The sequence below is a fragment of the Gracilibacillus kekensis genome (assembly GCF_900143085.1).
GTDB classification, from domain to species: Bacteria; Bacillota; Bacilli; order Bacillales; family Amphibacillaceae; genus Gracilibacillus; species Gracilibacillus kekensis.
On sequence record NZ_FRCZ01000002.1, the window covers coordinates 403,701 to 461,371 of the forward strand.

Annotated in this window: 44 protein-coding genes (2 of these 44 cut by a window edge); 4 read left to right on the top strand and 40 right to left on the bottom strand. The window is 35.1% G+C overall.

All coding sequences use genetic code 11. The features are described from left to right. A protein-coding gene (locus BUC25_RS07420) for an alpha/beta hydrolase (protein ID WP_073201230.1) crosses the window boundary here: on the top strand, positions 1 to 838 show its 3' portion. 8 nt of this gene lie to the left of the window's left edge; only the last 838 of its 846 coding nucleotides appear in the window; its start codon lies beyond the left edge, outside the window; its stop codon occupies positions 836 to 838. A gap of 3 nt (positions 839 to 841) precedes the next feature. Here BUC25_RS07420 and BUC25_RS07425 read toward each other — a convergent pair whose 3' ends face one another. The 31 genes from BUC25_RS07425 to BUC25_RS07575 all read right to left on the bottom strand — a co-directional run bounded on the left by BUC25_RS07425 (position 842) and on the right by BUC25_RS07575 (position 44,089). Next, entirely contained in the window at positions 842 to 1,495 is a 654-nt protein-coding gene (locus tag BUC25_RS07425) for an SGNH/GDSL hydrolase family protein (RefSeq protein WP_073201231.1), read from the bottom strand. A gap of 22 nt (positions 1,496 to 1,517) precedes the next feature. Then, the gene (locus tag BUC25_RS07430; protein ID WP_073201232.1) at positions 1,518 to 2,537 is read right to left on the bottom strand and encodes a Gfo/Idh/MocA family protein; all 1,020 of its coding nucleotides are present in this window, start codon (positions 2,535 to 2,537) and stop codon (positions 1,518 to 1,520) included. A gap of 724 nt (positions 2,538 to 3,261) precedes the next feature. Continuing rightward, a complete protein-coding gene (gene yicI, locus BUC25_RS07435; RefSeq protein ID WP_073201233.1) occupies positions 3,262 to 5,526 on the bottom strand; it encodes an alpha-xylosidase in 2,265 nt (754 codons plus the stop codon). Between the two features lie 24 nt (positions 5,527 to 5,550). Next, complete coding sequence (locus tag BUC25_RS07440) at positions 5,551 to 6,375, bottom strand: carbohydrate ABC transporter permease (protein ID WP_073201234.1); 825 nt, start codon at positions 6,373 to 6,375, stop codon at positions 5,551 to 5,553. After that, positions 6,372 to 7,235, bottom strand: a complete 864-nt coding sequence (locus BUC25_RS07445; RefSeq protein WP_073201235.1) for a carbohydrate ABC transporter permease — start codon at positions 7,233 to 7,235, stop codon at positions 6,372 to 6,374. Before BUC25_RS07445 ends, BUC25_RS07440 begins: the two co-directional genes overlap by 4 nt. Positions 7,236 to 7,353: 118 nt before the next feature. Beyond that, positions 7,354 to 8,637 carry an ABC transporter substrate-binding protein gene (locus tag BUC25_RS07450; protein WP_073201236.1) on the bottom strand — a complete coding sequence of 428 codons (1,284 nt, stop codon included), beginning with the start codon at positions 8,635 to 8,637 and terminating at the stop codon, positions 7,354 to 7,356. Positions 8,638 to 8,857: 220 nt separating this feature from the next. Continuing rightward, positions 8,858 to 9,904: a LacI family DNA-binding transcriptional regulator gene (locus BUC25_RS07455; protein WP_073201237.1), complete on the bottom strand. Its 1,047-nt coding sequence runs from the start codon at positions 9,902 to 9,904 to the stop codon at positions 8,858 to 8,860. Between the two features lie 150 nt (positions 9,905 to 10,054). Next, entirely contained in the window at positions 10,055 to 12,079 is a 2,025-nt protein-coding gene (locus BUC25_RS07460; protein WP_073201238.1) for a beta-galactosidase, read from the bottom strand. Between the two features lie 139 nt (positions 12,080 to 12,218). Beyond that, the gene (locus BUC25_RS07465; RefSeq protein ID WP_073201239.1) at positions 12,219 to 13,931 is read right to left on the bottom strand and encodes an ABC transporter substrate-binding protein; all 1,713 of its coding nucleotides are present in this window, start codon (positions 13,929 to 13,931) and stop codon (positions 12,219 to 12,221) included. A gap of 51 nt (positions 13,932 to 13,982) precedes the next feature. Further along, the gene (locus BUC25_RS07470; RefSeq protein ID WP_073201240.1) at positions 13,983 to 14,867 is read right to left on the bottom strand and encodes a carbohydrate ABC transporter permease; all 885 of its coding nucleotides are present in this window, start codon (positions 14,865 to 14,867) and stop codon (positions 13,983 to 13,985) included. 21 nt (positions 14,868 to 14,888) lie between these two features. Next, positions 14,889 to 15,923 carry an ABC transporter permease gene (locus BUC25_RS07475; protein ID WP_139251790.1) on the bottom strand — a complete coding sequence of 345 codons (1,035 nt, stop codon included), beginning with the start codon at positions 15,921 to 15,923 and terminating at the stop codon, positions 14,889 to 14,891. A 603-nt stretch (positions 15,924 to 16,526) separates the two neighbouring features. Beyond that, complete coding sequence (locus BUC25_RS07480; RefSeq protein WP_170862660.1) at positions 16,527 to 17,876, bottom strand: DUF4340 domain-containing protein; 1,350 nt, start codon at positions 17,874 to 17,876, stop codon at positions 16,527 to 16,529. Positions 17,877 to 17,890: 14 nt separating this feature from the next. After that, the gene (locus BUC25_RS07485; protein WP_073201242.1) at positions 17,891 to 18,556 is read right to left on the bottom strand and encodes a YesL family protein; all 666 of its coding nucleotides are present in this window, start codon (positions 18,554 to 18,556) and stop codon (positions 17,891 to 17,893) included. 13 nt (positions 18,557 to 18,569) lie between these two features. Further along, positions 18,570 to 20,063 (bottom strand): response regulator transcription factor, encoded by a 1,494-nt coding sequence (locus tag BUC25_RS07490; protein WP_073201243.1) that lies wholly within the window; start codon positions 20,061 to 20,063, stop codon positions 18,570 to 18,572. Between the two features lie 15 nt (positions 20,064 to 20,078). Beyond that, positions 20,079 to 21,869: a cache domain-containing sensor histidine kinase gene (locus tag BUC25_RS07495; protein WP_244535153.1), complete on the bottom strand. Its 1,791-nt coding sequence runs from the start codon at positions 21,867 to 21,869 to the stop codon at positions 20,079 to 20,081. 121 nt (positions 21,870 to 21,990) lie between these two features. Next, entirely contained in the window at positions 21,991 to 24,243 is a 2,253-nt protein-coding gene (locus BUC25_RS07500; protein ID WP_073201245.1) for a glycosyl hydrolase family 95 catalytic domain-containing protein, read from the bottom strand. A 244-nt stretch (positions 24,244 to 24,487) separates the two neighbouring features. Further along, positions 24,488 to 27,904 (bottom strand): glycoside hydrolase family 2 TIM barrel-domain containing protein, encoded by a 3,417-nt coding sequence (locus BUC25_RS07505; protein WP_073201246.1) that lies wholly within the window; start codon positions 27,902 to 27,904, stop codon positions 24,488 to 24,490. A gap of 27 nt (positions 27,905 to 27,931) precedes the next feature. Further along, the gene (locus BUC25_RS07510) at positions 27,932 to 28,618 is read right to left on the bottom strand and encodes a YesL family protein (RefSeq protein ID WP_084543404.1); all 687 of its coding nucleotides are present in this window, start codon (positions 28,616 to 28,618) and stop codon (positions 27,932 to 27,934) included. A gap of 78 nt (positions 28,619 to 28,696) precedes the next feature. Further along, complete coding sequence (locus BUC25_RS07515) at positions 28,697 to 29,482, bottom strand: Nif3-like dinuclear metal center hexameric protein (protein WP_073201248.1); 786 nt, start codon at positions 29,480 to 29,482, stop codon at positions 28,697 to 28,699. A gap of 161 nt (positions 29,483 to 29,643) precedes the next feature. Next, positions 29,644 to 31,272 (bottom strand): ABC transporter substrate-binding protein, encoded by a 1,629-nt coding sequence (locus BUC25_RS07520; RefSeq protein ID WP_073201249.1) that lies wholly within the window; start codon positions 31,270 to 31,272, stop codon positions 29,644 to 29,646. Positions 31,273 to 31,389: 117 nt separating this feature from the next. Continuing rightward, positions 31,390 to 32,262 carry a carbohydrate ABC transporter permease gene (locus tag BUC25_RS07525; protein ID WP_073201250.1) on the bottom strand — a complete coding sequence of 291 codons (873 nt, stop codon included), beginning with the start codon at positions 32,260 to 32,262 and terminating at the stop codon, positions 31,390 to 31,392. A gap of 13 nt (positions 32,263 to 32,275) precedes the next feature. Continuing rightward, positions 32,276 to 33,208 carry an ABC transporter permease gene (locus BUC25_RS07530; protein WP_073201251.1) on the bottom strand — a complete coding sequence of 311 codons (933 nt, stop codon included), beginning with the start codon at positions 33,206 to 33,208 and terminating at the stop codon, positions 32,276 to 32,278. A 447-nt stretch (positions 33,209 to 33,655) separates the two neighbouring features. Next, positions 33,656 to 33,916, bottom strand: a complete 261-nt coding sequence (locus BUC25_RS07535) for a Gfo/Idh/MocA family oxidoreductase (protein WP_073201252.1) — start codon at positions 33,914 to 33,916, stop codon at positions 33,656 to 33,658. 5 nt (positions 33,917 to 33,921) lie between these two features. Then, a complete protein-coding gene (locus BUC25_RS07540) occupies positions 33,922 to 34,776 on the bottom strand; it encodes an AraC family transcriptional regulator (protein WP_073201253.1) in 855 nt (284 codons plus the stop codon). Between the two features lie 217 nt (positions 34,777 to 34,993). Continuing rightward, positions 34,994 to 35,980 (bottom strand): endo-1,4-beta-xylanase, encoded by a 987-nt coding sequence (locus BUC25_RS07545; protein WP_073201254.1) that lies wholly within the window; start codon positions 35,978 to 35,980, stop codon positions 34,994 to 34,996. A 72-nt stretch (positions 35,981 to 36,052) separates the two neighbouring features. Then, positions 36,053 to 36,973, bottom strand: a complete 921-nt coding sequence (locus BUC25_RS07550; RefSeq protein WP_073201255.1) for a carbohydrate ABC transporter permease — start codon at positions 36,971 to 36,973, stop codon at positions 36,053 to 36,055. Positions 36,974 to 36,986: 13 nt separating this feature from the next. Further along, on the bottom strand, positions 36,987 to 37,955 hold the full coding sequence (locus tag BUC25_RS07555) for an ABC transporter permease (RefSeq protein ID WP_073201256.1): 969 nt from the start codon (positions 37,953 to 37,955) through the stop codon (positions 36,987 to 36,989). A gap of 177 nt (positions 37,956 to 38,132) precedes the next feature. Next, positions 38,133 to 39,845 carry an extracellular solute-binding protein gene (locus BUC25_RS07560; protein WP_073201257.1) on the bottom strand — a complete coding sequence of 571 codons (1,713 nt, stop codon included), beginning with the start codon at positions 39,843 to 39,845 and terminating at the stop codon, positions 38,133 to 38,135. Positions 39,846 to 40,118: 273 nt separating this feature from the next. Then, a complete protein-coding gene (locus tag BUC25_RS07565; RefSeq protein WP_073201258.1) occupies positions 40,119 to 41,870 on the bottom strand; it encodes a sensor histidine kinase in 1,752 nt (583 codons plus the stop codon). A gap of 10 nt (positions 41,871 to 41,880) precedes the next feature. Then, positions 41,881 to 43,428 (bottom strand): response regulator transcription factor, encoded by a 1,548-nt coding sequence (locus tag BUC25_RS07570; RefSeq protein ID WP_073201259.1) that lies wholly within the window; start codon positions 43,426 to 43,428, stop codon positions 41,881 to 41,883. Further along, on the bottom strand, positions 43,421 to 44,089 hold the full coding sequence (locus BUC25_RS07575) for a YesL family protein (RefSeq protein WP_073201260.1): 669 nt from the start codon (positions 44,087 to 44,089) through the stop codon (positions 43,421 to 43,423). Before BUC25_RS07575 ends, BUC25_RS07570 begins: the two co-directional genes overlap by 8 nt. 207 nt (positions 44,090 to 44,296) lie before the next feature. On the opposite strand from BUC25_RS07575, the gene BUC25_RS07580 reads away from it, so the two are divergent. Further along, on the top strand, positions 44,297 to 45,436 hold the full coding sequence (locus tag BUC25_RS07580) for a family 8 glycosyl hydrolase (protein ID WP_073201261.1): 1,140 nt from the start codon (positions 44,297 to 44,299) through the stop codon (positions 45,434 to 45,436). Between the two features lie 115 nt (positions 45,437 to 45,551). On the opposite strand, the gene BUC25_RS07585 is transcribed toward BUC25_RS07580, so the two are convergent. The 3 genes from BUC25_RS07585 to xylA all read right to left on the bottom strand — a co-directional run bounded on the left by BUC25_RS07585 (position 45,552) and on the right by xylA (position 49,726). Further along, positions 45,552 to 46,703 (bottom strand): Gfo/Idh/MocA family protein, encoded by a 1,152-nt coding sequence (locus BUC25_RS07585; RefSeq protein ID WP_073201329.1) that lies wholly within the window; start codon positions 46,701 to 46,703, stop codon positions 45,552 to 45,554. Positions 46,704 to 46,822: 119 nt separating this feature from the next. After that, positions 46,823 to 48,322, bottom strand: coding sequence for a xylulokinase (gene xylB / locus BUC25_RS07590; protein WP_073201262.1), 1,500 nt, complete (start codon positions 48,320 to 48,322; stop codon positions 46,823 to 46,825). A 78-nt stretch (positions 48,323 to 48,400) separates the two neighbouring features. Beyond that, on the bottom strand, positions 48,401 to 49,726 hold the full coding sequence (gene xylA / locus BUC25_RS07595; RefSeq protein ID WP_073201263.1) for a xylose isomerase: 1,326 nt from the start codon (positions 49,724 to 49,726) through the stop codon (positions 48,401 to 48,403). 315 nt (positions 49,727 to 50,041) lie between these two features. Here xylA and BUC25_RS07600 point away from each other — a divergent pair, with 315 nt between their 5' ends. Both BUC25_RS07600 and BUC25_RS07605 read left to right on the top strand, forming a co-directional pair. Further along, positions 50,042 to 51,220 carry an ROK family transcriptional regulator gene (locus tag BUC25_RS07600; RefSeq protein WP_073201264.1) on the top strand — a complete coding sequence of 393 codons (1,179 nt, stop codon included), beginning with the start codon at positions 50,042 to 50,044 and terminating at the stop codon, positions 51,218 to 51,220. A gap of 146 nt (positions 51,221 to 51,366) precedes the next feature. Further along, positions 51,367 to 52,239, top strand: coding sequence for a superoxide dismutase (locus tag BUC25_RS07605; RefSeq protein WP_073201265.1), 873 nt, complete (start codon positions 51,367 to 51,369; stop codon positions 52,237 to 52,239). Positions 52,240 to 52,274: 35 nt separating this feature from the next. Here BUC25_RS07605 and BUC25_RS07610 read toward each other — a convergent pair whose 3' ends face one another. The 6 genes from BUC25_RS07610 to BUC25_RS07635 form a co-directional block, all read right to left on the bottom strand. Next, positions 52,275 to 52,604 carry a YrhK family protein gene (locus tag BUC25_RS07610; protein WP_073201266.1) on the bottom strand — a complete coding sequence of 110 codons (330 nt, stop codon included), beginning with the start codon at positions 52,602 to 52,604 and terminating at the stop codon, positions 52,275 to 52,277. Between the two features lie 777 nt (positions 52,605 to 53,381). After that, a complete protein-coding gene (locus BUC25_RS07615; protein ID WP_073201267.1) occupies positions 53,382 to 54,887 on the bottom strand; it encodes a GH39 family glycosyl hydrolase in 1,506 nt (501 codons plus the stop codon). A 1-nt stretch (position 54,888) separates the two neighbouring features. Further along, positions 54,889 to 55,530, bottom strand: a complete 642-nt coding sequence (locus BUC25_RS07620; protein ID WP_073201268.1) for a bifunctional 4-hydroxy-2-oxoglutarate aldolase/2-dehydro-3-deoxy-phosphogluconate aldolase — start codon at positions 55,528 to 55,530, stop codon at positions 54,889 to 54,891. 42 nt (positions 55,531 to 55,572) lie between these two features. Then, positions 55,573 to 56,418 carry an SDR family oxidoreductase gene (locus tag BUC25_RS07625; protein ID WP_073201269.1) on the bottom strand — a complete coding sequence of 282 codons (846 nt, stop codon included), beginning with the start codon at positions 56,416 to 56,418 and terminating at the stop codon, positions 55,573 to 55,575. Beyond that, positions 56,399 to 57,493: a mannonate dehydratase gene (gene uxuA, locus BUC25_RS07630; protein WP_073201270.1), complete on the bottom strand. Its 1,095-nt coding sequence runs from the start codon at positions 57,491 to 57,493 to the stop codon at positions 56,399 to 56,401. Before uxuA ends, BUC25_RS07625 begins: the two co-directional genes overlap by 20 nt. Before the next feature lie 20 nt (positions 57,494 to 57,513). Then, positions 57,514 to 57,671, bottom strand: partial view of an alpha-glucuronidase family glycosyl hydrolase gene (locus BUC25_RS07635; RefSeq protein ID WP_073201271.1) — the end only. It continues 1,879 nt past the right edge of the window; only the last 158 of its 2,037 coding nucleotides appear in the window; its start codon lies beyond the right edge, outside the window; the stop codon is at positions 57,514 to 57,516.

The window sequence follows — 57,671 nt, forward strand, 5'->3', positions numbered from 1 at the left end:
GACAAACCATTTTGATGGATTTAACAATATAAGAATTTTCTATCGTAGTTGGTTACCTAAAAGACCAAAAGCAATCGTTTTATTAGTTCATGGTGCAGGTGAGCATTCAGAAAGATATAGACATATTGCAGAATTTTTCTTAAAAGAAGACATTGCAGTAGTTTCACCAGATTTAAGAGGTTTTGGTAAATCTGAAGGGATAAGAGGTCATGTAAATACGTTTGCTGATTATTTACATGACCTCGAAATTCTCATTCAAAAAATTAGAAAAGACAATCCTTGTATCCCTCTTTTTCTATTTGGTCACAGTCTAGGAGGGTTAATCGTGATTCGGTATGTTCAACAATTCCCCGACTTGACGAATGGTGTTATTTTATCCTCGCCTGCATTGGAATTACGAGTGCAAATACCCTTTTTGGCGAAAAAACTATTAGGTACGGTATCTGTCCTTACTCCCGGTCTATCGATTCAACCGACGAGATGGAGGAAACTTGCAGAAAAATTTCCAATACTCGAACCGTACTTACCAAAAGAAAAAACTTTACAACAAGACCCACTGATTACAGCTGAATATACTGCAAGATGGTTAACAGAATTAATGAAAAATGGGATGCAGGCAATCGCAGAAGGAGCGCTTTTTCGTTTTCCTTTACTATGCGTTTACGACCAAAAGGATCCAATTGTTCATCCTCGTTCCATTCAGTTATTTTTAGATTCTGTTTCCATTCCAGAGAAAGGACTCGTTTCATTTGATGAAGGATATCATCATCCATGGCATGCCCGCTACCAAGATAAAGCAATCGACAAACTGATGATATGGCTGAAAAGCCAGCTTTAATACTTATTTTTTCCAATCAAAGCCAATTTCATTGAGAAAGGCTTTTGCCAAAACGGTATGTCCCGTTTCATTAGGATGGACACGATCCCATGCAATTGCTGCAGGGTATAAATTCTCCAACAGTTTATTAAATGCCGCTTGTGTGTCAATAAAAATTGTATGATGTTTATCAGCAATTTGCTTTACTGCTCGTCCATACTTATCCATTGTAGCACGCATTTGATCATTAGGATTTGCTTCGATATAATAAGGTGTCATTAATACAATAGTTCCTGTCACTGCTTTCGCTTCACTAACCAATTCATTTAATGTGTTTTTATACTCTTCCATATCTACATGATGATCTGGAATAAAAGGTGTGTCAAACTGTCGCCATACATCGTTAATTCCTATCATTATGGTTAACCAATCAGGACTTTGGTCTATTACATCTTCTTGCCACCTTTCTTTTAATTCTCTAACTTTATTACCAGATATACCTTTGTTCACAACGCGTATCCCTAATTCTGGATAATTCGCCTGCAAAAAGGCGTTCACAATGGACACATAACCATTTCCTAAGGCTTGAAATAATCCTTCTCCCTCTGGTTTCTCTCGCTCACAATCGGTAACAGAATCACCTATAAATAATAATTTTTGGTTTTTTTCTAACTGCATGCTTTAAATCCTCCTGATTATTTTAGTAGATCTCAACTGTTTTTCCTGTCTTAGCACTTTCCAATGCAGCAAAGACCATTTTCATACTGTGAATATTGTCGTGACAGTCTGTTTCTGCTCTTCTGTTTTCTTCTAATCCAGCAAACATTTCATCTAAACATCCGAAGTGTCCTTCTCTGCCTGGCCATTGAAAATTAGCAGACACTTTTTTAGTCGGTTTGATAAATTCTGTTGAAGAATTTTGTGCAATTATTTCTGATGAAGGGGTATTAAAACCATCCCACTTTGCTGTACCTTGAGTGCCAATGACGCGCCACTCACTTTCCCATGAAGTAGGAAATCCTTCTGCACACCATGACCCTCTATAGCTAAAGACAGAACCATTCTCCATTTCATAAATACAAATAGCTGAAGCTCTTCCATCATACCAAGAACCTTTTGGATTAAATTCATAGCAATAAACGGAGGTTGGGTTACAACCCGCAATAAATCGTGCTTGATCAAAGGTATGTATCGCCATATCGATGATAAGCGGACTATCCATTTGATCCCTGAAACCGCCAAAATGTGGGCCAAGGAAAAAGTCAGCATGTAACTCTTTTATGTCTCCAAATTTTTCATTTTGCACAAGTTGGTGCAGTTGTCTGATTTGTTTTAAATATCTCCGATTTTGCATGACGCTGTATGTATGACCAGTGTCTTCCGCAATTTTTATAATCTCCTCTGCATCATTAATATTCTCTGCCATCGGTTTTTCACCGAACACATCACAACCAGCATTTAAAGCTGTTGATACAACTGTTTTATGTGCAGCAGGAATGGTAACGTCAAACACCAGAGTGGCATGTGTTTGTTCAATTGCTGTCTTTAAATCTGTGTAAACTGGTACATCCAGATTTCTTTGCTGTTTCTTACGGATGGCAGCGCCTTCATTTAAATCAACAAGTGCTACAATCTCAGCATTTTTCCTTTGCTGAACATAATCCATCCAAATATTGGCCATGTCTCCACATCCAACCACAATTATTTTATGTAAACTCATACTCGCTCTCCTTTCTTATATTCTATAGTAGCGAACTAAGGAAAATAATTCTATTCAAAAGACCCTAATATATGTTCCTCACCATTAAGTAGCCCGCAAAAGCAGGATTATATGACATACCTCTTGTAGTAATTATGAGATTTTATAACTGCGTAACAATCGCTATGGCTTGTCCTCTTCCCTTTCCGCGGGTTTTTCCCCTCAGCTAACTTTTTATGCAAAGTTCGCTTAAAAAGTGGATCTTCGGATAAAAACTTCCCGCAGGAGTGGAAGCGGACGCCTGCGCTTTTTTATACTCTGCAACTCAAGCAAAAATAAGCATGTTGGCGTTATTCACTATTTCCTATCAATATGTCATTAGATTACTTATCATTGTTATCAATATAAGCTGATTTATTTTCTAATTGTAACCATCCAAACTATTAGCATTTGCAATAGTTGTAGAGTCCCACTAAGCATAGGCGGCCACTTCCACTCCTGTGGGATCGGTTTCCCTGAAGATCCACTATTCCATGTGTTTTTTGCATGGGAAAGTTAGCTGAAGGGAAACCCCACGGAAAGGGAAGTGGGCAAGCCGGAGCGGTTATACGCACGTATATCATTTCAAAATGGATACCTAAGTTATGTTCTAAAATCCCTCTTTTATTCCATAAGGTATGAACGATTTTTAGATTTTAGATATTAAAGAATGATGGTCAAGTTTTTACTTGACCATCATTTTGTCTTACAACTCTATTTCGATCGTTTCTTCACCAGGATTTGCTGAAACAAGTTTGTGTCCCACTAATTCTATATGATAAGCATTGTTTAATCCATTAGATGTAACAGTCACCTTTTGACCATGACGTAATGCCATTATTGCCCCAATTGTTTCACCTTTCGCATTCACGATATTTCTGGTCACTTTTTGATTATTATCTAGATTAAAAATCTTAAATGTAACATCATTCGTATAATCATAGACTGGATTCTCTTCATTTACACCAATCGGTAAAATCGTATTCGGACGCACGAATAAAGGCAGACTGAAATAATCATAGTTTTCTTTAATCCATTTGCCACCTTCCACAACTTCACCTGTTAAAAGGTGTGTCCAGTTTCCTTTTGGTAAATAGAAAGATCCAAGTCCTTCTTCGTTAAAAATCGGAGCTACCAAAATCGAATCACCTAACATGTATTGACGATCGAGCGTTTCACATAATGGGTCCTCTGGAAACTCCATGACCATCGAACGCATAACCGGTACACCTGTTTTACTGTTTTCGACTGCCTGCCCATATAAATAAGGCATCAAGCTATTTTTCAATTTAGTAAAGTGGCGAGCTACATCTACTGCTTCCTCATCAAAATTCCATGGCACCCTGTAGGAAGAACTGCCGTGGAATCGACTGTGACTAGACAATAAACCAAATGCCGTCCAGCGTTTGAAGACATCTGGGGTTGCTGTATTCTCAAATCCTCCAATATCATGACTCCAATAACCAAATCCAGAACTCGTTAACGAGAGGCCACCACGTAAGCTTTCTGCCATCGCATCATAAGTGGAATCACAGTCTCCTCCCCAGTGTACCGGGAATTTTTGCCCTCCAGCTGTTGCAGAACGGGCAAAGACCACCGCCTCATCTTCTCCAAGTTCTTCTTTTAATAGATCAAACACAACTTGATTGTATTTATAGGCATAGTAGTTATGCATCTTTTCAGGATCAGAACCATCAAAATAAACTACATCTGTTGGTATTCGTTCCCCAAAGTCTGTTTTGAAAGAATCTACTCCCATATCTAGCAACGTTTTTAACTTTTCTTGGAACCATACACAAGCATCAGGATTGGTGAAATCAACAACGCCCATCCCGGCTTGCCAGAGATCCCATTGCCACACATCACCACTAGTTTTTTTGATAAGATAACCTTTTTCCATTCCTTCTTCAAAAAGTGGTGATTTCTGCGCAATGTAAGGATTGATCCAAAGACAAATCTTTAATCCTTTATCTTTCAGACGTTTCAACATACCTTCTGGGTCAGGAAAATTGCGACGATCCCAAATAAAATTACTCCATTCGAATTCCTTCATCCAGAAACAATCGAAATGAAAAACACTTAATGGAATACCACGCTCTGACATACCATCAACAAAATGATTAACAGTTTCTTCATTATATTCTGTTGTAAAAGATGTAGATAACCATAAACCAAAACTCCATGCCGGTGGTAATGCTGGTTTTCCTGTTAATTCTGTATAGCGACTTACTACTTCTTTAGGTGTCGGACCATTGATAAAGTAATAATCTAAGTATTCACCTTTGACACTAAACTGAGAGCGAGAAACCAATTCTGAACCTAATTCAAAGTTAACCTCTTCTGGATGATTAACAAAAACACCGTAACCTTTACTACTTAAATAAAAAGGAATATTTTTATAGGATTGCTCTGAGCTGGTACCACCGTCTTTGTTCCAAACATCTACGGTTTGCCCGTTTTTGACAAATGGCGTAAAACGTTCACCTAATCCATATAAGTGTTCTCCCACACCTAAACGAAGTTGTCCTCTCATATAAGTGCTATCTTCGGGACCATCAATCCATGCAAGACCTTTTCCGTCGACATCTGTTAAACGACCTGTTTGATTCTCAAAAGAGATAGAAAAATCTTGTTTGGAGATAGTTAATGTAAGTTCCCCACTGCTAAAGCTTACGAATTCTCCTTCATTTTTAACCTGTAGAGCGTTCGCTTGATCTAATACATTGAAATGAGGAAATTTTTCTCTTCCGCCTTTAAAATGCCATGTTTGAATTCGAAGAACATCATTGATTGGGGCAGAGATTTTAATGGTCAAAAGTGGACCATCTAAAGTATTACCACGGTGATTTAAGTATTTACAAGGGGCATATAGTGTCACAGCACCATCTTTCTCCTCAACTTCGTGTACAATTTTCGGAAAATGTATCTGATAACCTTCTCGAACTAACCAATTTCCATCTGTAAATTTCATCGTTTACCCTCCGTATCTTCTATATTATTTAACCGCACCATCGGATATACCATCTATAATATAACGTTGCAGGAACATATATAATATAATGATAGGTATCATTGCTATAACTAATGCAGCTAAAGCTAGATGCCATTGGGTTGAATACTCACCAAAGAAATAGAATGTTTTTAACGGTATCGTGTACATTCCTTCTTTATTAATTACAAGTGACGGTAGCAAGTAATCATTCCAAAACCATATAGCATTGAGTACAATCACTGTAACAGTAGTTGATTTCAACATCGGTAACATAATATACCAATAGACTTGAAATCTATTACATCCATCAATAATTGCAGCTTCATCTAAAGCTTTCGGGATCCCTTTCATCGCGCCAACATAAAGAAATACAGCAAGACTTGATCCTAAACCTAAATACATTATTGCTAAGCCCATTCTATTTAACATATCAACTGCACCAAATAGTGAAACCAATGGAATCATAATCGACTGAAAAGGGATAAGCATACAAATCGCAAATAAAAAGTAAACAAGTGTACTTGATTTACCTGGCTTACGCGATAGCGCATATCCTGCCATTGATGTAAAAATAACAATGATGAAGATACTTCCGCCCGTAACTATGACAGAATTAAAAAAGGTTAATAGAAAATCCAGTTCAGCAAATGCTGTCGGATAATTTTCTAAAGTAGGCGCAGACGGAAATCCTAGCGTTCCTTCAAAAATTCCGGCTTTGGTCTTGATTGAATTAATAAACACTAAATAAAATGGATAGATCCATAATAAAGAGACAATTGCACCTATAAACAGCATCGTATATTTATGTGTACGTTCTCTATTTCTCATAGTTCTGTCTCCTTTTTACGTGTGAAATAAAGTTGAATAACTGATATTAATGTAATCACAATTAAAAAAACGATCGCTTTCGATTGGGCATAGCCCATCTCTTGTACTTTAAAAGCAGTGTCATAAATATTCATCGTAGTCATTTCTGTTGAACCGAATGGGCCACCACCTGTTAGCGCCATATTTTGATCATAGACTTTAAACGCATTTGATAACGTTAAAAATAAACTGACAGTAAAGGCAGGAATTATCAATGGGAATTTCACTTTCCAAAAGCTTTGCCATTTGTTAGCACCATCTATTGTTGCTGCTTCTAACAATTCTTGCGGTACATTGTTTAAGAAGGAAATATAAATTACCATTATATAACCACTCATCTGCCAGACAAATAGAATCACTAATCCCCAAAATCCCGTTTCCGTATCAGCTAACCAGCCTCTGAAAAATTCAAGTCCAGTTACCTCAGAGATTCCCGTGAAAGCTTTTAGGAATACAAATTGCCAAATAAACCCTAGAATAATTCCTCCGATAAGGTTCGGCATAAAGTAAACCGTCCGAAAAAAAGTACTCGCTTTTCCTAACTTTTGTGTAACCAGCAAAGCAAATGCTAAACCAATAACATTTATACCAATTACAGAAGCTAACGAAAATGCTCCCGTAAACCCTAAACTATACAAGAACTGTTCATCTGAAAATAATTTTATATAATTGTCTAATCCTACAAAACCAGTTACTTGAAACCCATTATATTCAGTGAATGAATAATACACTCCTTGAAAAAATGGAATAATCAATACTAGCAATAGAGCTAATAATGTTGGTAACAAGAACAGCCAATACGTTCGGCTTTTAAAATTCATTTTCCCACTCCTTAACGAAATATCTGTGATGGAGCAAAGGCAACTTTGCTCCATCTACCAGGAAAACTTGTATCACGGTGCAATCGTAAGTAACACTCCTACTGATTGCAGGCTCACTTTATCGCATTTCCGTGAATGACTGACTAACATTTTTTTCAAATTCTTCCCATGATTGTTGATCACCTAAATATTTTTGGAATTCAGGGAGTAATGCCTCTGAGAAAAAGCCATCGGGATATTGATTGTTAGCCCATATTTTCCCTTTTCCATTTAGTAAGTACTCATATACTTCTCTTGATACAGGGTCGCTAATATCCTCAGGGTCATATCCTTCATGTGCAGGTATATATTTAAAGTCATTCACAATTAAATCTTTACCAGTATCAGAAGTGTACATCCAATCTAAAAACTTTTTAGATTCTTCTACTACTTCCTCATCTTTTTCTTTGTTGATTCCCCAATACCATGATGGGCCTGCAACGATTTTCCCTTCATCATCAGATTCAACAAACAACGGTACAATTCCTAATTTTTCTTTTACAAAACTTTCATCAATACTATTTAAAGATGGTACGATCCAGTTACCTTGGTGAATAATAGCGACTTGATCATTAGCAAATAGTTCTTCTACAGATGTACTGTAATCGAGAGATAAAATTGGTTGATAGTTATATTGGTTAAATAAATCAACGTATTCTTTCATTCGATCGCCATATTCGAAATTTAATTGATCAGCTTTAAATGCAGTTTGTATATTATTATCAAATTCAGGTGCTGTGAAATGACTGGAAAACTGGCTTACTACCCAATCTTCTTTCGCACTAAAGGCAAATACTGACTCGATTCCTAATTCTTCTTTTTGTGCATCTATTGTTTCGACAGCTTCTACGAAGGATTGATAACTATCAATTGATGCCGGATCGACGCCAGCTTGCTCAAAAATTTGTTTATTGATCATCCAGCCATACCCTTCAATATTTAAAGGGATGCCATAAGGGGTTCCATCAATTGTTGCACCATCTAATGTTCCATCTATTGCTGTCTTAGCACTTTCCATGTCAGATACATCTAATAAATACTCACTGTATTTTTCTGTATCTGATAGTCCACCAAGTAAAAAGATAGAAGGTTCTTCCCCAGATGAGAATTTAGCTTGCAGTGCTGAAGGTGCATCCTGTCCGCCACCTACAGTAGTAACATTAATGCTTACGTTTTCATTTTCGCTTTCATACTCTTCAACTAAATTGTTAAGTTGATCAGTGGTTTCCACTTTAATATTAAATACATCAATTACGACTTCGTCACCATTTGACGCAGTGTTATTGTCATCGCTTTCACCAGAACTACAGGCTACCATTAAGCTTACTAAAATCAGCAAACTAATAAATAATCTCACTTTCATAAACAATCTCTCCTTAATTTTTTTTCTATGTGTTGACTTCCCTCTGTTCCACCTCCACACTTTAAAATGATGTACGTTCATCATTTTACTTCATAAAAAATATGGAGCATTCACTTAAAGTGCTTTCACCATATTTTTAAGATTGCGTATTCATCATAAATCATTAAATGATGTACGTCAATCATTTTTTGATGTACGTACATCTTTTTTAAATATATTGCTACTCCGATCTATTAAAATAGTATTTTGCATTTGATTTTGTCACTATCTCTGGTTTCACAATATACGAATTTATCGGCGTTGTTTCTTCATCCATAAAGTACTTCGCTATTTTTTTTAACGTAAAGTTTGCTTGTGCAACTGGATCTTGACAAATCGAAGCCGTTATAAGTTCTTCTTTAAATGCTTGATAAATAGGTTCATTTATATCATGACCAATGATGACTGGCTTGTAACTCCAATCACTAATGAATTGTACTACTTTATCCAATAAACCTCCTGCTACGTATATGGCATCGGCATGCAAAAAAAGTTCCTTGTTATTGTTCATTAATTTATTTATTTCTGCAGTATCTATGTAAGCTGATGTCTCATAATAAATATTATAGATGTTTGTTTTTTTATTTTTGTAATAATCTTTAAACCCATTATCCTTGTTTAACATTTGATAGGTGTTTTCTCTTTCTCTAATTAAGACTACATTTTTAACATCATTATTAAATAGGTAAATTAATTCGCCTGCTAAATAGCCAGCATCATAATAATCACTTCCTACATAAGCAATTCTTTTACTGTTAGGCACATCTGTATTGATGGTGAAAACAGCGATATTTTTATCCATTGCTTGTTCTATTAATTTCTCTAATGGTTTGGTATCATGTGCAGCTATAACGATCGCATCATATTTATAATCATCAATGATTGTTTGCACAAATTCTATTTGTTGATTATTTGGAACAGTATGTACTCTATGTATGTCTACTTTAAGACCAAAGTCTGAATAAAGAGAGGCACCTTCTGTTATTTCATAGTCTAAATGATCCCAAAAGTAATCTGGAAACACTGGAAGAACAAATGCGATGTTTATAAATTTTTGAGTGGCTAAAAATTTTGCTGCTTTATTAGGTCTATAACCTAATTCTCGTGCTTTTTCTTTAACTTTCTCAACTGTTTTTATACTTACGCCTTTTCTGTTATTTAATACTCTGTCGACTGTTGCTGGCGATAAACCCAGTTCATCTGCAATCATTTTGGCTGTGATTCGCATATATATGCCACCTTTTACCCCATCTTTTTATATTTTATAACCGTCCTCATTATTTATTATTTACTATTTGGTTGTCAAGTGTAAGCGTAAGGTGGCATTATGATTTAAACAGTTTCATGAATACTTCTTTTTCCCTATTTCTTTTTGAACTTATTTCAGTATCAAAACATCTCTACCTTTTATCGTCAATACGTCTTGATATCTTTCTTTTGTTAATAGATTAGTGAAAGTCCGACTACCTAAGAAAACAGATTGAGTGTCTGCCTTATGATTCATTATCATTATCACTTTTTCTCCATCCTTTTCTCGTGCGATTACTTCTACTCCTTCTGGGGATTTCAACTCTCCCTGTATATCACATTCTTCACTTATCGTATCCATAAAGTCCTGAACAAAAGCTTGATTAGGACTAGATGCAATGTAATAGGCATAGCCTTTACCATAGTTATTCTTTGTTAATACGGGCATGCCTTGATAAAAATCAGAGCCGTAACTAGCCAGTACTTCTGCATTTTCAACATGAATCAAATCGAATAAGATATTACATTCATATTTTCCTTGTAGCTTTCCATATGATTGATCAAAAACCATTTGATTATATTGAGAAGGTTCAAGTGCATCAATTTCCTCTGACCAAATACCTACCAATTCTTTTAACTCGCCTGGATATCCCCCTAATGTCACAAGATCATTTTTATTCACTATTCCACTAAAGAAAGTAGTGACAAAAGTGCCACCCTTTTTCACAAATTGTTTTAGACGATCTGCATGTCCTTCTTTGATCATATACAAGACAGGGGCTATAACAATATCATAACTACTAAGTTCTTCATCGACACTAATCATATCTACGGGAATATTATTTTGATAAAATGCATCATAATATTTATGCACTTCTTTTACGTAATCTAAAGCTATAGATGGACCACTTGATAGCTCTATAGCCCATCGATTGTCCCAATCAAAAACGATAGCAACTCTTGCTTTTATACGGCTATCTATAATTTGATCTTCAAGTTTCATCAGCTCCAGTCCTAACTCGGCCGATTCCTTAAAAACACGTGTATGTTCGTGACCAACATGTTCAATCACCGCACCGTGGTATTTTTCTGTTGCCCCTCTAGAACGTCTTAATTGAAAGAACATTACAGTATCCGCACCATGCGCCACCGCTTGATAACTCCATAAACGCATGACACCAGGACGTTTTAAAGCATTATAAGGTTGCCAATTTTGCTGTGAAGGTGTTTGTTCCATTAACATAAATGGCTGCCCACTTTTTAAGCCCCTCATCAAATCATGTGTCATTGCCGTCATACTTACAGGTGTTTCAATCGATGGATAATTATCCCAAGAAACAACATCCATTTCTTTGCCCCATTTAAAATAATCGAGTTCTGGATATAATCCCATTAGATTCGTGGTAATTTTAATTGTTGGTGTATGTTTTTTCAAAGCATCTCGTTCCAATTTAAATACATCTAATAAACTATCGGATTGAAATCGACGATAATCTAATGAAATTCCTTGGAAATTTGTATTTTGTCCACCTTGCCATTCTTCACTTAATCCGTTCGGTACCACTATTTCATCCCATTCATAAAACGTATGTCCCCAAAAATTCGTATTCCAAGCGTGATTGACTTCTTCAATTGTTTGATACGTGTCTTTTAACCAAACACGAAATTCTCTTTGGCAATTCTCACAATAACAATAACCACCATACTCATTAGAAACATGCCATACCAATAATGCTGGATGATCCTTGTAGCGTTCTGCTAATTTTTCTGCCATTCTTTCCGCATATTTTCGATAGGTAGGACTATTAGGACATGAATTATGTCGTCCTCCAAATTGACGCTTTCTACCTTCGAAATCCACACGTCGAATATCTGGATAACACTTTGCCATCCATGCTGGGTGGGCAGCAGTACTTGTCGCTAAACATATGTAAACACCATTGTTATATAACCGGTCAATCGTTTCATCCAGCCATGTAAAATCGTATGTATTTTCATCCGGCTGATTCAATGCCCAGGCAAAAACATTGATCGTAGCAACATCTATTCCTGCTAACTTAAACATTTGTAAATCTTCAGATACTGTTTCCTTATCCCATTGCTCGGGATTATAGTCTCCTCCGTACCAAATCTTAGGTAACTTATTATTAATCATGCTGTTCCTCCTCTGGCTCGAATCTTAAAATAGAATAAAGGATTACACTGGGATAAACTAGAAAATTATATATTACATCAGATAGTTCTATGATAGAGCAAGCCTGAAACCATATACTGGTTTCAGGCTAATATGAAATTTAATTGGTACCCCAAAGTTCCATAACATCTTTTGTTTTTTGCGTCATTTCTTGGTTTGCCTTTTCAATATTCATAGCTTCCAACTCTTCTAACATAGCATCCCAAGCAGCATCAAAATCATCAGGATCTCCTAATATTGCTTGCGTAATACGTTGTTCTGTTAAGTCATCCGCTTTTTGCTGGATAATTTCTAAATCGCTACCTGACTCTATTGGATAATTAAATGCCTGCCCATGATTTGATACACCTAATTCCTCTGTTGATGGGAACCACTCAACCCAGTTATCCATTTCATAATGTTCAAGTACTTCTTTTTCAGCACTATTGAAATTTTCAATAATATCTTCTTCCGTATTAGGTGTAATCGATTGTCCATTTGAGTCTACAGCTCCATTTCCCCATTGCGGGAATGGATAAATGTAATATCCTACCCCTGATTCCTTAGAATAGTTAGCATCAGTATTCATTCTTTCTCGGTCTTCTTTTTTCATTACGCGTTTTCCGTCCTCAATATCATAATTTTCACCTTCAATACCCCAATTAACTAGAATTTGAGCTTCTTCAGACGCCATCCAATCTAGAAATTCAAAAGCTCTTTCTTGATGTTCACTTGTTGAAGAAATTGAAATACCCCATCCTCCAGAATAACCATAATCTTTAATACTTTGTGATACATGATCTTCACTTAATGTTACCGGTAATGGTGCATACGTTCTCCATTCTTTACCATCTGCAACTAAGGCTGCGTCAGCATCTCCAAAATTCCAATTTTGATCGGCGATCGACAAAACTCGACCAGATGATAGCTTTGATATATAGGTATCATACGTATGTGTAAAAGATTCTGGATCTAAAAGTCCTTTGTCATTCAATCCGTTTAACCATTTAAAGTATTCTTTTAATTCAGGTAATAAAAATTTATAAGTAGCTTCCCCTGTATCATCATCTATAGCCCATTGCCCATCACCAGCTAAACCAGCCGCTGCGGCAGCAGGATCACCAACAGTGATTAACCAACGCCAGTCACTACCTAGTAAAGATAAAGGTATTGTACTTTGCCCATCAATTTCTGGATATTTTTCAGTATATTCAGTTATAGCTGCTTCAAAATCATCTAGAGTACGTATAGTTGGATATCCTAATTCCCTGAGAACATCTAACTGTATTTGAAATGTTCCGCTAGTTTCCCAACGTGCTTCTTCAACCCCATAAGTACCAACATGATATATACTTGGATCATCAATCGAGTTTCGTAAACGATCTAGTTGATCGCCATACATCGCTTTTAAATTGTCACCCTTCTCTTCAATCAAATCATCTAGCTTAATAACTCCTCCAGCACTAATTAATTTCCCAATGTCACCTTTGGCAAAAATAAGATCGGGATAATCCCCACTAGCAATCATTAATGGAATCGCTTCATCATTACCTCCAACAGGGTAATCTAATTCCAAATGAACACCTGTTTTTTCTGTGATTTTTTGGGCAACAGGATCATCAAAAGATTTTTCCTCACCATCCGCATTGAACATTGTTAGTGTTATGGGCTCTTCATTTGCAGTATCCCCTTCTTTTTCTGCCCCTCCATCTTCTGTTTCACCGTTATCATCACTGCTTGTATCAGTGTCTGAATCGTCACTGCAAGCAGCCAGAAACAGTAAAGCAAAAATAAATAATAATGACAATGATAAAATAGAAAGCTTTTTCTTCATGTTTCTTCCCCTCCGTTTTTAATAAATTTATATATTAATTTTCATTAATACCTAGCTCTTAACTGCACCTAACGTTAGTCCAGTAACAAAATACTTCTGTAAGAATGGATAAATCATTAGAATAGGAACAGTTGCAATAATCGTAATTGCCATTTTAATCGATTGAGGATTGGTTTGCCCTGCCACAATCTCTGCATTTTGTGAGGTAATATCCCCACTAGAGATATTCGCATTATCCAAAATTTTCATCAATTCGAATTGTAGTGTTGTTAATGTTTCATTACTGCGTGCATATAAATAAGTGTCAAACCAGCTATTCCATTGCATAACAGCTAAAAATAATGCGATCGTTGCTATTACTGGTAAACAAAGAGGGACAATAATTCGCGTGAAAATAGTAAAGTCATTAGCCCCATCCATTTTAGCTGACTCTTCCAATGCAGATGGAAGATTATCCATAAACGACCTGATTATGATGACATTAAAAGCTGAAATTAACATGGGCCAAATATATACCCCAAAATCATTTATCAAACCTAATTGGCGAATTAACATGTATTCTGGTATTAATCCACCGCTTATAAACATTGTCAATACCAGTAAGAACCCAACCAAACCATTAAATACAAAATCACGTCTACTTAAGACATACGCAAGCATAGTACTTGCGATGATGCCAGCTATAGTTCCTACTATTGTCCGAAGAATCGACATGAAAAATGCCTGTAATAACCGGTCATTACTACCAAATATCTCTTGATAGTTAGCATAAGTAAAATCTCTTGGCCAGATATGGATACCGCCTTTTGCTGTATCAACTGCATTATTTAAAGAAATCGCTAAGATATTTAGAAATGGATATAATGTAATCACAACTACAAATAGCATAAACAGGGTTAGAAAAATATCAAATGTTGTCCATTTTCTTTTTTTCATGTTGAAATTCACTCCTTTCGGTTAGAATACGCGCCCTTCTCCAATTCTTTTTGCGAATCCGTTGCAAATTAAGATAAGTATAATACTGATAACTGATTTGAATATCCCGATGGCAGTACCGAATGAGTATCTAAACATTCCAATACCATAGTCAAGCGCGTATAAATCGATAACTAGCGCTTTTTCAGCAACAATGTTATTTCCTAATAACATTTGCTTTTCAAAACCGATATTGATTAAGTTACCGATATTTAAAATAAGCAGTACTATAATTACCGGACGAATACTTGGCAATGTAATGTGCCACATCTGTCGCCATCTGCTAGCTCCATCTACTTTTGCGGCTTCGTATAGCTGCGGATCAACACCTGCCATAGCCGCCAAATAGATAATCGCGTTCCACCCTGTCTCTTTCCACACATCTGCAGCAGTTACAATTCCCCAAAACATATCTGGTTTTGCCATGAAATTAATAGGGCTGTCTAGGAGACCAATACTTACAAGTAAGTTATTGACGATCCCTTCAGGGGATAACATGGTAATCACAATATTTGCTACAATTACCCATGAAACGAAGTGAGGTAGATACGATATCGTTTGTGTCCATTTTTTCAGGGTTAAAAATCTTACTTCATTTAGTAATAAAGCAAAGGCGATCGCAAATAATGTCCCAAATACAAGACTTAATATCCCCATACCCAGAGTGTTCTCTAATGCTCGATAAAACATTGGTTCATTAAATAAATCTTTAAAATGTTTGAATCCTACCCACTCTTGATCAAAGATACTAAATTGTGCTTTATAATCCTGAAATGCCATCACCCAACCTGCTACTGGTATATATTTGAAAATGACCAACCAAATAACAAACGGAAATGACATAAGTAGCAATGCCTTTTGTTTACTCATCCTATTCCAAAAACCTTTTTGTCCAGGTTTTTTTGATGGCTTTTTCCCTTTTCTCATCGGAAATCCAGGTTTTACCTTCGTGTGTACAGGTGTGTTGGACTCAGGTAGATTCGGTTGTGCCTCTGCAGCATTGTTGATTCGACTCATTTTTCTCTCTCCTAACCTGTTGACCCTTTTAATTGAAAGCGTTTTTTTGTGTTATATCCATTATATTTGAAATCGCTTTCCTAAAAAACATTACAAATGAGATATAAAACCCAGTAAAAAGAAGAGGTCATTCTTTTTGGTTGTTTGCAAATGTTTTTCCCAACTATATACTATATTCGGTGAAACTCTGATTACATATTCTTCACAAGATAATCATAAAACCGCCCCTGAAAGTTAAAGTAAAATCTCTAACCATCAAGGGTGGTACCTATCGAGAAATGTTATTATTCAAATTTTAATTGCATCCTATAGGGATACTGCACAGTATCTTTTACATAGTAGTAATTTTGAGATAATAACACTGCCTAGCAACCGCTACGGCTTGTCCGCTTCCCTTTCCACGGGCTTTTCTCCTCAGCTAACTTTTTCAAGCGTTCTTTGCTTGAAAAAGTTAGCTGAAGGGAAAACCCCACGGAAAGGGAAGTGGGCAGCCGGAACGGATATCTAGTGGATAAATCATTTCAAAATTACCTCTTTAGCTAATAAATACACATCATTTATTGCGTAGTTTCCTCCTTATGCGCACTTAAGCCTCTTTTCTTACTACTCGGCGTTATTGTGTAACATCGAGTTAACAGCTTGTTTTACTTTTTCTTTTTCTATAACAAAATCTATACGATGATTTTCATTTTTTTCTATCGCGTAATAATCCTCAGAAACAGATGTAAAACTTATTTGATGAAAGTTGTTTTCTTGTTCCTCTTCTATTTCATAATTAATTGTGATTTCAGCTGCGTCTTCGAGTTCTTCCCCCTCATATTTTTGGTCAAAAGTTAGGCCTACTAATTGTTTATAGTTATCTCTAAAGGCTTCCGTATCTAATTGATAGTCATTACGAAAGACGGTTGTTTCTACTTCTTCTTCAGCATTCGTTATATGATCCATAGTAAAGGTTGCTTCTGTATCATTTGTCTCAATCGTTAGGCTTGCTACTGCTTCAAAAGCAACAATATGGACAAATTGATCGATCATATCAAAGGATGGATGACTATATGGATTCAGAAGTTCCGTTGGTAATGTGTAGACATCTTCTTGCCCTTCAATACTTACATAATATTGATTATCTGCTGCAGGCTCACCAATACGTAGTGTTTCTGTTTCGTTGTCTGACGAAAAACGGACAGTGAAATCTGAATGTTCCATACCATAGTCCTTTCCTGCAGAAACCTTTTCTACTTTTTCGAGAGCATCCACTCCTAGAATCATTTCTTGCATTTTCGAAAAGGAAATACTGTATATCCCATGATATGGTTCATGCATATACCAACCACTTACATGTGCTAACGCTTCTTTTTCCGAATACGGAGATTCATTGCTCACTACAATATGCTCTGTTCCGTTGTCGATCTCGATTTCATTAACATCTTTAGAAGAAATCGATAATATTTTATTATTAAGTAAATCTTCCGGTTTAAGTGGTATTGTTTCGATCGCATTTCGATCTACTAAATAAATTTCTTGTTTTTCTCTATGTTCAACATAATATTGATCTTTTTTTTCATGCATTTGTCCAATTGAAATTCGTTGCACCTGGCCATTATTGTTTGAAAATGAAACGGTTACTTTCGGAAAATCTAGGTTAACATTTTTCTTCTCCACTTCTACACTCTCACCACTCATTTCTTTCATTGCAGTAAAAAAGGAAGATAATTTTTCACTATCTAACTCTTGATCTACATTTTCTAAAACCCATTCTTCATTTTTCTTTGTTATTGTTACATTCTCGTTTGCTAATACATTTATCTCTGAAACAGCTTCAAAATCATCAATTAGTGTCTCCACTTTCTCTTCCCCATCAGCGGATTCTTCGTTTGAATATATTAATACAAATAACAAAATAGATAAACAGGCAATAGCTAAAACGATAAATAACATAATCCGTGATTTTTTCATATATACATTTCCCTTCATTTTTGCACCATTTCATCTTCCAATTTCATTAGAGGCTTTCTCATATTAAACATTATAAAAAAGGCTGCAGTACTCATACAAAACCAGACCGTTATTCCTGGAGCAACATAATAAATGATTGTCAATGATATTAAGGTGGAGATGTGAAATAATGTCGTCTTAAAATACCGAAAAACAGCATAAATAGAGACGATAAATAAATTTTTTAGCTTTACTTCAAATCTTGTTATGATAGGGATGGCATACAACATAACAAATAATAAAAAAATGAGCATAATAAGAAATACTGGTGAAAACAGCTGAAGATAGTAATTTGAATAATGCATATCGATTATTAGAATCGTCATTATTGTCCACTGTAGTAACCAGTATTTTGACGCAATTGCAAAGTTATCGCGGTAATACTTCCAAAAGTCCTTAGTTGGACGCAAGTCTTTTTGGCGAATTAATTTATCCATTGAGGCATATAACGCTACAAGCGAAGGTCCGGCAGGTAGTAAAGCAATATAAAATACTAAAATATTTTCAACCGTTACCTCCATCAAAAAATATGCTACTAAAAATAATAGATTTGCAATCATAAAATGAATATTTACAATTAAAAAATGATAGAAATATTGAATAGCAATATATAATGGTTTTTCTGTAATGATTTGTGCCATCTACATTTCCCCTTTATGTGTGTTGTATTCTTTTGTATTTCTGAAATTTTTTTGGACTTACTCCAGTATACTTTTTAAATTTTTTATAAAAATAATCATAATTGGTATAACCTACTTTTTCTGATACCTCATATACTTTCCAACCGTTTTCTAACAGTAATTGTTTTGCGTTCTCCATCCTTACATTATCTAAAAAATGATGAAAATAGCTTCCGGTCTGTTTTTTGAACTTTTTCCCTAAGTAGGAGCGGTTATAGTTAAATAAATCTGCAATTACTTTTATACTTAACTCCTTATAATAGTATTTCTCGACATACTCCACGATTTTTTCTATCGTGTTTTCCGCATTACAGACAAACCCGTTAATTTCATTCGCTGTATTGGATAGTCGCATTCTTGTGGCTTCTAATAAAGATTGTAAATTTTGTGCTTCACAAACAATAGTAGCCATCTCTTCATTAGTTGGAGGACTTATATCTTGGTTGTTCTGAATAAGTTTTTGATAAATATCCTTCGTCAACTCTATAACCTCTGTAATTACCCTTTGCTTTTCGAATTTATGTGATTGATAATATGTTTCCAGTTGTTTAAAATAACCATCTAATTGCAATGTATTCTCAAATTCTATGGATCTACAAACATCTGTTATCCAATCGTTCATGTCCATTTCTAATAAAGATTTCTGGGCAAGATCAGTTTCTGATAAAATAAGCTGATTTCCATAGCTGTAACTTTGCGTAATCAGTGACTGAAGATCATTATATGCTTGAGGTAATTCATCGGTTGTTTTCACCTCTTGAAGCAATTGGATTTGATGGGGTTGCTTAATTTCCATACTGAAATGAAGTAATTGTTTTTTTAATAGATCTACATTTATTTTGTTCAACAATAAATATAATGTTTGATCTGACCAGAACCATTGGAACACCATCCGTCCCAATAGCTTTAATTTTTTCTCGATAAGACTTTTATCATAATTTTTATAGAATGTTAAACTTGCTAGATGAAACCATTTATCTTCATATTGCTTTAACGATTTATGATCAAAGCTCTGACCTGTTATATATTTTATCCACTCTTCCTTTTCCGAAAAGGATTCATATTCAGACTTCTGAGTAGATAATAATTGTTCCTTTAGACATTTATGGCGAATACTCTGTATCAAAGAAATTAGCTCTTCTTCGTCTACTGGTTTTAATAAATAAGACTCCATCCCCAAACGTATCGATTGTTGAGCATAAGCAAAATTAGAATAACCAGATAATACAATAAATTTACAGGTGAATCCTTCTTGTTTCGCTTGTTTCACCATTTCAATACCATTCAGTCCAGGCATTCGTATATCCACAAATACAACATCTGGCTGAAATGATCGAATACTTTTCAATCCCATTTTGCCATTCTCAGCAATCCCTGCTATCTCAAATCCATAACTATTCCAATCAATAACAGAAGCTAACCCTTCTCGGATAAGTGGTTCATCATCAATAATTAACACTTTTAACATGATGTTTCCCCCTTCTTAAAGATGATTACTTGTAATTTTTGGAATTTTAATCATCATGGTTGTGCCTAACCCTTCAATACTATCCATTTGAAGACCGTATTTTTCACCGTAATATAGCCTTAATCGTTGATGTACATTATGAAGACCAATTCTACTTCCTTCAGAGTGGTAATTGTTATTGACCATATTTTTCTGAATTTCTTTTAGAGTATCTCTTGGAATACCTATGCCATTATCCTTCACTTCGATGAGAATAGATTTATCTTCTTCTATCATTTTAATATGAATAAACCCTGCTTCTTCTTTTTGTTCCAAACCATGAATAATTGCATTTTCTACGATAGGTTGAATTAGTAAAGGAAAAATATGATACGCTTTAGCGTCCTCTTCTATCTCCATTTGATACGTGAATTTATCACCAAATCGTAATTTTTGAATTTCTAAATAATGTGTAATTACTTCGATTTCTTCTGTAATAGGAACGGGTCTGTCTGTTCTTTCTAGAGCTGAACGCATCATTTTACTTAACATTTTCACAATTTTTGCCACTTCAGGATCCTTATTCAAAACCGCTTTCATTCGAATCATTTCCAAAGTATTATATAAGAAGTGAGGGTTAATCTGACTTGCAAGCATTTTAAAGTCCATTTCTTTTTGTTTGCGCTTCCAAGTCTCTTCTTTTATTTTATGTATATATACTTCATCAATGATACGCTGGACACTTTGAGACGTAGTAGCTAGATCACGATATACTTCACTAATCTCATCGTTGCCACCTACTTCCTGCTTCATTTGGAAATTACCTTTTGCCACCTGGTACATTGTTCTTCTAAGCTTCTGTATTCGTTTATGAAAGCTTCGAATGAAGACTCCAATTAGCACTATCGAAATCGATAAAGCTCCAACAATCACCAAAAAACCACGTGAAAATATTTGATTAGGCTCTTCCATTACTTCTTCAATTGGAATAAGTGTCGAAACTTGAAAGGTACTTTCCAGTGATTTATCCGGTCGAAAATGATGAACATTTACTTTAACCTGTTCTGAATTGAACTCTCTGTCGATAACATAATTTTCTAAATTCGTAGGTTGTTCAACTAAAAATGATGGCTTCTCCCCAATATGTTGTCTTTTTGAATCAAATACGATTATCTCATGATCTAATGTAATAAATACTTGATGCAGTTCAGCTTCCACAACAGATTTGAGCATATCAGGGGAGACGTAAATTGCTAATACACCTAATAAATCATTACTCTGACCGTATACGGCTCGAGTAAGTGCGAGACGTTGATTTCCAGTCCAATGTTCTGTCATATAAACCCACGTAAGTTTTCCACGCTTGGAAACAGCTTCTTGATACCATGCTTCTTGCTTTATCATAGAATCTGCATAAATAAAATTTGAATCTGTTATCATATCTTTTGTCATAAAGAATTGTATCGTATCAACTTCATCATAGTACTTAAGAAAGTCATCAAAGACAGGGTAACGGTTATAAGCATTATATACATCTAAGGTAGAGGCATATTCGTTCTCTAAAAGTTCTTTCATATTTTGGTTAATGTAAAGCATATCTGCAATACTTGTTACACGATTAAAAATGGTTTGGAGTCTTAATTCCAGCTTATCGACATTTGATTCTGCTTCACTTATAGAATTTTTAAGCACAATCTCTCTCGTGCCATAATTCAAATAAGCTCCTACCATTAATATTGGAATAGCAGTGACAATAAGGTAAATGCCTAGTAATTTATGTTTCACTTTTAAATGATCCATAAAAGTAGTCGAAATCTTCTTCCACATAACCATCCCCCATTTCACCACTTCTAGACCTTTTATTAATTATCTATAGCTTTTTCAGTCGTTTCAAACTTACTTATATCAACAGTAGCTTTTCACAATCATACGTATAAAGTCTTTTTGCTTACCATTCGATTTCCAGATGAAGTCGTTTGTTTTGGTCTAATGAGAACCACTGCTGATGATGCTTAGCCTGAGGAAATAAAGGTACATATAGTTTCATTTTTTGTTGAATTGGACTCTCTAGTTCTAGACTAATACGCTTTTTGTTTATGTCCCATACAACTTTATGGACCGTAATTTGTTTTGATAATCTGACTCCCCTGATTTCACCATAAGGAATTGACTTAGGTAATGCACCTAAAATAGTGAGTCGATCATTACTATAATCAATGATCATTTCATGGACTACCTGAGGGAGAGCACCATTACCGTCTACGTTAAATATTTCTTGTTCATTGTAATGAGACATTATCAGAGATGAATAAAAACAATTATTCTTTATTAGTAAACGGAAGATATCTTCAATCAAGTCTGGCATATGGAATTGAGTAGCACATAAAGCTGAGTGCATTCTTCCATGCGTAGAAGAGGTGTCACCTTCTTCATTCAATAACCATGCTTCCAATCGTTTCTCAAAAGCGGTTTTTGCTGCCTTCCACATAATGGGGTCTGTTTCCTCGTTGAATTCCCGACTTTGAAAGACTGGGTATAAGTGAGAAAAATGACGATGGTTATAGTTTTCTTCTTGTTCAGGAGTTAACCATTCTTTCAATGCACCATCTTCATTTATTTGATAGGACGGCATTTTATCTAACATTTTTTCACATTGACATATTTTTTCCTTTGGATAGTTTAATAATTGGTAGGATTCAATTAAATTGCTTAACACTTCTTTAGCTACAGCCACATCCTGTGTCGCATTATCCGCAGCACCATTCTCTGCAGAATAAGAAGGAGAAAATCGAAAAACACCAGTTGGATCTTCTATAAGGAAGTCTTGGTAAAACAAAACAACTTCTTCTAAGAATGGAATAACTTCCTTTTCAAGAAACAGTTGATCACCTGTAAAACGGTAGTATTGGAAATACCAATGTGCCAGCCAACCTGCACCACATGTCCAAAGATGGAGAGGCCATTCTTGATTCCAATGAACATGTTTTCCGCTATTACTGGAATGAATTGAGGCCATCACACCTCTAGCTCCATAATAGAATCGTGCATTTTCGCGAAAACCAGGCATAAGTTCTTTTATTAAACGAAAATAACCTTCTAATCCCTCTAGGAGATTACTAGATAAAGCGGACGCTATTGATAATTCAACATTAGTATCAAATGTGAAATCACCACTCCATGCAGGGTGAAACGTTCCTGTCCAAATGCCTTGTAAATTTGGTGTTAGTTCACCAGCACTACAAATAAACATATAACGTCCAGCATCATACATTTTTTCAAGTAAGACTGGAGTCATACGATTTTGACCTTTTGCTTCTGCTACAAGTTCCCAGATAGAACGTTTTCTTTGATCATCAGAACTAAGCGATAATTCTACTCTATCAAACATATCTTGGTGGATTACTTGATGCTCTAAAAATAAAGCTTCGTAGCTTTTTTCCTTTAGTTTGTCTAATTTGATGATCCCCCTTTTATCAGGATTACTATATGGTATTATTTCCATACTAATTAGAAATGCCTGTTCACTTCTTAGTTCAAAGCCTTTCCGATTCGAAAGAGGAGTTATCCCATCCCCAGTTACTTTTATCATTACATCATAACCGCCATCACCATATAGATAATCAAAGTGGATATGCATCGTTTGTTCATATATAGTAACCACTTGTGACATATATTGATTTTGATAGTCTTCTATCTTTATTTTATATGTGCCTGAACTCAGATAATGAAAAATTTGATTACTTTTCTGAGACACAAAAGTTTTTCTTATATAAGATTGCTCCTTTTCATCATAAGCAATAACGAGTTCACCAGTTTGATAATTAATACTGCGGTGATAATTTTCAAAATAGTGATGATCTGTTTCAATCTGCAAATGAAATCCTGGATGCGAGGGATCACTCATTGTTAAACCCTGATACCCTTGGATTTTTGCTTTTACATAATGATAGGCAATAGCTTCTTTATATCCTTTCTTTTGGATAATTTCACGCATCTCCTCTAAAAAAGGTGCCAAATCAGGAAGCTGATAACTATTTCCTTGTGGTAAATATAAGCGACAATGATTACCTATTAAGACATCTCGTATTGGATCTCCGTACACTAAAACACCATGGCGCCCATTTCCACTTACTAAAGCATCTTCCCAACAAGAGGCAGGTTGGTCAGTCCATATACCTCTTTCAGGTTTTGGATAGGACATACTATTCACCCCTTCGTGTTAAAAATTACACAAGTTAGCGCTTTCAATCAAAAGAATTTTTTAGAAACCAATAAAGAAACCGGTTTCCAAATACACAAAAAATAGACCTTTACGAACAAGGTCTATTATAAATAAACTATTTTGAAAAAGCAATGGTGAATCTTAGCCCTGAAACATTACAAATGGAACTCACCTTGAGATAGCTATTGTAATCTTATGCGCTCATGTTAGATGTTGCAAGGTATCATGATTCAAAACGAAACCATCCCAGGTTGAAATTAGACCCTGGTAATAAAATAATGGACACATTCTGTTTTCCGAATATAGAATTATCCAGTTCAATGCGTTTCTCTTTATATCCTTCTGAGTATTCAAATTCAACAATCTCTGCCAATTCCTCTTGCCCATCAAAAAAACGAATATGAATCGTATTTTTATCTATAGGAGAGTGACCATATAATACAAGCTGTGAGCAACCTGCTTCACCAAAATCAAAACCTTCAAACTCAAAAGAAACATTGTTACCTATATTTTCAACTCGATTTTGTACTTGCTTATAAGAATCACCATAAATCTTATCTGCATCTACCGCATAGTTTTGCTCAAAGGCTCTACTTTGTTTTTCGAAACGAAATCCTTTAATATGCATTTTTTTATTTGTAACAAAGGATAGCGATGTAATACCTTTTAATTTTTTAGATAATCTGAATGTTTCTTCTTGATAAACATTCCATTTGGATTCCTTCTGATAAATGGCATCCGCTAACAAAGTGCTTGATACTTCTCCAGGCATCCCTTCCCAGATTTGAAGCTCATATGGTTCACTGGTGAGGGCAAAGATAGGAACCGTGAGTGTGTCGGACCCTTCTTTACCAAAATCAATATCCTGAAAACCTATTTGTGATTCACCATCTCTACTAGTGGCAACACCTCGTTCGTTGCCATTGGTTAATTCGCCTTTATGCTGATCATACAAACCTGCAGAAATAAAGGAATATGGGTCTTTAAAGGCAGTGCCCAATCCTTCTGCTTTTAATTCCAGTTCCGAAATTAGATTAATTGTATTCTTTCCATTTTTACTTGTACACCTTACACGAAATTCTCCGTCACCAAATGCTGTAATAGTTGCAAGGTTGCCGTTAGATTCGATCGAAGCCAGATTCGACTCGATCCCGACATCATTTACAACACTCCACTTTACCTCCTTGTAGTCCGTATTTGCTGGATAAAGGGTCGCTGTAACATGAACTGTAGGCTGTTCGACAGTTAATGTTTGTCCATTATCTGATTCAATTTCTATTTTGCGAACAGGTATTTCATTTTGCTTACCTGTTACTATAGTAGTTGGCTGATTAGCTGCAACCGGGCTATTGTTTGGCAGTTCTCTATTAGGCTGTTTAGCATTAAGTATTAGAGATGCTTCTGGCAAAGATGGCGAATGAACGTTTATGTGAATCGGACCAGTCTCAAATGTTGAACAAATAATCGCCATTAATTTACCATTAAACAAACGTCTGCTTGTTCCTTTGTACTGATCATAATCGGTTTGATCACCGTTGTCTAATCCGATCAAACGACCTGCACCCTCGACTTCAACGTTCACACGATTGTTCGCATTCTCAACAGGATTCCCTTTCTTATCAAGCATTCCAATTTCAACAAAGGCAAGGTCAATCCCGTCTGCTTTTAGTGTTGTATCTGCTGTAGCAAGTGTTATATCTGAAGGATCTCCAAAAGATTGTTTCTGATCTTGAGCAATAACTTTTCCTTCTAAATCATAAGCATAGGCTTCTAACGTTCCTTTTTGATAGGGAACCTTCCACCAGCCAGAGATGACATCTCCATGTTTATGATCAATTTCCTGAATACCTAACGATTGCCCATTTAGGAGTAAATCAACGTTAGGTGCATTCGTAGCTACCCTCACATCTATCATTTGTCCTTCATTAAAATCCCAATATGGAAAGATATGTACCATTGGACTTTCCTCATAATCTGTCCATGCAGATTGATAGACATAATATGAATCTTTTTTAAAAGTTGCTGTATCAATCGAACCAAAATAAGCATTCTTTGTGTGATATGGCGTAGGTTCTCCTATGTAATCAAAACCACTCCAAATAAATTGCCCTAATGAAAATGGTGTTTCTCTCTCTTTAATAAGCGCAGTTTCTATTGATTTTGCACCCCAACTTGTTGCACTATTACCTAATGAAGAACAATGTTGATCATCATCAGCTAAAATTGGCTTATCATAAGGAAAGTGGTAGACACCTCGGCTTTGGACTACCGCTACCGTTTCACTACCATAAATGATCCAATCGGGATGTTTTTTATGATGCTCTTCATAATACTTTTCGCCATAATTGTACCCGGCAAACTTGATAATATCAGCACATTTTTGGGCATTCTCCCAAGGCATATAATTGGATCCGATTGTTACAACTGCATTCTTTTTTGGATCAAATTGATAGACTAAATCCTTTAATATTTGGGTTAATTCCTGACCTCTTTCATCTGCATGTGTATCATAGATCTCGTTACCTATACTCCACATGATAAGACTTACATGATTGCGGTCTCGTTTCACCCATGATTCAATATCTTTTTTATGCCATTCCTTAAAAAATCGCGCATAATCATAGGTAGTTTTAGATCTTTCCCACATATCAAATGCCTCTGTTACGACTAGAAAACCCATTTCGTCTGCAAGCGTCATCATCTCTTTTGCAGGCATATTATGAGCAGTACGGATCGCATTTACACCCATTTCCTTTAATAATTGCATTCTATGTCTTAGAGCATGGATATTTATCGCTGCTCCTAATGCACCCAGATCATGGTGTTCATTAACCCCAAACAATTTCAGATGTTGACCATTTAGAAAGAAACCTCTGTCTGAATCAAATTCAATATGTTTAAAGCCAATATTCTGAGTTTGAGACTCTATTATGTCGTTATCAGATTTTGTCTCTAAAGTTGTGGTTAACTCATATAAATCCGGTTTATGTATATCCCATAGTTTTGGATTATCAATAGTTAAGGTTGATTGATTGTTTATATGGTCCTGATCCACATCTGCAGAAGCAGTCGCTACAACTGTTCCATCTTTTTGGAGAGTATGCTTCAATACCAAAGACTTTGTTACAGATAAACTTGTATCTATCTCCACTCTCCAGTTGTCTTTTTCTTGAAAAGTGGAAACATAAACTCCATCTGTTTCAATATAATCCTTACTTCTTTCCGTCAACCATACGTCTCGATAAATGCCTGCTCCTGTATACCATCTACTGTTTGGGCTTTGATAGGTAACTTTTAATAAAAACTGATTTGTTCCTTTATTAAGGAATTCGCTAATAGGAAACTCAAATTTCGAATAGCCATATTTCCATTCGCCTACCTTTTGATCATTGACATATAAGACAGAATCCATGTAAACTCCTTCAAAAGTTAGCACAACTTCTTTCCCGGATGTTGGATCAAATTCATACTTTTTTTTATACCAGCCAATACTATGTTCATATAGATTCTGTGTATCATAGATTAGCCAGTCATGTGGAATTTCTACCGGTTTGAAGTCCAAACTAGTAGTTATGGATTCACTTAGATCACTTTTAGCAAATAGCCAGTTATCATTGAAAAGTTTTGTTTGGTTTAACATGGTCTCAGCCTCTCTTTCCTTTTTAAATTATTCCTGCACTGTTTCGGATTTTACAAATCTCATTTTTACATCTTGAATAATTGGTTTGGTATTTAACATGAGTAACCAGGCTACTAAACTACAAATGAATATAATAATAAAATCTGATGTAAAAAACATCAAAACTACCGTTAGAAAAAGAATTCCGATATTGCCAGTCGTTCTTTTAATCCAGGTTAACAAATAATAACCAGATAAACGGTAAATGTCTCTTAATCTGAATTTATAATGTGTGGTAATGGTTAACACATAGATTGAAAATATCACAAGCAGAAATATGGCCACCAGGAAGACACCATTAAGTATTTGATTGAAAAATGTTGGTTCCTGATTAAAGTATTGTATATCGATAAGCAATATAAAAAATACCGTTATTATCGGAATCCAGACTTTTAAACTATCTTTAAAGTTTTCTTTGTATGCCGTAATAAAGGCTTGGACCGGTGACACATCTTTTTTTCTGGCTAATATGCTTAAACTATGAAATAATGCCGCCAATGCTGGGCCCGTTGGAATAAAAGCTAAGTAATACAGAATGGCATTTGAGATCGTTGGAATGAGTGTTATCAATGCTGCAAACAATACAATGTTAGTTATAACAAATAATATATTTAAAATAAGCAGCCAATACACATAATTAGAAAAACGAAAAAATCCGCCTTGATTGTAATCCATGATCAAAACCCTTTCTTTAATTGGTTGTGTATAAATTAATTCGAATCGTACTATGTAATTGCTATGGTTCTCTTATCATTATAAGGTTTTAATACAATTTTCAGTTGGAAGAAATACTACGGGTATACTGGGATACAGTTTTGCAATAGATTCAGATAGGTATTTCATTCCAGGTTCTTCGCTTTCTAAATGTCCAAGAATAATGGCTGCTTTATTATGTCCCATCGCTAAAGCATCTCTTACAAATTCAGGAGTCTCCCACTCCGGTCCTTCTCCATAAATAACAAGATCTGCATTCTCTTCCTCTAATACAGGAATTGTGTTTGCTCCACTTCCCCTAAAGCCCACAAAGACAGCAGCTTTTGAAATGTTTTCACTCAAATCGCCTACATAACGGATATGATTTAATTGCAGACACTTTTTTATCCTTTGAATAACTTGTAATAAAGATTGCTTTGGTATGTTAAAGGTAGAATAGGATGGAAGGTGTTTCTCAACAAATGATTGCCAACCTAATTCTGCTATCATTCCTTGCATAATACCATCAGGCCGATAACGATGGATATAATCATGAAATCTAGATATAACGATTCCCGAATCTTCTATAAGCTTTATTTTTTGTTTATGAATATCAGACATTAGGGATTCGCCATCATGATGACGGTAAAAGGTACCTTCATGACAAATTAGTAGATTTACTTCTAAGTTAATTACTTTTTTTATAACATCATAGGTAGGCATAAAAGCAACAGCGATTTTCTTAACCTTCTGAGAACTGTCACCAAATTTCACGGTATCTACTGTTTCTTCAACAGGTGCAATACCTTCTTTTAATTTATCTATTACTTGTTGTACGGTAGTCATTTTATCTTCCACCTTTTACCCTGTAATAATCAGATTCTATTTTAAAAATATACTAAAGTCGTTCCAGTTTCAAGATTGCTTAGTGGAAAATGTTTTTGTCTAATGATAAGAAATATAACACGGAGAATGTTATTTCCCCGTGTTATATTCATTTCAATTTATTATTTATTGTTTTGATACACTTCATTTGCAAGGTCTACATATCCTTGCATGTTTTGAGCTTCAAGCTCTTGTACATAAGTATCCCATTCGGACATGTCGCGATCTCCGACTATAAATTTCAATGTGTTTTGTTCTACAGTATCTTTTAATGGTGTACTCATTAATGAAGCTTGTTCTAACTGAGTTGCATCATAACGAATTGGTGGATCTGGTAATATCAATTCTTTAGTTTCATGCATGGCATTTTGGAACTCGATTTCCTCTTCATTGAACATAGAATGAAGTAATTCTGTAGGTCCACCATAAGACCAGTTACCTTGTGAGAAACCATAATCAATTTGCAGGTGTTCTTCAGCATCAGGATTCATACCACGGAAAGTGATGTTATCTAATAGCTCTCGGTCACCACCGTCAGTAAGCTCATATGTTTCTCCTTCTACACCCCACTTAGCAAATTCTAAGCCTTCGTCACTGTACATTAACCAATCAATGAATTGTAGCATTGCTTCAAAGTTTGGATCGTCTTTAGCTTTTGCAGAGAACATGATACCGTTCTCTAATTTTGAACCATTCATTAATTGTCCTGCCGGTCCACCTGGTACAACTATTTTCTTAATAGAATAGTTATCTTTACCAATTGTTTCATCCATAGTGTTACGATATTGAGTTAATGTTTGACCATTTGTATTAATTACAAAAGATTCACCAGATGTGAATTTCTGAATTGCTGGATCGTCTTCTTGTGTAAGACTTTCCGGATCTAATAATTCCTGTTCAATTAAACCGTTGAAATACTCCACCATTGAACGGTATTCTTCTGTGGCTGGTTCAAAAATAAATTCATCAGAATCTTCTTCATAAGACAACATATTTCCTAACCCCCAGCCTGAAATAGTTCCAAAACCAGTAGCTGCAATATTAAGCGTACTATTAAATTGGAAACGATCAGAGAATGGATATTTATCAGGATAAGCTTCTTTCATAGCTACAAGCATTTCTTCTACTTCTTCCCAAGTTTTAGGCTCTTCTAATCCTAATTCTTCTAGAATATCTGTACGAACTGCTAAACTATAATCCGGCCATACTTTTTCGTGAATACCAGGAAGCACATAATATTTACCATCACGTTGTCGTAAGCCTTCTAAGAATGGCTGAATATCCCATTCTTCTACTTTTTGCTGGAAATGTGGCATCATATCTACATAATCACTAATAGGTAAGACGGCACCTGAAGCCACGAACTGCGTTTCTTGGCCAGGGTATGTTTTCGGAAGAATGTATGGTGCATCCCCACTACTAATTAATAAACTTCGTTTGTCTTCATAATCACTCATAGGTACGGAAGTGATGTCTAATGTTACGTTTGTTTTCTCAGCTAATTTTTCATAAAACATCCAGTCCTCTTTTAGTGGATAGTTCGGATGATCACTAAAAAGTGTTGAAAGTGTAATTGGCTCTGTAGCCTTAAAAGAATCACCTACACTATAATCTTCCATTGCTGCACCAGAACCGGTTTCTTCAGAACTGTCATCATCAGTGGAACTAGACTCATCACTACATGCAGCTAAAAAGCTTAGAACGAATACTAGCACCATACCTAACATCACTTTTTTCCATTGATTTTTCATATTACTTCCCCCTCTATTTTATTAACTAATTTGAAATAATAAGTGCGAATTTACTGCTTAAATACCTCACTTCTTCAACTATCACCTCCTCAAAATTCGATGTAAAATGTGAAATAATTAACCTTTTACAGATCCTAACATTACACCGGATACGAAGTATTTTTGAATGTAAGGATATACCATCAAAATCGGCAATACTGTTAATACCATCGTTACTGACTTGATATTCGCAGAAACTTGAACCATATTATCTGCAGCTGTTGCTCCAGTTCCTACTGTCGCTTCTGCACCTTTGATCATATTTCTTAAATAAATCGATACCGGAAATAACTCTTTTTCGGTAAAGAAAATAAACGCTGGAAACCAAGAATTCCAATGTGTAACTGCATAGAATAACATCATTGTTGCTAGAATCGGTTTAGACAGAGGTAAAACGATTTTAAAGAGTATACCAATAGTACTTGAGCCATCCATGATAGCCGCTTCTTCTAATTCATCAGGTATATTTTGGAAGAAAGTCCTCATAATTAACATGTTAAAAACACTAATCGCATTCGGAATAACAATTGCCCAAATGCTATTCCCAAATCCTAATGATGTTACTAATACGTAATTCGGAATTAAACCACCGTTAAAAAACATGGTAAAGACAAAGAATAAAGTTAAGAATCTTCTACCTTTTAATCTAGTCTTCGAAAGTGGATAAGCGATCATTGTCGATAAAATCAATGAGATTATTGTACCTACGACCGTATAGATAACTGTGTTTTTATAATTTATCCAAAACATTGAATCAGACATTATTACTTTATATGTTTCGATATTAAAACCTTTAGGCCAAAGACTTACTTGACCAGTGTTTATATATGCTTCCGAGCTAAAAGATTGTGCAACGATATTAAAAAAAGGAAATAACGTTACAAAAACGATTAACGCTAAAACGGTTACATTAAAAACTTTAAATACTTTATATTGCCACGATTCCTTCATGTTTTTTTCCTCCCTACCACAAACTGTTATCTGTAATTCTTTTAGAAAGATAATTTGCGCCCAGTACTAAAAATAATCCGATAATTGATTCAAATAAACCAATTGCTGTACCATAACTGAAACTACCTGATTGAAGTCCTACCCGATAAGTCGCAATAACATCAGCTGTTTCATACGTCAAAGGATTATATAGTAATAAAACCTTCTCAAAACCGATTTGAAGGAAATTACCAATATTTAAGATTAATAGGACGACAATGGTTGGCAAAATCCCTGGAAGCGTAATATGGATGGTTTGCTTCCATCTATTCGCACCATCAATTCTTGCAGCTTCATAAAGTTCTTCACTGATACCTGTTAATGCTGCAAGATAGAGAATCGCGCCCCAACCTAATGTTTGCCACAAGTCAACACTAACAAATACGGTTCTAAACCACTCTGGCAATTGCATAAAGCTGATTTTTTCAAAACCCCAACTTGCCAGTAAATTGTTTATCGGACCGTTGAGTGCTAACACTTCAAAAACCATACCTGCAACGACCACTACCGAGAAGAAATGAGGCAGATATGAAGCCGTTTGCACGAAACGTTTAAATAATTGATTTTTTAATTCATTTAACAGTAAAGCGAAAATAATTGGTGCTGGAAATGTAATGACTAATAATAGAAATGCTAAAATAAATGTGTTAGCAAATACTTTATAGAAAGTCGGATCGTTCATAAACATTTGAAAATACTGAAATCCTACCCATTCCTCCCCAATAATACTTCCTCCAGGGACAAAACGTCTAAAAGCAATAATATTGCCAAACATCGGACCGTATTTAAATATAATTAAGTAAATAACAGGCACTAGCACAAGAGCATATAATTGCCAATCTTTTTTAATACTGCTCCATAATTCTTTTTTTCTTAATGTTTTTTTTAACTTCATCGTATCTTCCATATTTATCCCCCTTTATTTAATATCGAAAATTAAAGAAATCTAGATTATGTAGAGAAAAGGCTTTCAGAATTCAATAAAACCATTTAATTCTAGTATAATTAGTATACTAGCATACTCAAAAGAATATGATACCGCTTACTTAATTGATTCTATGTAGATTGACTACATTATAAAATGATTTAAACAGTTTGTCAATATACTAGAATGGTAGTATTATTTTTTTATATGATCCACCGAGATAAATATTTTATTTAACTTTTGAACGTTGTTTGTATTTTTTGACTAACGCTAACAAAACCACATATACAGGGGTATTCTCATAGTCAAACTTCATCACTGAATCCAAAGTTACGAAAATTTTTTTAAAAAAAGGAATTACTTTGTATGCCATATGAACTAAGTTGATTGGATTGAATTTTGTGTGAACGAAATTAGTTTAGTACTAAATCACTGATATTCTTTACCACGGTAATTATAACTTGGAATATAGGTAGTTACCACATCCACTTTACCACTTTCCATCATTTCCATATAATTTGTGTAAAAAGGAATATCCGGATAAAAGGCATTAACTATTTGTTGTTTTTTTCTATCTTGATCATATATTGCACCTACTTCAACACCTTCTATCAATCCGTCCAAGATAAAAGAGATATAACTTTTTGATTGTTGATGAAAACCCACGATACCAACCTTTAATTTTGTCATATCTATTAACTCCTTTTGTAAAATTGTAGACGTTTTTTTCTATATTCTTTTGGAGAAATATTTTCTTTCTCTTTAAAATATCGACTGAAGTGTGTCGGGTTTTCGAATCCACATTGTTGTGCAATACATTTTATTGTTTGATGCTGCTCTGTTTCCAATAGGTATTTTGCCTTCTTTATTCGACATGCCTTTACATACTCCATCACGGTAAATCCAGTCATAGCCTTAAAAACATGAGATACATATGATTTATTAAGATTTAAAGCGTTTGCAATTTTAGTGATTGTTATATTTTCATGAAAGTTATGTTGAATATAACTAACAATTCGCTCAGCATGACAAGTTTTGCTTTGACTCTTTTCAGCAACTTGACATTTTACATCTTTTAATAAATAGTTAATAGTTACTAATAACTGACCCATAAGAAATTTAATTTCCCACTCTTTTTCTTTACTGGAAATGTCTGTTACTTTGTTAATCTCACTTATTCTCTTGAAAATATTTTCTACATCTAACAATCTGCTATTACCTTGAGTACGTATTAAATAATGGTGAAATGATTGAAAAACATTCAATAAATCGATTGCATTAACAGATTTCAACATATCTTGTATTATTTCTGGTGAAAAGTGCAGGTGGCTTCTCACATATTCACTATCTTTTGGAATATTAGGTTTGTGTAAAGCCAAACCGTCCATTAACAAAATATCTCCAGACATTAAATCATATATTTCGTTATTAATAAGATAGCGACATCGTCCTTTGTGAAATATATAAATTTCGTATGCATTATGTGAATGAAGCTGATCATGATCAGGGTCTGAATTTACCCTGTATTCGACAGAGACTATATCCTCCATGAATATCTCACCACCTATTTTCTATTGTATTGGAACTGATCGTTTCTTAAAATAGCTAGAAATGCGATAAATTCTCTCATCCTTTTCTAATAGTGCGCAGATTGGATCAAACTCACTTATATTACAGGTGAATTTAATTTGATTTTTTTATTTTAACACAAATAAACCCTTTTCAATTGAAAAGGGTTTATTATTCTTAAACTTATTTAAATATTAATTATTTTACTATTTTATGCAAAACATCTTTTGGTTCCTGATTATGATCAAATAAGAATGGCCAATTTTTTCGACCTCTGACTGGAAAATTATCTAACCATGTATAATCATCTGCAACACCCCAAAACGTCACGGCCCCAATATGTTGACTGTATTCCTTGAATATCTCAAAGAATTTCAGATATCTTTCATGTTGAAATTCTACCATCTTTTCTGTCGGAGCAGTTAAATCTGTTCTTTTATCATCGTGAGCAAACATAGATACATCCATCTCTGTAATCTGAATTTCCAAACCTAATGATGCATATTTTTCAATTGCAGCACGAATGTTATCTAATGTTGGGTCATAGATATTCCAGTGTGCTTGCATCCCTACCCCATGAATAGGTACGTGCTTTTCTTTTAATTGATTGACCAGTTGATAAATTTTATCACGTTTGATCGGATCAGATTCGTTGTAATCATTATATAATAGCTTTGCCTCAGAATCTGCTTTATGTGCATAGTCAAAGGCTTTTTCGATAAAGGACTCACCCATTATTTCATACCACTTAGAATTTCGATAAAAGGTATCTTTTTCATCTGATATTACTTCATTTACGACATCCCAGCTATAGATTTTCCCTTTATATCTTCCCACAACAGTATCGATGTGATCTTTCATACGATTCTGTAATGTTATCGAGTCTACCAATTTTCCATTTTTCTGAAATATCCAATCACTTGTTTGATTATGCCATATTAACGTATGACCACGCATCGCTTTATTATGTTTTCTTGCGAATTTAACCATTTCATCACTAGTGTTAAATACGTATTCATCCTTCGCTGGATGAAGGTTTTCAAACTTCATTTCATTCTCAGCTGTCAAACTGTTAAAATGTTGATCGATCAGTTTTTCTGCAGAATACATTGTTCTATGATTAATGGCTGCTCCTATTTTAAAGTCTTTTTCAAACTTTTTATATAGGCTTGTTGTGTCAGTCATAATCCAAGTCTCCTTTTTACCACGATATAATTGTCCATGTAGTCTAAAAACCCCCCTGTTAAATCGCTCCCTTTATTTAACTGCACCTAATGTCATACCTTTTACAAAATATCGCTGAAGGAATGGATATACCATAATAATAGGAACACTTGCTACGATCGTCATAGTAGCTTGGATTGATTTTGGTGTTACCATATTACCTCCACCATCCGAAGAGTTAGCAAAAGCGGATGCCATATCACCACTTGAAGTCGTACTGGAATTTTGCAAAATTTTCATTAACTCATACTGCAAAGTGGTTAAATGTTCTTGACTGGAGTTATATAGGAATACATCAAACCATTGATTCCATTGAAATACAGCTACAAACAAGGCTACAGTTGCTAATACTGGTAACGATAAAGGTAAAACTATTTTAAAAAATATCCTGAAATCACCTGCACCATCGATTCTGGCAGATTCAAAGATACTCGTTGGTAATCCCTCTATAAAGGATCTCATAATAATTAAATTAAAAGCACTTATTAACGTTGGTAAGATATATACCCAAAAAGATCCGATTAACTGCAAATCTCTCATTAACAGGAAAGTAGGAATTAATCCACCATTAAAATACATTGTCATTATAAAAATAATCGTTATCGAACGTTTGAACATAAACTTTGGCTGTGCAATTGCATAGGCTACCATCGCTGTACAAAATAACCCTACCCCTGCACCTATAATTGTTCTTAGAACAGAAATGAATATTGCCTGGTAAATGGCTGCTTTGTCAAAAACATGTTCATAGTTATGCCATGTAAATTCTCTCGGCCATAAATAAATTCCACCTCGAACAGAATCTGTTGCATCGTTTACTGATAATGCGACTTGATTTAGAAATGGATATAACATCAGGACGCATAGTATAATCATAAAAATAATATTACTGGTATCAAAGATTATATCTTCTTTAGTTCTCATAAAACCTGGTTTTTTCTTTCTCTTAAACATCTCTCATACCCCCCTAGTATAATCCGCCTTGGCCCATTTTTTTCGATAATGAATTGGCAGCAATTAAGAAAACAAAGCTGATAACGGTTTTAAACATACCTGCGGCAGTGGCTAATGAAAAGTTAAACATCGAAATACCATATTTAATTACAAAGACATCAATATTTTCAGAGTACTCAACGTTTTGTCCGTTTCCAAGTAAGTATTGTGGTTCAAAACCTGATTCCAAAATATAGCCTATATTCATTATCAAAAGTACGATGATAACAGATTTCATACCAGGAATTGTAATGTGAAAAATTCGTTGTATTCTTGAAGCACCATCTATTTTTGCTGCTTCATATTGTTCTTGATCCACCATAGAAATTGCTGCAAGATAAATAATGGCATTCCAACCCACATTTTTCCAAGTTTCTGCAGCACCTAAAATACCCCAGAAATATTCTCCAACACCTAGCCAAAGAATTTCCTCATTAATGAATCCTAATCCCATTAAAATTTCATTTATGATTCCATCTATAGAAAGCACAGACGAAACTAAAGCTGCCGCAACAACCCAAGACAGGAAGTGTGGTAAGTAACTAATCGTTTGTACTACTCTTTTAAATTTCATGTTTGATAATTCGTTTATCAATACAGCTAAAGTTATCGCAGTCACAAAACCTAACACTAAATTAATAAGACTTTGTGCCAGTGTGTTCCTCAGGACCCCTAAGAAACGGTCATCCGTAAATAAGAATATAAAATGTTTAAATCCTACCCACTCTTGTTCAGAAAAACTCAAAGCAGGCTTATAATTTTGAAAGGCCATTGACCAACCCCAAACAGGTAAATATTTAAAAATAACTACCCAGATTACGAATGGAATGGTCATCCATAACAAAGCTTGTTGTTCTTTACACTTCTTCAAAAAACCTCTTATTCCCTTATCTGGATTTTTAGTACTTACTGATTTTATGGTTGTATTTGATCCAGCTTGCATGACACTCCCCCTATTCTTTTGCATATTTTTCTTTATGCCTTCGGACCATTAGGCAATCAACTGATTGCCTAATGAACGAACCGTATATTCTACAAGAATGGTCCGAAAACAACAAAATTCTGGTTCATTTTTAAAAAGCGGAAGGCTGTTGAGACAGCCTTCCTTTTTTATTAATTTTTATTCTCTACTACTTTCTACAAGCTCTGCTTTCTTTTGAACAAAATTCGTTATGACTTCTTCGTATGCTTCTGGATTAAGTCCTTCAAATTCACCTAGATAACTTTCCCATTGTGAGTCAAACTCACTTGGAGCAGAGAAAATAATTTCTGGGTATTTTCGTTTCATTAAATCATCTAATTGCTGCTCATAAAGCTGCGCATCAGAACCTGTTTCAATTGGTGCATCATATGCTGGATACCAAGGACGCTCATCAGGTTCAGAGAACAACCCTGTAAATGTTTCAATTTCATATGCATCCAGGAATTCTTGATCCCCTTCATCATACATCATGCTGGCAACTTCTTCCTGTTTCGGAGGTTCTACAGCATTTCCATCTTCATACATACCATTCATTCTTGGCCAACCCCATTCAAAATAAGTAAAGCCAAAGCTATCACGGAATTCTGTAAGAGATGTTTCATCTACTTGCTCTTCTGTACGATAATAACGACCATCATCGTCTACTTCATATGTTTCTCCTTCGATACCCCAAGTAATTAATTTCTGTGTTTCTTCTTTTGCGATATGATCTAAATATTTAATAATACGTATTTGATCCTCTTCTGGTGTACCAACTGTAATCCCCATACCTGGAGAAGCTGTAAAACCAATTGGATCCAAGTACTGGTCCTTAACATTTTCATCAAAAACTACTGGGAATCCCATGTAATCGTTATAAATGTCATCATCTTGATCTAATGTATCTAATGCTTGAGCTGCCTGCCAACGATAATCAAAAAATCCGACAACTCTTCCTGAAGTAATCTTTGCCAGATACTCATCGTAATTTTGAGTAAATGCTTCCTGATCAAATAAGCCTTTGTCATTTATTTCGTTCAGCTTTTCTAACCAATTTTTCGTTATCTCCTTGTTTTGATAAACTTCTGCTTCTCGAGTATCCATATCAATAAGAGCTCCACCATCGTTTGGATATCCTGCTAAATGCATAGGCTGGTTTGAAAGTGCGAAAAATCTCCAGTCATGTGTTAAAGCAGTAAAACCAATAGTATCTGCACCATCAATTTGTGGATTTGCAGCAGTATATTCTTCTACAATACTAAAGAAATCATCTAAAGTTTTTGGTTGTGGGTATCCTAATTCTCTAAGTACATCGCGTTTGATAAACCAAGCACCTTGATTTAGGTTTGCTGGTTTTTTGTAACCATGCGCAGCTCCCGATGATATTACATAAATATTACCATCGTCACGTTTCATTAGTTCTAAATAAGGACCATACATTTTCATAATATTAGGAGCATGCTCTTCCAAAAGATCGTTTAATGGTATAAATCCACCTGCATCGATTACAGCATCTGTAGATTGTTCTGCATTTAATAAGTGTGGATATTCCCCACTGGCGATCATTGTTCCTATTTTCTGGTTCACATCACCTACGATATGTTCGATGTCAAAATTAACACCTGTTTCTTCTTCAAACATCTTTCCTAATTCTGTTTCTGATGTGTTTATATCTTCTCCAGGACCAGAAGCATCGAAGTAGTCATATGTGAAAACTTCTCCACTGTCCTCCTCAGAGGAAGCATCGTCTCCTCCATCATTACCATTGTCGTCACTCGATCCTGCTTCTTCACTATCACCACTACAGGCTGCCAGAACCAAAAATAGTGCGGCTAACATGCTTAACAACCACCATTTCTTTCTCGAACCCATAAAACTAATTCCCCTTTCTTCTCTAAATTTTTTCTTAATGCCCACTTTTTGTAAGCACTTTCATTTTATCTCGAATTTCATGTGATTGTTACCCACCAAAGTTTAGATGATACTTTGAAAAATATAGTGTATCTTCAAAAAGTATAAATTAGAACTTTAAAATCAGGTATTAATAACCATAAAAAAACTTTCGTTCAGATAAAGTTTAACACTCCGACCCTATTCTAGAGGTTTTAGCTCCATTCGCAAAAGAAATGTAGTTCAAGATCCGAACTACATTTCTTTATCCATATTTAATGGTATTTTTAAATGAATTGTTATTCCTTCTTTTTTATTTCTCGTAATATTCAAAGTGAAGTGTTCCTCATAATACATTCTTAATCGCTGATAAACATTACATATTCCTATACTTTCACCGGCTATCTCATCCATGTTTAAGGATTGCATAATTTCTTGATATTTGCTTTCTGTCATCCCTACTCCATTATCTTCAATGATACATTCTAAATGTTTATCTTTTATCTCAATATAAACTTTAACTTTTCCATTGTTTTTAAGAGGCTCAATTCCATGGATACTAGCATTTTCAACAAATGGAATAATGGTCATATTTGGTATTAAGATATGTTCTGCCCGGCTTGCCAAGTGGATCTCATATTGCATCTTCTCATCAAAGCGGTATTTTTGAATTTCCAGGAACGCTTGAATTAACTGAACTTCTTCTTTGACGGTTACAAAATCTTTATCCCATGTTATCGAGTTTCTAAGTAATTGGGCCATATTTCGAATAATATCAGCAGTCTCCATTTCTTCTTTTAAAAGACTTCTCATTCTTATGGTTTCTAATACATTAAATAAGAAATGGGGATTTATTTGACTTTGTAATGCTTTTAATTGCGTCTCTTTTTTTTGAATTTCCAAATCCTTTTTTTGAATTTTCACAATGTATACATCATTAATAAGGTCTTTTATTTTTTTTGACATTCGGTTAAATTCTGTAGTTAATACTCCTATCTCATCTTTATACGGCTTACCTTCAATAAGTTCGAAATTTTGGTCTTTTACTCTTCTCATTTTTTTGACAATCGTATTTAAACGAAAATGAATATTACCTGCAAGATAAACGATAAATAAAGATGGTATTACAAAGTTCCATAATGCTAAGTATAGAATGGAAGGTAAAGACTTTTGTACTTCGGTCAACAATTGATCTTCAGGAATTACCCCAACTAATTTCCAGTCGGACATATATTGCATTTGATAAGACTCTTCTAATACTATTGCATTGTCAGGAATATCAATGCTGGTGAACGGGATATAATCTGATTGCCACTGAATTGAATTATCCGTTGTGTATTCGATAGTATTATTCTCATTTAATAAAAATAGTTCGCCTTCAAAAGTTTCATTTGCAAATATCTGATGAATAAAACGGTCATTGAGATTTATCATTATCACTTTCTCATTTGTAACAGATGCGTTTGAATCCAGCGCTCTTACGACTACAAACTGTTCTAACCTACCATCATCCTCTGTTCGCCTTGTAACTACCGGGTATTTATTCCTATCTTCTAAAGTCGATTGATACCAGTGAGTATTGATTACTTCTTCATTAATATCGTATATACCACCAGCTTTGATGACCGTTGGATTATCTGTAAATAAATGAATTGACCTTATGGAAGAATAAACGGGTGTAAACTTATTAATATCTCGAAAATGAGTATTATACGCTAGAATGAAATTTAAAGGTGATTCATAATTTTTATCAAGAAATTCATATACAAACGCATCCGAATATAGAACAGAAGCTATACCAGCAGCATCTTCTACTCCTTGCTTAAAGCCATTTGTAACTTGACGTAAAGCAAGTTCGTTGTCATGAATTTTTTGATTACGTACATTTTCAGATGTAACATGATAAAAAATAACATTGGTTAAAACAATAGGTAAAAAAACAGAGACCATATAGATTAATAATAATTTATTCTTTATCCTGATATCGTTAAGATGTATTTTGTTCATATACAACCTTCTAACTTATCTGCTCCATTAATTTTTTCCGATATTGTGATGGAGTCGTCCCCACGTTTTTTTCGAATTGTGTCACAAAATAATCAGGATTTGTAAAACCTACTTTTTCTGCTACTTCATAGACTTTCAGGTCTGTTTTTCTTAACAGTTTCTTTGCTTCATCCATTCTTACACTAAGTATATAATCTTTAAAATAAATGCCATACGTTTTTTTGAACAGCTGTCCCATATACACCGGATTCATATAAAATTTATTAGCAATTGACTTCAAAGTAATTGGTTGATCAAAATGAGAATGAATGTATTTCTTTATTTGATATATGGTTCCCTTCATATTATTCTGATTTAAATTTGCTAATAACATAGTAGCTTCTTTGATAAATTGTAACCACAAGTCTGTTAGTTGGTCTAAAGTTAATGAAAATTCTTCCCATTCTAACATCTCTTTTAATGTAGAAATCTCTTGTTCATTTCCATCCACTTCTTTTATAGATTTTAATATTTTATGATTTAAACGGTTAATCACTGTACGAAAGGCATCCTTAGCGAAATTCATTTCCTGACATGTCTCTATCATTTTAACTAACTGTTCTTCGATTTTCTTTTGATTATTTTCTTCAATAAACTCTAACATGTCATCATAGTAAGACTGGTCAAGGTCAATAAAATATACATCTTTATCCTCAATCATTTCATTTGTTATGATTTGCTTATTGAATAAATATTTGAATTGCACACATTTCTTTGCTGCTTTATATGACATGGATATTGACTCAATTCCATCAACTGTATTTCCACTATACAAGTTAATATCCAAATTTAATTGTGTGGTATAAATGTTATATTGCTGTGTTAAGAATTGTCTGAATGTAAGATTATTAGCCTTTAAGAAATGATTATTTATAACCAGTCCAAAACAATTCACATTATCTTCAAACCAAACATAGTGTTCTTGCCCTTTTAATGTTAATAATTCTTTCTCAATTGCTGTGAAACAACTTTGGTAGTCAATATCCATACTATTGAATTCAGCTTTTACAAACGTATACGTCTCACCAGAAAAAAACGGGTGATGATAATTTTTGTTCTTATTGCATGATTCATCAAATAATATTTTTTTCACTTCTGTCATTACTTCTATTTTATCTTGGATATGTCGAGACTCTGAATCCTTTTGAATAGCATTTGCAACTCTATCCAATGTTTGATGAATTTCTTCTTGATCTACAGGCTTTAAAATAAAGTCTTTCACACCATACCTCAAAGCACGTTGTGCATATTTAAAATCAGTATAACCACTAATGACAATAAAATAAGGAGAATAAGTCAATGATTCCTTTGTACATTTAATGAGATCTAAACCATCGAGAACAGGCATTCTAATATCAGTTAAAATAAGTTCAGGTTGCAGTTGTTTAATATCTGCCAAGGCATCTTCACCATTATCTGCTTCTCCACAAATAGAAAACCCATACGTTTCCCAATCGATCAATGTTTTAATCCCTTTTCTTACATAAACGTCATCATCTACTAAATAAACCTTATACATGACTTTGCTCCCCTTTCTTTACAGGATTTTTTTCTTTTTCAAACAGTTTTTGTTGTTTTACTTCAAATCGTTCAAACGCAATAATAGATAATCTCGTAATAATATAAGCAGAAATACTAACACCTATTACAGGAAACAGACCAGGGATAAACCGCCATAGAAGATATAGTAAAAATAATGATATCCCAATACCAAGGGTAACTAATGGACTGAAAACTCCAATAATAATGGCATGCTTAATCGCTTGACCAATTCTCAGATCAAAATGTGCCATAACCGGAAACGTATACAATACTAAAATTAAATAGATGACAGTTAGAATTAATAATACAACTAGAAATAGAAATTGAAACGTACTAGTATGTTGTATTATCCATTGAAAATCAACAAAAATAACATAACCTACCACTAAAAATAAAATTCCGATTAAATTAGATGTTAGAAAATATTCCTTATATGCCCTTGCATAAGATTTATGAAAAGAAATCTCTTCTTTTATGTGCCATTCTCGTATGGTTGTGATTAATGCCATAGTAGCTGGAAATAAACCAAATATAACGAACCCGATTAAAGTAGAAATAATCCAAAGTATATTAAGATACATGATCCACATTAACCATTCTAAGAATTTATAAAAACCATTTGTGTTAACTGATTTCATTTATTAATCCACCCCTTTTATGTAAACGCTTTACTTTTCGAAGAAAAAAATTTACTTTGTTTATTCATCGAACATACTTTTTATATTATACTATAAGTGTTAAGAAAAAAGATGATATTTTAGATACAATTTTCCTTTTAAAACTAGTATGATCATATTTTATTATATCATCACCGAGATAATTTGAGAACCTAAAGGAGGATATTCATGAAAAAATTGTCAGCATTTGAGAGTAATAGTTATCGAAACCTATTATTAGAATACGGTTTTAATCAAGAAAAAATCGATGCCAAGGTGAAACAAACTTGGGAGATGTTATTTCAATCCGATCATCCTGATACACAGATCTATTATTCAGTTGGAAATGATTTAGGGTATATGCTTGATACTGGAAACGATGACGTACGTACGGAGGGGATGTCGTACGGCATGATGATGGCAGTGCAAATGAATGAGAAAGAAATATTTGACCGTATTTGGAATTGGTCCATGAAATATATGTACATGGAGGAAGGTGAAAATGCGGGATATTTCGCTTGGTCTTGCGCTCCAGATGGTACAAAGAACGCATATGGTCCTGCACCGGATGGAGAAGAATATTTTGCCTTGGCTCTATTTTTTGCATCCCACCGATGGGGAGACGGAGAAGGAATCTATCAATATAGTAAACATGCAAAAGATCTACTCCGAGACTGTGTACATAAAGGAAAAAATAATGATGGGTATCCCATGTGGAACCCTGATAACAAATTAATTAAGTTTGTTCCCAGTGTGGAATTTTCGGATCCTTCTTACCATATACCTCATTTTTATGAACTTTTTGCATTATGGAGTTATGAAGAGGATCGTACTTTTTGGAAGAAAGCTGCAGAGGCAAGCAGGCAATACATCGCAAAAGCAGCGCATCCAATAACAGGTTTATCTCCTGAATATGCATTCTATGATGGTACACCTAATCACATTAGGGGATTTGGTCATTTTTTTAGTGATTCTTATCGTGTGGCTTGTAATATTGCGTTAGATTATGAATGGTTTCGAGATAACGCATGCCCAGTAGTTGTAAATGAAAAATTACAAGCATTCTTTGCTGATAAAGACCCAGAGGATTACCGTCGATACAATATTGCAGGTGAAGCCTTTGATGAGAAGTCTCTACACCCTGTAGGTTTAATTGCAACAAATGCTATGGCCTCACTTTCAACAAGTGGAGAAAACGCAAAGAAATGTGTTGATTTGTTCTGGGATACACCGGTAAGAACCGGTGATCGCAGGTATTACGATAACTGCCTATACTTCTTTAGCTTGTTGGCACTGAGTGGGAATTTCAAAATTTGGATGCCACAATAATTAGTCGATAGTTTATACAACTGAGAAATCCGAACGAATGTAAAATTCAACTTAGAATTACATCGTTCGGATTTTAATTTTACCCAATCATTTCTGTCACAGGCTCATTGTTTATTCAATAATTTCCACCTGTTGTGATGTTATTGCTGGTGAAATTTTCTACTGATTTACCTTTCTCATAAAAGTGATGTACAGAGGATAGGATTCCTTCTCTCGTATAAAAAGGGCTTTTCTTTGTCAAAGGTAAGGTTACCGTCTGTTTCATATTAGCAGACTGATAAATTGCTGTGATTAGTTCTAAAGTTTGACGCCCTTGTAAACCGTCCACTAATAACTGCGATTTTCCATTTATCGCATCTATCACATTATTAATTTGGCCTGGGTGTCCTTCAAATTCAAGGTCAGCTTGATGTTCAAACACTTCTGTTAATTTTTGCTCGAGTTCATTATTATCCTCAGGAAAACCATTTTCCTTAGAAAGGGATGCTTTTACCTTCCATGGAACAGACACTCGAGCCTTCTCACCTTGAAAAATAAGTTGTTGTTCTTCACCATGGTGGACAACCGAACTTGTAATTTGTGCCAAACTGCCATCAGGATAACGAGCAATTGCAATCGAGATATCTTCTACTTCTGCGTTATCATGGGCGGTATTGCTTGTCACAGCAGTAACTTCGGTCGGTATACCTCGCATCCACTGAAAAATATCGATATGATGTACAGCATGGTTTAGCGTACAGCCACCACCTTCTTTTTCCCATGTCCCTCGCCACCATAAATCATAGTAGCTATGGCCCCGCCACCAGAAGGAATCTACCTGTGTATGCAAAATAGTACCGATTAACTTAGTATCCAATACATTTTTTAAATTCATCATTGGTGTTGTAAATCGATTTTGAGCGACTACCGATAACAACTTTTGATTTCTTGCTGCCGCTTCATTCATTAAATCACACTCTTCTAATGAAGAAGCCATTGGTTTTTCCACTAATACGTGTTTCCCTGCATTTAATGATCCAACCGCTATTTCAGCATGTGTGTATGGCGGCGTACAAATTGAAATTAAGTCAACATCTTCCTTCTCTAAGAGGTCTTGATAATGATCATAAATGTTAACGTCTAAATGAAACTCTTCTTTAACTTTTTGTGCTTTTTCTGGGTAAATATCACATAACGCAACAATTTTACACTTACTAGGAAAGTTCAAATAACCCTTTACATGAGAAGGGCATATAGCCCCTGTACCAATAATAGCTACATTTAACATTCGATTCGTCCTTTCTTTTGTCATTAAAGAAAACCCTTACACTTCCACCTACTACTGTAGCTTAACAAAGACAAAGAGGATATTCCACGTTTTTTTGGATATATCCTCTTCTTCTTTTTCTACTTTCTAAATTTCATCAAATCATGATTTAATTCTTTTGTTTGTGTATAGACATTCTTATATAAGTTAAAAAGTTGCTGATACTTTTCTACATTGGCAGAAATTGGCTGATAAGTTTCAGCATCTTCTAAAAAGGTATCCGCACAGTCTTTTAGTGAAGAAAACCATCCAGACCCAAATGCCGCTAGCATTGCAGCGCCCATTCCAGGACCTTGCTCACTCTTTAGCTTTACAATGTTAGCATTAAAAATATCTGCCTGCATTTGTAACCAATCAGGGTTTTTCGCTCCCCCGCCAATAGAGTATATTGTATCAATTTGTTTACCATTTTCTCTGAAAATAGCAATCGATTCATTTAAAGAAAAAGTAATTCCTTCTAATACCGAACGGGCAAAATCCTTGATGGTGTGTGAGCTATCCATTCCGATAAAGCTACCACGAATTTGTGAATCTGCATGCGGTGTCCTCTCGCCTACAACATATGGTGTGAAAAGAAGACCATTTGCACCCACTGGTACATCTCCCACTCCGTCTAAAAGTTCCTCAAAGCTTTTATCAGAAGCAAATGTAGTCTTAAACCAATTTAAGCTATGACCAGCTGCCAGAGTTACACCCATTGCATAATATGCATCTTCTTCACCATGGTTGAAGTAGTGCACTTTCCCTTGGTAATCTTTATCGCCAGTTGGCTCGTAGGATAGAACAACACCAGATGTTCCAATACTGGCAAACGTTTTTCCTTCTGATAAAATCCCTGAACCAATCGCACCACACGCATTATCCGCGCCACCTGCAAAAACATCGGTGTCTGTTGATAAACCAGTTTGATCAGCTATAGTTGAAGTTATTTTACCTACATTCTCATGTGAATCTACTAATGGAGGACAGATTGAAATTGGCAGATCTAATAAATCACAAATTTCTTGACTCCATTCTTTTTTGGCAACGTCTAGTAAACTAGTACCTGCTGCATCGGAATAATCCATGTGCAGGGTTTCAGTCAAACGGTAGCGCACATAATCTTTTGGTAAAACAAAAGTTTTGGCTTGGGCGAATAAATCGGGTTCATTTTCTTTCACCCATAAGATCTTTGGTAATGTAAAACCTTCCAGTGCTAAATTTTTAGTGATATCGATAAATTTAGTCTTTCCTACTTTGTCATAAATCTCTTTACATTGAGGAGTTGTACGAGTGTCGTTCCACAGAATTGCATTGCGGAGTGGTTTATTCTCAGCGTCAAGCAATACTAATCCATGCATTTGTCCAGAGAAACTTAACCCTTCTATTTCAGAAACATTCCCCTTAAATTGTTCCACAAGTTCTTTTAAGCCTGCTACTGTTTGCTCTACCCAGTCTTCAGGCTTTTGTTCCGAATGGCCTGTTTTTTCTTGTATTAAAGGATAATCTTTTGACACTTCTTGAACGACTTCTCCTGATTTGTTAACCAATAACAACTTTACAGCACTTGTGCCAAGATCGACACCAATTACATAACTCATCGTGACACCTCACATTTCAATTTAATGAATTAGAAGACTTAGCCTTGATATTTCTAGCTAAGTCTTCTAGGATTTTAATTATTTACCTGCATATGCATTTAATAAGTATTGATTAATCGTAGCTTTGATTACTTCTAAGCGACCTGATTTATTTTTAATTTCTTTCAAGTTCAACGCGTGTTGTTCAAGTGATTTAAAGTCTGCTTTTCCTTCTACGATATCTTTACCAATACCTTCTTTAAAGCTTGCATAACGATCATCGATAATATTTTCAAAAACGCGATCTTCGACTAATTGGCTAGCTACTTTGTAACCTACTGCAAAGTGATCCATACCAGCGATATGTGCATGGAATAAATCATCTTGATCAAATGATCCACGACGAGCTTTTGCATCAAAGTTTAAACCACCTGATCCAAGTCCACCGTTTTTGATGATTTCATACATTGCAAGTGTTGTCGAATAAATGTCTGCAGGGAATTCGTCTGTATCCCATCCTAATAATGGATCCCCCTGGTTTGCATCTACAGAACCTAATAGTCCATTTACACGTGCATAACGAAGCTCGTGTTCAAATGTATGACCTGCAAGCGTTGCGTGGTTTGCTTCAATGTTTAACTTGAATTTGTCTGCAAGTCCATATTTCAATAGGAATGCATGTGTTGACTGAGAATCAAAGTCATACTGGTGTGTGGTTGGCTCTTTTGGTTTTGGCTCAATTAAGAATTGTGCATCAAAGCCAATTTCCTTCGCATAGTCAACTGCCATTTGGAAGAAGCGGCCCAGGTTGTCCTGTTCTAAACCTAAATCTGTATTAAGAAGTGTTTCGTAACCTTCGCGGCCACCCCAGAATACATAGTTTTCTCCACCAAGTTCTTTACCAATTTCTAATTGTTTTTTCACTTTTGCTGCTGCATAAGCAAAAACATCTGCATTGCTAGAAGATGCTGCCCCATGCACAAAACGAGGGTTCGTAAAGTTATTCGCTGTATTCCAAAGCAATTTAACATTACTATCTTTCATATGATCCTTAATTAAAGAAACAATCGTATCTTGATTTTTATATGTTTCTCTTAGAGAGTCGCCTTCAGGTGCGATATCTACATCGTGGAAACAGAAATACTCTGCACCTAACTTTTCAAAGAATTCAAAAGCTGCTTCTACTCGCGCTTTCGCCTGATCCATTCCATCATATTTGTCCCAATTACGAAGTGCTGTACCTGAACCAAATGGATCGTCCAATGGAGCAGTAAACGTGTGCCAATATGCAACACCGTAACGTAAATATTCCTTCATTGATTTCCCGTTAATTATTTCATCTGGATTATAAAATTTAAATGCTAACGGATTTTTTGACTGCGGTCCTTCATACTGAATCTTGTTAACGTTTTCAAACCATGTCATTTATTCATACCTCCACATTACCTTATTAGGTTAATTTAATTCGTGATTATTATATCAACTCTCGTAAAGTTTGTCTAGTCAATAAACAAAGATTATAGAATTATTTATGAAATTGTGTTAGAATAGTCCTAATAAAGTAAGACTTCAATCAGCGCGAGTTTAAAACTCCCGCTAATTGCTAGCGAAACTTATCAGGAAGTTAGCGTCCGTTTATCCCCACTTAGCATCTTTGCTTTCGCTCGACTCTTGAAGTGGGGTTTTACGGACGATTACACCGTGATTAATTGAATACGGATCTGGAAAAGAGTGAATACGATGAGTCAAACATGGAATCAACATGTCGTAAAAAAAGAAAATAAGGCACTTGTGTTAGAAACAATTAAAGAAAAAGCCCCTATCTCTCGTGCCAGCATTGCTCAGGTAACAGGTTTAAATAAAGGAACTGTTTCTTCGCTTGTCAGTGAATTAATGGATGAAAAGTTAATAAATGAATCTGGAACAGGTGAGTCCAGTGGTGGCAGAAGACCTGTAATGTTGTTACTAAATGAAAGAGCAGGCTATACTATTTCTGTCGATTTAGGCGTAAAAAGCATTTTAGGTGTATTAACTGATTTACGTGGCAACATTATTTATGAAAAGAGAATTCGTTTCCAAAATGATAACGTTGATGAAGTGTTACACCTTTTATACACATTAATTAGTGAATTAAAATCAAATGCTCCTGCTTCTGAATATGGTATTGTTGGTATTGGTGTTGGGGTACCCGGTGTTGTCACAACAGAAGGAGAAATACTATTAGCTCCTAACTTAGGTTGGAAAAGAGTACCTCTAAGAAAAATGCTCTCCGAACATTATCAAGTTCCCATTATAGTAGAAAACGAAGCAAATGCTGGTGCATACGGTGAAAAAGTCTATGGTGCAGGTCAGTTCTCAACAGAGTTAGTTTATGCCAGTGTAAGTGTTGGTATCGGTGTGGGGCTCATTTTAGATGGCAAGTTATATAAAGGGTTACGTGGTTTCTCAGGGGAGCTTGGGCATATGACGATCGAGAAAGATGGAGTGGATTGTCGTTGTGGGAATAAAGGTTGCTGGGAACTGTATGCTTCAGAAAAAGCATTGATAGAACAGGCAGAAAAAAATGGGTATCATGCAGCTTCTGTCGACCACATTGTAGAAGCAGCAAACAATGGTGAATCGAAAGCAATTAAATTACTAGAACAATTAGGTGACTATCTGGGTGTAGGCATTACTAACATCATTCATATTTTTAATCCTGAACAGGTCGTAGTAGGAAACACGCTTCAACTAGCTGAAAAATACATTATGCCAGCTATTGAAAAAAGAATTGAAAAAAATGCCATTGGTTTTAATAAGAACGATGTGCAGTTGAATGTTGCTAAACTAAAGAAACATTCTACCGTGATGGGAATGGCAGCATTTAATATCGAGCAATTTTTTAAGGCAAGTGGGAATGATGTTTTGGTAAGAAATTAACTTTTTTGCATATATGTCATAATTTGGTCAAATCAAAGAAGCAACAGCATTAAGCAAGAATTGCTGTTTCTTCTTTTTTATTCCATTTTTTTATTTTAATTATCACTTCCTTATGATGTTCCACATAAGCTACATGGGGTGATGTCATGGATAAAGAATACCAACAATATCTAAATGGTTTAGTTGAATGGGGAGAAAAGGTAAAAAATAAATTGCAGGAATCTTCCATATCTGAAGAAGAAAAACTTCATGCCATTCAACAAGTCGAAATATGGCAAGAAGATATTTATGAACTGTTAAGCAAAGAAGAAGAGAATTTAGATTATCAAAGAATACAGGCTATAAGATTAGATGGTGAAAATATCATTCAAGAAATAAGGCGTCCTCAGAAGAAAGACAGCATACCATACGGTAAACACCAATTACCAGAGCTTCCTTATAACTACAATGCATTAGAACCTTATATTAGCGAGGAAATCATGCGGTTACATCATACCAAACACCATCAGGCATATGTTGATGGTTTAAATAAAGCGGAAGAAGCATTATATACGGAAAAAAAAGGTAAAGAACCACTAAAACACTGGTTACGAGAACAGGCTTTTCATGGATCTGGTCATTATTTGCACACGATCTTCTGGTTTAATATGACGCCAACCAGCAAAAAAAAGCCATCAGGTGATATTTTAACCCAAATCAAAAAGGACTTTGGGTCTTGGCAAAATTTCAAAGGTCTATTCACTGAGGTTGCTAATTCAGTTGAAGGTGATGGATGGGCTGCATTATTGTGGTCACCAAGAAGTGGAAAATTAGCAATTCAATCCTTTGAAAAACATCAATTATTTCAGGTTCCAGACACCATACCATTATTAGTTTTAGACGTATGGGAGCATGCCTACTATCTCCAGCACAAAAACGATAGAGCATCCTATATTAATAATTGGTGGAATGTAGTTGATTGGGATAACGTGAATGATCGATTCAGCAAAGCACGACATGTAAAGTGGGATTTGTATTAATTGTTAGTGAAATGAATAAGAAATTCAGATAAAATTTAGTAAGAATTTGCATTTTTTCGATCATATTCTTCGCCATAATGTTTTTTCGCTCTCACTTCGTGTATTAATCGAATAGTAGGTTTTATTAAAAGTTGGAAACTAGCTAATACAAAAAGCGTCACTCCGTATGTTTTAATAGATTCAAAATAAAACAGAATACTTCCAATAATAAACCAAATTGCAATTATAATATCATTTACAGTATATATCACATTATATATATGTTTGTAGAAGCGGCTATGCTTTTTCATTTGGCAATTAACATAACCTTCACGTGAGTGATTACGAACAGATTGGTCGTTATGCTTCTTGTTTACTTGAGTCATTAAAAAACCTCCTACTAAATCTTATTATACTGATCTATAACCGTTATTAATAGAATAAAACATCTCGATAGTAACCTGCACAATTTATTTAATCTCTAAGCGTCTAAACACTCTGTCTATTGAAAAGAACAACATAATCCTCACAACCCTTTGCCACCTTGCGCATAAACAGGATACTGTGCAGTATGTTTATTTGAATTGTAGTAATTTTGAAAGAGATTATGTGCTTAACAGCCGCTACGGCTTGTCCGCTTCCCTTTTCACGGGTTTTTCTTCTCAGCTAACTTTGGTAAGCAAAAACCACTTACCAAAGTGGATCTTCGGATAAAAACATCCCATAGGAGTGAAAGCGGACGCCTTCGCTAATTTGTGCTTTACAACGCTAGCACTAGTAAGCTTATTGGTATTTCTATCATTTTAATAATAGGTAGATTGTAGTAACACCTCAAAATGCTACCTATCACAAACTCTGTAGAATTTGTGATATAGCGGAGGCCGATTGCGCAGACTCCGGCAGGAACAGGTCGAGCTTCAGCTAATTTTTTAAAATAAAATTAGCTGAAGCCGTCCCCGCGGAAAGCGAAGTAATCGGCCGGAGCGATATGTTAGCACACTACTGGTTTCAAAATTACCACTTCAGCTATGTCGCAGTTTCTTCCTTATGTGCAGCATGTTGGGGCTTATTCTTAAGAAAAAATGACTGGTCTTTTTACAATAAAGAGTCGAAGTGATTTACTTTTATCACTTCGACTTTACTAAAAAAATCTTTACAAGTTTTTAATATGTATCAATCAAATGATCATCTAAACCAAGATATGTATCTGTCTCATCGTTTACACGATTTATTTCCAATAAGCGAACCTCATTCTTTGTCAATGTTAGATGAAGAGTTAATTGATCCCTGGTGACCTCCGTTTGAGAAGATTCAAAATATGGTATCGCACTTTGCTTAAGTGTATCCACTTGTGCTTTTGATGGAAAACGCGGGCGGCCCTGTTCCTTCCATACTCTCCATGGATTTGCATGTTTTTCACTGATCGATTGTGTTGAGGTAAAATACAAACCATTAGAAACTGGTAATTGAACAGATAAGCTCCTATCATGCTTTTCGCCTTTATTCATCACTAGATTCCAAACAATAGCTACAATATCACCATTCTCTTTTTCCGTCACAATCAGTTGGTCATCACGATATAGCAGCTTCGCGCCTAAGCGATTGAAAAAGGCAAATAAATGATAGGTAGGCTTTCGAATATGATTTAACCCCATCAGACCAAATCCACCATGGAACTGTGCTTTTGGTACATCTAACTCTTCAAATACATCACTAAATGTCCAATAAGAAAAGGAATCAACATGTTCGCCACCTTCACTTAAAATTTTAGCAAGGTAAGCAGCGTTTAATGTCGTATCATGTACTGGATTAATCGGACTGTACGATGTATTGTATTCTGTTATATGAAAAGGTAAATCAGGATAATCCGAATCATTAATCATTTGACGAACATTTTCAAATTCCTGCAGCATTTTTTCTGGTTCTTCCAATTCCTGATAATAGTAATCTGGTGTCACTTTATGTGGAGGTTTTGATGTATATGCATGACGTGATACAAAATCCACTGGTACATTTTCTGTTTTACAGAAAGACAGAAAATCTGTAATCCAATGATCTGATCCCCCACAAATAGCCGGTCCCCCTACTTCAATTTCAGGATGAACAGATTTAATCGCTTCTGCTGTCATCTTATATAATTTGAAATACGCTTCTTTATCCGCATCTTTCCAAAAATTGACTAAGTTTGGTTCATTCCAAATTTCAAAGGGCCATGTTAATACCTCTTTCACCCCATACCGTTCGATAAAGTGTTGGGTAATAGCTTTAATTAAGTCCCTCCACTTTTGATAGTCATTTGGTGGAGTGACATTCCCTTCCCATGCAAAAATGGTTTGTTGATCGGAGGCAAGCAATTTAGGCATAAAGCCAATTTCAATAAAAGGTTTTAAACCCAAGTCTAAGAAAGAATCAAAAATACGGTCAATGTATGTAAAATTATAAAACGGTCTTTTTACCCCGTCTACTTCGATTTCACGATAAATACCAATATCATCATGTAATAAGCCATGGCCACGGATATAAGAGAACCCAATCTCTTTTTGTACTGTTTTTAAATGGTCCAGATAGTCTTTTTGCAATGCAAGTCCTAAACGCCCTGTACCGATACATTTCTTCCAATGTGCGGGAAAAGTTCGTGGATTCTCTCCCGTTACCTGAATTTCAGACATCTTAGTTATTCCTCCCTTTTTCTACGGCCTGTATAAATAATTTCGCCTTCTCTGTTAAATCAGCTAAATAAGAATCTGTTATATGATCCGTTGCTTTAACTAGGGTACTTCCAGCACCTACTGCTACCGCTCCTGCCTGAATATACTCACTTGTATTATTAACATCAATCCCACCTGTTGGCATTAACGGAATATGTGGAAGTGGTCCTTTTACATCTTTAAAAAATCTTGGACCGACCACACTAGCAGGAAACACTTTAATCATGTCTGCTCCTGCCTCATATGCAGTTAATATTTCTGTTGGAGTAAACGCACCAGCAACCGAAACAGCACCATATCTTTTCGTCATTTCAATTGTTTCTTTTCTGACAGTGGGAGAGAATATAAATGATGCACCAGCCATCAATGCCGCCCGAGCAGTTTCAGCATCTAATACGGTACCAGCACCAACCATTACATCGTCCGCTAATTCGTTTTTTACTTTATCGATTAAAGTTAACACTTTAGGTGTTTCGACCGTTATTTCTAAAGATGTAACCCCACCATCACGTAAAGCTTTAGCTATTGGAATAATTGTTTCAGGAGTGGTTTTTCGCATCACTGCCACTACACCACTATCTAGCATTTTTGATAATACAGTCATCCAGTTCACCTACCTTTTTACATTAGTGTTTTCAATCACAGTCTATACTCCACTGTATGCCATAAATCCACCATCCACCGGAATACAAGTCCCGGTAACAAAACCACTCGCTTCTTCATCTACTAACCAAAGTAATGTTCCTAATAGATCTTCTGGTGAACCTAAACGGCGCATTGGTGTATGATCAATAATCTTTTGCATTCTAGGTGTTGGGGTGCCATCATCATTGGTTAGAAGTGGACGATTTTGATCGGTTAAGAAAAAACCTGGGGCAATGGCATTGACACGAACATTTGCTTCCGCCATATGGACTGCTAACCATTGCGTAAAATTATTGATCGCGGCTTTTGCTGCACTATATGCAGGCACTTTTGTCATTGGACTGGGTGCACTCATCGAAGAAATGTTAATAACGGTTGTTTTCCGTTCAACCATTCGCTCAGCAAAAATTTGTGTCGGAATTAAAGAACCAATAAAGTTCAAGTTAAAGACGGATGAAAACCCTTCCGTTGTCATATCAAAAAAGCTACGAATCGAGGGATCGGACAGATCTTCTTTATTAAACTTTTCCCCTGCAGTAGTACCGTCTGGATGATTTCCACCAGCTCCATTAATAAGTACATCAGTAGCACCATATGTCTGGAATACCTGTTGCTCTGCTGCAACTACCGCTTCCCGATCTAATACGTCACATCCTATCGCAATTGCTTCTCCACCTTTTGTCTTAATATCATGAACTACCTTTTCAGCTTTTTCTAATGTTCGATTTAATACAGCCACTTTCATACCTTGACGTGCCAATTCTTTTGCCATTTCTCCACATAAAACACCACCCCCGCCTGTGACGACTGCTACTTTATTTGATAGATTAGTGTGTATTGGTAACATAGTGTTCATCCTTTCGTTGCGATAATTCCAGTGCATCCCATAGCCCCCACAAATACATAATCCCAAGAGCTCGATCATATAAACCATAACCTGGTCGACATTGTTCATCCCAAATATGTCGCCCATGATCAGGTCTGACATATCCAGCGAAACCAATATCATGATAGGCCTGCACAATTTGGTTAATTGGTAATGATCCATCCTCGGTACGATGTGACGTTTCGATAAAATCGCCATTGTCAAATAATTTCACATTACGAATATGAGCAAAATGAATACGATCTTTAAATTCGTGTATCATGGCTACGATATCATTATCTTCTCGCACACCCAAAGCTCCGGAACACAAGGTAATACCGTTATATTTACTAGGTACTAGATTGACGATTTTTCGTAATCGCTCTTGTGTAGTAACAATACGAGGGAGGTCAAATATCTCCCATGGTGGATCATCAGGATGTATTGCAAGCTTGATATCATATTCTTCACAGATCGGAATTACTTTTTCGAGAAAATATCTTAAATTATCTAAAAGATCTTCTGTAGTAACATGCTGATATGCTGCAAATAAGTCCTTTAATGTTTCCAATCGCTCCGGCTCCCATCCTGGCATCGTGTAATCCGGATTGGCAGCAATTTTCCTAACTAAATCTAGCGGATCCATATCTGTTACTTTCGCTTTTTCATAAAATAATGCTGTAGATTGATCAGGTAACGAACCAAATAAATTAGTTCGCACCCAATCAAAAACCGGCATAAAGTTATAACAAATTACCTTTACATTAATCGAAGCTAAGTTTTTTATCGTTTCTATATAATTATTAATATAATAATCTCTTTCTCTATGACCTAATTTGATTGATTCATGAATATTAACACTCTCTACTACATCGAGGTGAAAATCATATGCATCTGCTTGTTTTTTTATAGCTTGAATACGTTCTGCAGGCCATATTTCCCCTGCTTGAATGTCATGCAATGCCCAGACAATTCCTTCAACACCTGGGATTTGTTTAATCTGAGGAAGTGTAACACTATCATTACCTTCACCAAACCAGCGAAAGACCATTCTCATCGTGTATACCTCCTCTTAGCTCAATAAATTGTGCGATTATGTTGATCATTTATCCTTGATTTTCGATAAAAATAAGTATTAATTTGATCACGCCATTCTCGCGCATTTGCTTTTTGTCTTTGCAACCGATCTTGCACATTTTCAAAACGATCTTCATCAATATATTGTTTTAAACTAT

Excerpts from the sequence above, each read along its gene's own strand:
- BUC25_RS07425 (WP_073201231.1), bottom strand. The coding sequence starts at position 1,495 with ATGCAGTTAGAAAAAAACCAAAAATTATTATTTATAGGTGATTCTGTT.
- BUC25_RS07430 (WP_073201232.1), bottom strand. The coding sequence starts at position 2,537 with ATGAGTTTACATAAAATAATTGTGGTTGGATGTGGAGACATGGCCAAT.
- yicI (WP_073201233.1), bottom strand. The coding sequence starts at position 5,526 with ATGAAATTTACAGATGGAAATTGGTTAGTTCGAGAAGGTTATCAGATA.
- BUC25_RS07440 (WP_073201234.1), bottom strand. The coding sequence starts at position 6,375 with ATGAGAAATAGAGAACGTACACATAAATATACGATGCTGTTTATAGGT.
- BUC25_RS07445 (WP_073201235.1), bottom strand. The coding sequence starts at position 7,235 with ATGAATTTTAAAAGCCGAACGTATTGGCTGTTCTTGTTACCAACATTA.
- BUC25_RS07450 (WP_073201236.1), bottom strand. The coding sequence starts at position 8,637 with ATGAAAGTGAGATTATTTATTAGTTTGCTGATTTTAGTAAGCTTAATG.
- BUC25_RS07455 (WP_073201237.1), bottom strand. The coding sequence starts at position 9,904 with ATGCGAATCACAGCCAAAATGATTGCAGATGAACTGGGTTTATCGCCA.
- BUC25_RS07460 (WP_073201238.1), bottom strand. The coding sequence starts at position 12,079 with ATGATTAATAATAAGTTACCTAAGATTTGGTACGGAGGAGACTATAAT.
- BUC25_RS07465 (WP_073201239.1), bottom strand. The coding sequence starts at position 13,931 with ATGAAGAAAAAGCTTTCTATTTTATCATTGTCATTATTATTTATTTTT.
- BUC25_RS07470 (WP_073201240.1), bottom strand. The coding sequence starts at position 14,867 with ATGAAAAAAAGAAAATGGACAACATTTGATATTTTTCTAACCCTGTTT.
- BUC25_RS07475 (WP_139251790.1), bottom strand. The coding sequence starts at position 15,923 with ATGAGTCGAATCAACAATGCTGCAGAGGCACAACCGAATCTACCTGAG.
- BUC25_RS07480 (WP_170862660.1), bottom strand. The coding sequence starts at position 17,876 with ATGAAAAAATCACGGATTATGTTATTTATCGTTTTAGCTATTGCCTGT.
- BUC25_RS07485 (WP_073201242.1), bottom strand. The coding sequence starts at position 18,556 with ATGGCACAAATCATTACAGAAAAACCATTATATATTGCTATTCAATAT.
- BUC25_RS07490 (WP_073201243.1), bottom strand. The coding sequence starts at position 20,063 with ATGTTAAAAGTGTTAATTATTGATGATGAACCACTTATCCGAGAAGGG.
- BUC25_RS07495 (WP_244535153.1), bottom strand. The coding sequence starts at position 21,869 with ATGTGGAAGAAGATTTCGACTACTTTTATGGATCATTTAAAAGTGAAA.
- BUC25_RS07500 (WP_073201245.1), bottom strand. The coding sequence starts at position 24,243 with ATGTCCTATCCAAAACCTGAAAGAGGTATATGGACTGACCAACCTGCC.
- BUC25_RS07505 (WP_073201246.1), bottom strand. The coding sequence starts at position 27,904 with ATGTTAAACCAAACAAAACTTTTCAATGATAACTGGCTATTTGCTAAA.
- BUC25_RS07510 (WP_084543404.1), bottom strand. The coding sequence starts at position 28,618 with ATGGATTACAATCAAGGCGGATTTTTTCGTTTTTCTAATTATGTGTAT.
- BUC25_RS07515 (WP_073201248.1), bottom strand. The coding sequence starts at position 29,482 with ATGACTACCGTACAACAAGTAATAGATAAATTAAAAGAAGGTATTGCA.
- BUC25_RS07520 (WP_073201249.1), bottom strand. The coding sequence starts at position 31,272 with ATGAAAAATCAATGGAAAAAAGTGATGTTAGGTATGGTGCTAGTATTC.
- BUC25_RS07525 (WP_073201250.1), bottom strand. The coding sequence starts at position 32,262 with ATGAAGGAATCGTGGCAATATAAAGTATTTAAAGTTTTTAATGTAACC.
- BUC25_RS07530 (WP_073201251.1), bottom strand. The coding sequence starts at position 33,208 with ATGGAAGATACGATGAAGTTAAAAAAAACATTAAGAAAAAAAGAATTA.
- BUC25_RS07535 (WP_073201252.1), bottom strand. The coding sequence starts at position 33,916 with ATGACAAAATTAAAGGTTGGTATCGTGGGTTTTCATCAACAATCAAAA.
- BUC25_RS07540 (WP_073201253.1), bottom strand. The coding sequence starts at position 34,776 with ATGGAGGATATAGTCTCTGTCGAATACAGGGTAAATTCAGACCCTGAT.
- BUC25_RS07545 (WP_073201254.1), bottom strand. The coding sequence starts at position 35,980 with ATGACTGACACAACAAGCCTATATAAAAAGTTTGAAAAAGACTTTAAA.
- BUC25_RS07550 (WP_073201255.1), bottom strand. The coding sequence starts at position 36,973 with ATGTTTAAGAGAAAGAAAAAACCAGGTTTTATGAGAACTAAAGAAGAT.
- BUC25_RS07555 (WP_073201256.1), bottom strand. The coding sequence starts at position 37,955 with ATGCAAGCTGGATCAAATACAACCATAAAATCAGTAAGTACTAAAAAT.
- BUC25_RS07560 (WP_073201257.1), bottom strand. The coding sequence starts at position 39,845 with ATGGGTTCGAGAAAGAAATGGTGGTTGTTAAGCATGTTAGCCGCACTA.
- BUC25_RS07565 (WP_073201258.1), bottom strand. The coding sequence starts at position 41,870 with ATGAACAAAATACATCTTAACGATATCAGGATAAAGAATAAATTATTA.
- BUC25_RS07570 (WP_073201259.1), bottom strand. The coding sequence starts at position 43,428 with ATGTATAAGGTTTATTTAGTAGATGATGACGTTTATGTAAGAAAAGGG.
- BUC25_RS07575 (WP_073201260.1), bottom strand. The coding sequence starts at position 44,089 with ATGAAATCAGTTAACACAAATGGTTTTTATAAATTCTTAGAATGGTTA.
- BUC25_RS07580 (WP_073201261.1), top strand. The coding sequence starts at position 44,297 with ATGAAAAAATTGTCAGCATTTGAGAGTAATAGTTATCGAAACCTATTA.
- BUC25_RS07585 (WP_073201329.1), bottom strand. The coding sequence starts at position 46,703 with ATGTTAAATGTAGCTATTATTGGTACAGGGGCTATATGCCCTTCTCAT.
- xylB (WP_073201262.1), bottom strand. The coding sequence starts at position 48,322 with ATGAGTTATGTAATTGGTGTCGATCTTGGCACAAGTGCTGTAAAGTTG.
- xylA (WP_073201263.1), bottom strand. The coding sequence starts at position 49,726 with ATGACATGGTTTGAAAACGTTAACAAGATTCAGTATGAAGGACCGCAG.
- BUC25_RS07600 (WP_073201264.1), top strand. The coding sequence starts at position 50,042 with ATGAGTCAAACATGGAATCAACATGTCGTAAAAAAAGAAAATAAGGCA.
- BUC25_RS07605 (WP_073201265.1), top strand. The coding sequence starts at position 51,367 with ATGGATAAAGAATACCAACAATATCTAAATGGTTTAGTTGAATGGGGA.
- BUC25_RS07610 (WP_073201266.1), bottom strand. The coding sequence starts at position 52,604 with ATGACTCAAGTAAACAAGAAGCATAACGACCAATCTGTTCGTAATCAC.
- BUC25_RS07615 (WP_073201267.1), bottom strand. The coding sequence starts at position 54,887 with ATGTCTGAAATTCAGGTAACGGGAGAGAATCCACGAACTTTTCCCGCA.
- BUC25_RS07620 (WP_073201268.1), bottom strand. The coding sequence starts at position 55,530 with ATGACTGTATTATCAAAAATGCTAGATAGTGGTGTAGTGGCAGTGATG.
- BUC25_RS07625 (WP_073201269.1), bottom strand. The coding sequence starts at position 56,418 with ATGTTACCAATACACACTAATCTATCAAATAAAGTAGCAGTCGTCACA.
- uxuA (WP_073201270.1), bottom strand. The coding sequence starts at position 57,493 with ATGAGAATGGTCTTTCGCTGGTTTGGTGAAGGTAATGATAGTGTTACA.